The 55,054-nt window shown below is 70.8% G+C and carries 58 protein-coding genes and 1 tRNA gene (1 of these 59 cut by a window edge); 23 read left to right on the forward strand and 36 right to left on the reverse strand.

Annotation, left to right across the window (positions count from 1 at the left end; all coding sequences use genetic code 11):
• Positions 1–146: 146 nt before the first annotated feature.
• Entirely contained in the window at positions 147–692 is a 546-nt protein-coding gene (locus tag ABH926_RS49765; RefSeq protein ID WP_370374428.1) for a hypothetical protein, read from the reverse strand.
• Between the two features lie 228 nt (positions 693–920).
• On the opposite strand from ABH926_RS49765, the gene ABH926_RS49770 reads away from it, so the two are divergent.
• Positions 921–1,244 carry a hypothetical protein gene (locus ABH926_RS49770; RefSeq protein WP_370374429.1) on the forward strand — a complete coding sequence of 108 codons (324 nt, stop codon included), beginning with the start codon at positions 921–923 and terminating at the stop codon, positions 1,242–1,244.
• Positions 1,245–1,345: 101 nt separating this feature from the next.
• Here the strand turns inward: ABH926_RS49770 and ABH926_RS49775 are convergent, their stop codons facing one another.
• Entirely contained in the window at positions 1,346–1,921 is a 576-nt protein-coding gene (locus ABH926_RS49775; RefSeq protein WP_370374430.1) for an SMI1/KNR4 family protein, read from the reverse strand.
• Between the two features lie 507 nt (positions 1,922–2,428).
• Between ABH926_RS49775 and ABH926_RS49780 the strand changes: the two genes are divergently transcribed.
• Positions 2,429–2,635, forward strand: a complete 207-nt coding sequence (locus tag ABH926_RS49780; protein ID WP_370374431.1) for a hypothetical protein — start codon at positions 2,429–2,431, stop codon at positions 2,633–2,635.
• 153 nt (positions 2,636–2,788) lie between these two features.
• Here the strand turns inward: ABH926_RS49780 and ABH926_RS49785 are convergent, their stop codons facing one another.
• Both ABH926_RS49785 and ABH926_RS49790 read right to left on the reverse strand, forming a co-directional pair.
• Positions 2,789–3,523, reverse strand: a complete 735-nt coding sequence (locus ABH926_RS49785; RefSeq protein ID WP_370374496.1) for a DUF2637 domain-containing protein — start codon at positions 3,521–3,523, stop codon at positions 2,789–2,791.
• Between the two features lie 240 nt (positions 3,524–3,763).
• On the reverse strand, positions 3,764–4,228 hold the full coding sequence (locus tag ABH926_RS49790) for a hypothetical protein (protein ID WP_370374432.1): 465 nt from the start codon (positions 4,226–4,228) through the stop codon (positions 3,764–3,766).
• A gap of 240 nt (positions 4,229–4,468) precedes the next feature.
• Here ABH926_RS49790 and ABH926_RS49795 point away from each other — a divergent pair, with 240 nt between their 5' ends.
• The 4 genes from ABH926_RS49795 to ABH926_RS49810 all read left to right on the forward strand — a co-directional run bounded on the left by ABH926_RS49795 (position 4,469) and on the right by ABH926_RS49810 (position 7,086).
• Entirely contained in the window at positions 4,469–4,669 is a 201-nt protein-coding gene (locus ABH926_RS49795; protein WP_370374433.1) for a hypothetical protein, read from the forward strand.
• Between the two features lie 330 nt (positions 4,670–4,999).
• Positions 5,000–5,287, forward strand: a complete 288-nt coding sequence (locus tag ABH926_RS49800; protein WP_370374434.1) for a hypothetical protein — start codon at positions 5,000–5,002, stop codon at positions 5,285–5,287.
• 204 nt (positions 5,288–5,491) lie between these two features.
• On the forward strand, positions 5,492–5,836 hold the full coding sequence (locus ABH926_RS49805) for a helix-turn-helix transcriptional regulator (protein WP_370374435.1): 345 nt from the start codon (positions 5,492–5,494) through the stop codon (positions 5,834–5,836).
• Positions 5,836–7,086, forward strand: a complete 1,251-nt coding sequence (locus ABH926_RS49810) for a tyrosine-type recombinase/integrase (RefSeq protein ID WP_370374436.1) — start codon at positions 5,836–5,838, stop codon at positions 7,084–7,086. Before ABH926_RS49805 ends, ABH926_RS49810 begins: the two co-directional genes overlap by 1 nt.
• A gap of 314 nt (positions 7,087–7,400) precedes the next feature.
• Here ABH926_RS49810 and ABH926_RS49815 read toward each other — a convergent pair.
• The 4 genes from ABH926_RS49815 to cmk form a co-directional block, all read right to left on the reverse strand.
• Positions 7,401–7,474, reverse strand: a tRNA-Pro gene (locus ABH926_RS49815).
• Between the two features lie 104 nt (positions 7,475–7,578).
• A complete protein-coding gene (gene der, locus ABH926_RS49820; RefSeq protein WP_370374437.1) occupies positions 7,579–9,060 on the reverse strand; it encodes a ribosome biogenesis GTPase Der in 1,482 nt (493 codons plus the stop codon).
• Positions 9,061–9,191: 131 nt separating this feature from the next.
• Complete coding sequence (locus ABH926_RS49825) at positions 9,192–9,899, reverse strand: lysophospholipid acyltransferase family protein (protein ID WP_370374438.1); 708 nt, start codon at positions 9,897–9,899, stop codon at positions 9,192–9,194.
• Between the two features lie 68 nt (positions 9,900–9,967).
• Positions 9,968–10,759 carry a (d)CMP kinase gene (gene cmk / locus ABH926_RS49830; protein WP_370374439.1) on the reverse strand — a complete coding sequence of 264 codons (792 nt, stop codon included), beginning with the start codon at positions 10,757–10,759 and terminating at the stop codon, positions 9,968–9,970.
• Positions 10,760–10,910: 151 nt separating this feature from the next.
• Here cmk and ABH926_RS49835 point away from each other — a divergent pair, with 151 nt between their 5' ends.
• The gene (locus ABH926_RS49835) at positions 10,911–11,225 is read left to right on the forward strand and encodes a multidrug efflux SMR transporter (protein ID WP_370374497.1); all 315 of its coding nucleotides are present in this window, start codon (positions 10,911–10,913) and stop codon (positions 11,223–11,225) included.
• 50 nt (positions 11,226–11,275) lie between these two features.
• Here ABH926_RS49835 and ABH926_RS49840 read toward each other — a convergent pair whose 3' ends face one another.
• Entirely contained in the window at positions 11,276–11,791 is a 516-nt protein-coding gene (locus tag ABH926_RS49840) for a VOC family protein (RefSeq protein WP_370374440.1), read from the reverse strand.
• 124 nt (positions 11,792–11,915) lie between these two features.
• Between ABH926_RS49840 and ABH926_RS49845 the strand changes: the two genes are divergently transcribed.
• The gene (locus tag ABH926_RS49845) at positions 11,916–12,761 is read left to right on the forward strand and encodes a hypothetical protein (RefSeq protein ID WP_370374441.1); all 846 of its coding nucleotides are present in this window, start codon (positions 11,916–11,918) and stop codon (positions 12,759–12,761) included.
• A gap of 81 nt (positions 12,762–12,842) precedes the next feature.
• Here the strand turns inward: ABH926_RS49845 and ABH926_RS49850 are convergent, their stop codons facing one another.
• The 8 genes from ABH926_RS49850 to ABH926_RS49885 all read right to left on the reverse strand — a co-directional run bounded on the left by ABH926_RS49850 (position 12,843) and on the right by ABH926_RS49885 (position 19,966).
• On the reverse strand, positions 12,843–14,087 hold the full coding sequence (locus tag ABH926_RS49850; RefSeq protein WP_370374442.1) for a Dyp-type peroxidase: 1,245 nt from the start codon (positions 14,085–14,087) through the stop codon (positions 12,843–12,845).
• Positions 14,088–14,098: 11 nt separating this feature from the next.
• On the reverse strand, positions 14,099–15,832 hold the full coding sequence (locus tag ABH926_RS49855; protein ID WP_370374443.1) for a FixH family protein: 1,734 nt from the start codon (positions 15,830–15,832) through the stop codon (positions 14,099–14,101).
• Positions 15,829–16,296: a copper chaperone PCu(A)C gene (locus ABH926_RS49860; RefSeq protein WP_370374444.1), complete on the reverse strand. Its 468-nt coding sequence runs from the start codon at positions 16,294–16,296 to the stop codon at positions 15,829–15,831. The genes ABH926_RS49855 and ABH926_RS49860 overlap by 4 nt, the downstream gene beginning before the upstream one ends.
• Positions 16,293–16,943, reverse strand: coding sequence for an SCO family protein (locus ABH926_RS49865; protein WP_370374445.1), 651 nt, complete (start codon positions 16,941–16,943; stop codon positions 16,293–16,295). The genes ABH926_RS49860 and ABH926_RS49865 overlap by 4 nt, the downstream gene beginning before the upstream one ends.
• A 74-nt stretch (positions 16,944–17,017) precedes the next feature.
• Positions 17,018–17,803, reverse strand: coding sequence for a YcnI family protein (locus ABH926_RS49870; protein WP_370374446.1), 786 nt, complete (start codon positions 17,801–17,803; stop codon positions 17,018–17,020).
• A 120-nt stretch (positions 17,804–17,923) separates the two neighbouring features.
• Positions 17,924–18,622, reverse strand: a complete 699-nt coding sequence (locus tag ABH926_RS49875; RefSeq protein ID WP_370374447.1) for a hypothetical protein — start codon at positions 18,620–18,622, stop codon at positions 17,924–17,926.
• A gap of 74 nt (positions 18,623–18,696) precedes the next feature.
• Positions 18,697–19,179 carry an SRPBCC family protein gene (locus ABH926_RS49880; protein ID WP_370374448.1) on the reverse strand — a complete coding sequence of 161 codons (483 nt, stop codon included), beginning with the start codon at positions 19,177–19,179 and terminating at the stop codon, positions 18,697–18,699.
• Between the two features lie 4 nt (positions 19,180–19,183).
• On the reverse strand, positions 19,184–19,966 hold the full coding sequence (locus tag ABH926_RS49885; protein ID WP_370374449.1) for a PP2C family protein-serine/threonine phosphatase: 783 nt from the start codon (positions 19,964–19,966) through the stop codon (positions 19,184–19,186).
• Between the two features lie 214 nt (positions 19,967–20,180).
• On the opposite strand from ABH926_RS49885, the gene ABH926_RS49890 reads away from it, so the two are divergent.
• Positions 20,181–21,014 carry an SURF1 family protein gene (locus tag ABH926_RS49890; RefSeq protein WP_370374450.1) on the forward strand — a complete coding sequence of 278 codons (834 nt, stop codon included), beginning with the start codon at positions 20,181–20,183 and terminating at the stop codon, positions 21,012–21,014.
• Here ABH926_RS49890 and ABH926_RS49895 read toward each other — a convergent pair.
• The 7 genes from ABH926_RS49895 to ABH926_RS49925 form a co-directional block, all read right to left on the reverse strand.
• Positions 20,977–21,423: a DUF3817 domain-containing protein gene (locus ABH926_RS49895; protein ID WP_370374451.1), complete on the reverse strand. Its 447-nt coding sequence runs from the start codon at positions 21,421–21,423 to the stop codon at positions 20,977–20,979. The two genes, ABH926_RS49890 and ABH926_RS49895, sit on opposite strands and share 38 nt — an antisense overlap.
• Entirely contained in the window at positions 21,420–22,052 is a 633-nt protein-coding gene (locus ABH926_RS49900; protein WP_370374452.1) for a hypothetical protein, read from the reverse strand. Before ABH926_RS49900 ends, ABH926_RS49895 begins: the two co-directional genes overlap by 4 nt.
• Entirely contained in the window at positions 22,049–23,296 is a 1,248-nt protein-coding gene (locus ABH926_RS49905; protein ID WP_370374453.1) for a DUF58 domain-containing protein, read from the reverse strand. The genes ABH926_RS49900 and ABH926_RS49905 overlap by 4 nt, the downstream gene beginning before the upstream one ends.
• Before the next feature lie 299 nt (positions 23,297–23,595).
• Positions 23,596–24,645: an AAA family ATPase gene (locus ABH926_RS49910; RefSeq protein WP_370374454.1), complete on the reverse strand. Its 1,050-nt coding sequence runs from the start codon at positions 24,643–24,645 to the stop codon at positions 23,596–23,598.
• Positions 24,646–24,664: 19 nt separating this feature from the next.
• Entirely contained in the window at positions 24,665–25,396 is a 732-nt protein-coding gene (locus ABH926_RS49915) for a hypothetical protein (RefSeq protein WP_370374455.1), read from the reverse strand.
• Positions 25,396–26,361 (reverse strand): DUF4129 domain-containing protein, encoded by a 966-nt coding sequence (locus tag ABH926_RS49920; protein ID WP_370374456.1) that lies wholly within the window; start codon positions 26,359–26,361, stop codon positions 25,396–25,398. The genes ABH926_RS49915 and ABH926_RS49920 overlap by 1 nt, the downstream gene beginning before the upstream one ends.
• Entirely contained in the window at positions 26,358–27,413 is a 1,056-nt protein-coding gene (locus ABH926_RS49925; RefSeq protein ID WP_370374457.1) for a hypothetical protein, read from the reverse strand. The genes ABH926_RS49920 and ABH926_RS49925 overlap by 4 nt, the downstream gene beginning before the upstream one ends.
• A 210-nt stretch (positions 27,414–27,623) precedes the next feature.
• On the opposite strand from ABH926_RS49925, the gene ABH926_RS49930 reads away from it, so the two are divergent.
• Positions 27,624–28,061 carry a CBS domain-containing protein gene (locus ABH926_RS49930; protein WP_370374458.1) on the forward strand — a complete coding sequence of 146 codons (438 nt, stop codon included), beginning with the start codon at positions 27,624–27,626 and terminating at the stop codon, positions 28,059–28,061.
• Positions 28,062–28,216: 155 nt separating this feature from the next.
• On the opposite strand, the gene ABH926_RS49935 is transcribed toward ABH926_RS49930, so the two are convergent.
• The 7 genes from ABH926_RS49935 to ABH926_RS49965 all read right to left on the reverse strand — a co-directional run bounded on the left by ABH926_RS49935 (position 28,217) and on the right by ABH926_RS49965 (position 33,975).
• Positions 28,217–29,131, reverse strand: coding sequence for an ABC transporter substrate-binding protein (locus ABH926_RS49935; protein WP_370374459.1), 915 nt, complete (start codon positions 29,129–29,131; stop codon positions 28,217–28,219).
• 177 nt (positions 29,132–29,308) lie between these two features.
• Positions 29,309–29,704, reverse strand: a complete 396-nt coding sequence (locus ABH926_RS49940; RefSeq protein ID WP_370374460.1) for a rhodanese-like domain-containing protein — start codon at positions 29,702–29,704, stop codon at positions 29,309–29,311.
• Positions 29,701–30,198 carry a cysteine dioxygenase family protein gene (locus ABH926_RS49945; protein WP_370374461.1) on the reverse strand — a complete coding sequence of 166 codons (498 nt, stop codon included), beginning with the start codon at positions 30,196–30,198 and terminating at the stop codon, positions 29,701–29,703. Before ABH926_RS49945 ends, ABH926_RS49940 begins: the two co-directional genes overlap by 4 nt.
• A gap of 272 nt (positions 30,199–30,470) precedes the next feature.
• Positions 30,471–31,379 (reverse strand): ABC transporter substrate-binding protein, encoded by a 909-nt coding sequence (locus tag ABH926_RS49950; protein ID WP_370374462.1) that lies wholly within the window; start codon positions 31,377–31,379, stop codon positions 30,471–30,473.
• Positions 31,380–31,427: 48 nt separating this feature from the next.
• On the reverse strand, positions 31,428–32,105 hold the full coding sequence (locus ABH926_RS49955; RefSeq protein ID WP_370374463.1) for an ABC transporter permease: 678 nt from the start codon (positions 32,103–32,105) through the stop codon (positions 31,428–31,430).
• Entirely contained in the window at positions 32,102–32,737 is a 636-nt protein-coding gene (locus ABH926_RS49960) for an ABC transporter permease (RefSeq protein WP_370374464.1), read from the reverse strand. Before ABH926_RS49960 ends, ABH926_RS49955 begins: the two co-directional genes overlap by 4 nt.
• Before the next feature lie 32 nt (positions 32,738–32,769).
• Positions 32,770–33,975 (reverse strand): ABC transporter ATP-binding protein, encoded by a 1,206-nt coding sequence (locus tag ABH926_RS49965; protein WP_370374465.1) that lies wholly within the window; start codon positions 33,973–33,975, stop codon positions 32,770–32,772.
• A 137-nt stretch (positions 33,976–34,112) separates the two neighbouring features.
• Between ABH926_RS49965 and ABH926_RS49970 the strand changes: the two genes are divergently transcribed.
• The 8 genes from ABH926_RS49970 (at position 34,113) to ABH926_RS50005 (ending at position 43,830) form a co-directional block, all read left to right on the forward strand.
• Positions 34,113–35,243, forward strand: coding sequence for an NAD(P)H-dependent flavin oxidoreductase (locus ABH926_RS49970; protein ID WP_370374466.1), 1,131 nt, complete (start codon positions 34,113–34,115; stop codon positions 35,241–35,243).
• A 297-nt stretch (positions 35,244–35,540) separates the two neighbouring features.
• On the forward strand, positions 35,541–36,083 hold the full coding sequence (locus ABH926_RS49975) for a SigE family RNA polymerase sigma factor (protein ID WP_370374467.1): 543 nt from the start codon (positions 35,541–35,543) through the stop codon (positions 36,081–36,083).
• Positions 36,084–36,085: 2 nt separating this feature from the next.
• Positions 36,086–37,588 carry a hypothetical protein gene (locus ABH926_RS49980; protein ID WP_370374468.1) on the forward strand — a complete coding sequence of 501 codons (1,503 nt, stop codon included), beginning with the start codon at positions 36,086–36,088 and terminating at the stop codon, positions 37,586–37,588.
• Between the two features lie 179 nt (positions 37,589–37,767).
• A complete protein-coding gene (locus ABH926_RS49985; protein WP_370374469.1) occupies positions 37,768–39,336 on the forward strand; it encodes an acyl-CoA synthetase in 1,569 nt (522 codons plus the stop codon).
• 15 nt (positions 39,337–39,351) lie between these two features.
• Entirely contained in the window at positions 39,352–40,356 is a 1,005-nt protein-coding gene (locus ABH926_RS49990; protein ID WP_370374470.1) for a Zn-ribbon domain-containing OB-fold protein, read from the forward strand.
• Entirely contained in the window at positions 40,356–41,291 is a 936-nt protein-coding gene (locus ABH926_RS49995) for a lipid-transfer protein (RefSeq protein ID WP_370374471.1), read from the forward strand. The genes ABH926_RS49990 and ABH926_RS49995 overlap by 1 nt, the downstream gene beginning before the upstream one ends.
• Before the next feature lie 2 nt (positions 41,292–41,293).
• Complete coding sequence (locus ABH926_RS50000; protein ID WP_370374472.1) at positions 41,294–42,475, forward strand: thiolase domain-containing protein; 1,182 nt, start codon at positions 41,294–41,296, stop codon at positions 42,473–42,475.
• A 269-nt stretch (positions 42,476–42,744) separates the two neighbouring features.
• Positions 42,745–43,830: an ABC transporter ATP-binding protein gene (locus ABH926_RS50005; RefSeq protein WP_370374473.1), complete on the forward strand. Its 1,086-nt coding sequence runs from the start codon at positions 42,745–42,747 to the stop codon at positions 43,828–43,830.
• 45 nt (positions 43,831–43,875) lie between these two features.
• On the opposite strand, the gene ABH926_RS50010 is transcribed toward ABH926_RS50005, so the two are convergent.
• From ABH926_RS50010 to ABH926_RS50030, 5 genes are all read right to left on the reverse strand, one after another.
• Positions 43,876–44,319 (reverse strand): hypothetical protein, encoded by a 444-nt coding sequence (locus ABH926_RS50010; RefSeq protein ID WP_370374474.1) that lies wholly within the window; start codon positions 44,317–44,319, stop codon positions 43,876–43,878.
• 58 nt (positions 44,320–44,377) lie between these two features.
• Positions 44,378–45,190, reverse strand: coding sequence for a hypothetical protein (locus ABH926_RS50015; protein ID WP_370374475.1), 813 nt, complete (start codon positions 45,188–45,190; stop codon positions 44,378–44,380).
• Positions 45,191–46,204: 1,014 nt separating this feature from the next.
• A complete protein-coding gene (locus ABH926_RS50020) occupies positions 46,205–46,444 on the reverse strand; it encodes a hypothetical protein (protein WP_370374476.1) in 240 nt (79 codons plus the stop codon).
• Between the two features lie 1,229 nt (positions 46,445–47,673).
• Complete coding sequence (locus tag ABH926_RS50025; RefSeq protein ID WP_370374477.1) at positions 47,674–48,312, reverse strand: hypothetical protein; 639 nt, start codon at positions 48,310–48,312, stop codon at positions 47,674–47,676.
• A 119-nt stretch (positions 48,313–48,431) separates the two neighbouring features.
• Complete coding sequence (locus tag ABH926_RS50030) at positions 48,432–48,794, reverse strand: cupin domain-containing protein (protein ID WP_370374478.1); 363 nt, start codon at positions 48,792–48,794, stop codon at positions 48,432–48,434.
• Positions 48,795–48,869: 75 nt separating this feature from the next.
• Here ABH926_RS50030 and ABH926_RS50035 point away from each other — a divergent pair, with 75 nt between their 5' ends.
• From ABH926_RS50035 to ABH926_RS50055, 5 genes are all read left to right on the forward strand, one after another.
• Positions 48,870–51,479, forward strand: coding sequence for a primosomal protein N' (locus ABH926_RS50035; RefSeq protein WP_370374479.1), 2,610 nt, complete (start codon positions 48,870–48,872; stop codon positions 51,477–51,479).
• A 115-nt stretch (positions 51,480–51,594) separates the two neighbouring features.
• Positions 51,595–52,143, forward strand: a complete 549-nt coding sequence (gene def / locus ABH926_RS50040) for a peptide deformylase (protein ID WP_370374480.1) — start codon at positions 51,595–51,597, stop codon at positions 52,141–52,143.
• 2 nt (positions 52,144–52,145) lie between these two features.
• The gene (gene fmt, locus ABH926_RS50045; protein ID WP_370374481.1) at positions 52,146–53,093 is read left to right on the forward strand and encodes a methionyl-tRNA formyltransferase; all 948 of its coding nucleotides are present in this window, start codon (positions 52,146–52,148) and stop codon (positions 53,091–53,093) included.
• A gap of 62 nt (positions 53,094–53,155) precedes the next feature.
• Positions 53,156–54,655, forward strand: coding sequence for an RsmB/NOP family class I SAM-dependent RNA methyltransferase (locus ABH926_RS50050; protein WP_370374482.1), 1,500 nt, complete (start codon positions 53,156–53,158; stop codon positions 54,653–54,655).
• Between the two features lie 344 nt (positions 54,656–54,999).
• On the forward strand, positions 55,000–55,054 hold the 5' portion of the coding sequence (locus tag ABH926_RS50055) for a M1 family metallopeptidase (RefSeq protein WP_370374483.1). It continues 1,226 nt past the right edge of the window; the window shows 55 of its 1,281 coding nt (coding positions 1–55); it begins with the start codon at positions 55,000–55,002; its stop codon lies off the right edge, out of view.

Genomic DNA, 55,054 nt, shown 5'->3' on the forward strand with positions numbered 1-55,054 from the left:
GCGGGTCTAACCCCCCGCGGAGTAGCACGTGGCCCGGGCCCGGGGCGACGCCGCCTTCTGAAATTGGGGGGTTCCTGGCGTTGGTGTGGGGTCAACCGGGGGGGGGGGCGGCAAAATTCCCCCGCCCCCACGCCCTTGTTGGGACGTCAGCTCAGCCTGATGTAGGCCCGTGTTTCCGTGAGCTCGTGGAGAACGCGTTCCGAGCACTTTCGGAGGGCTGCGACGTCGAAGTCGCTCTCGATGTTCAGCATCTCAGCGAACCACTGGCCCGAGACCATCTCGCGGACGCGTTCGGCCAGTGTGTTGGGAGCCGCGCGCAGGGATCGCAGTGCCAGGCGATCGGCCAGGTCCCATCGGCCCAGGCTGAGCGCGCACCAGCCCGCGACGCTCAGGGCCGCGGCGGCGGCCGGGCCTTCGTTGAAAGCCATCCTGGCGAGTGCGAGCGTCAGCGCCAGGACCCGGCGCGCTCCCTCTTCGGTGATGGCGAACGTGGCGAGGTAGTCCCGTGCTACCGCGTCTTCGCCGATGCGGCGCAGGACGGTCGCGGACCACGGGTGGCCCTCGATCAGGTGGCCCGGGGTCTCGCTGAAAACGACACGATCAGTTGCTGCGCGGTCTTCGATCGGGAGCAGGGTCATGAGGATGACCTCCTGCTCGCTTCTCGGCATGGCCTGTGTCGTGTTCTGGTTCATGTGGTGTCCCTTCTCAAGGCTGTGACCTGGCTTGTCGCGTTGGCTTCCATCTCTCGGCGACACGTTGAATATACCCATGAAAGTTCATGCCGAGGTGCGGTGCGGGCAAGATTCACTCGGGTGGACGATCGCCTATGCGTTAGCTGGGGTGCGCTCAAGTGGCTGCACGTGCGCTGTCCGCTTACCGTGGTGAACGTGGCGCGACGAAGTGGAGCATCAGCGCGGACCGTGGCGCTGACAAAGGCGCAGGAAGCAGTGGCGCAGCGAGATGCGGAACGCATCAGGCGGGAGAAGCAGCTCGAAGCGGTTCTGGCTGACTACTACCAGGCGCAGGGCGAAGTGGAGCGGATCCACACGAGCGCCGATGTGGCTGCGGCGCCGTTCGAGGCGAGGATCGGCGAGGCAGTGCGCTCCCTGGACCGGTTGGGCGAGACCCGGGCCGGCATTGCCGGGCTGACTGGCCTTTCGCTGCCGCGGGTGCGCGACTACCTCGCCGACGTGGCTTCGAATGCGGCGCGCGTTGAGGGATCAGTGGACACGGGCGCGCGCTGAATGCCCAAGCGGCTATGAACGTGAGGTCTGACGTCGCGTGTCGGTGAGTTCGGGCGTCACTTGGAGGGTTGAGGACGTCTAAGAGTCGGTGAGAAGTGACGTCACTGAGCTCCGAGTTCTGGATCATCAAGCCACGCCTGATACCAGTCGTGGAAGTCAGGGCCTGGGCTCAGCCCTTCGTCTGATGCGAAGTCATCGAACCAGACCTGGCCTCGGGCATCGCCGGTGACCACGAGCCGGAAGTAGGCTCCGCAGCCGTATGCGGCGAGCACGAGTGACCCGGATAGCCAGGACGGGTCGTAGAGGATGTCGTCGTCGCTCAGTCCTGGCCGGTAGGGCTGGAACCGCTCGGTGTGTGGGAATGCGGTGGCCAGGAAACCGGGTCGTCGTTCTTCCGGGGGATAGTTCGGGTTGTCCCAGTCCGTGCCGTCGTAGCGATACATCCCTAAGTACGGGCCCGCGCCGCCATCGCCGACAGTGGTGATGAACTCCCGGTAGGCATCAGGCAGTGTGACGCCGTTGTCCTGCTCGAACCGTGTGAGATCTTGTGCCGAAACCGTCCGACCCAGCTGATATCGGTGCTGTCTGGCGCCGAAACGTCGGAGTTGTGGGTCCGCGTCGGCCAGTTCGCGAAGCCGGTGGCGTACTTGTTGCTGGTTCCACACGTCGTCGAGCATGACAGGCTTACCCCCGTTGTGGAGCACCGTGTCAGCGGCCGCGTGATCACGTCAGCTCGCCTGTCGTCGGGCCTTGGTCTGGGCCAGCCGGGAGGAATCGGTGCCGGTCTCCATCGGTAGCTGAGGCAGATCCCTCTCTGGCTGAAGGGGCTGATCCAGGGATCTGATGCGCACGCGCTATCGCACGGGCACAATTGGAACGTCACATCCGTGCCCGTGCGTGGCGGCGAGGCTTCTTCTTTGCCCAGACAACCGGGTGTTCAACGGAAGGCGGTTTCAGTTGGCAGGCCGTTCCTGGCCTCGACTCCGGGTGTTGCTGGCTGTCCCCTCGTGCAGCTGGCAGTGCCAGTCTCCAGGTGCTTCTCACCGTGCGCCTGGATTTCGAGTCGGGGCTGAAAACGTCTGACCCCCGCAAAATCAAGCTCACGGGAGCAAGTGAGCGGGAGCTGAGCTGGACGCGAGCCCCGACAACCCACGTCGTTGACCGAAGTGAGTTGAAGGAGAGTCGTGAAAGCAAAGCCAAGGACCCTGCGCTTCCCCCCGCAGTGGCCGACCGTGGTGATCGTGGTCGTGGTCATCCTGCTGCTGGTCCACCCGACCATCGGCACCGATCAGATCAAGGCCGTCGAGACCATCGTCTACCTGTTGGCGGGAAGCAGCGCGTGCGCCGCGCCGGCAATCCGGCGGGGCAAGCCCACGCGTAGGCGGGGTTAGTGACAGGGCCCCGGATCTGCTTTGGCGGATCCGGGGCCCGCTGGCTTCAGCTCTGTTTGCAGCGGTTTGAACTGGCCCAGGTCTGGCGGGGCGGGTTCTAGAGGAGGGCGGTCGCAACTGGCCGACCCGGGATGCCTCACTACTTCAGTGCGCTCATGGGGCTGGAGCCGTTCCCCCATTCAAGCGGGGAAGCGCCTGCACCACATATCGCCTAGCCGCGCCGCGGGAGAGCGGCGCAGGAAGTGATGCGGCAGCCTGATACGCGGCTGCGTTCCGCTCGCGCTTGTTCTGCGAGAACAGGCGCAGATCGCCGGACTGGATTTGGTCCATCAGCGCTGCCTCGAAGGCGATGCGCTTCCGGCCGGGGCCTCGACCGCGGCGCAACGCTTGCGCCGGTGCCTTGGCGAGGAGGCCGTACGCCTGATGCGCTTGTTCTCCCGTCTCCGACGGGGAGCGTTCTGATACGCCGCCGGCTTCTTGGCGCAGTTGGTCACGGTGCCTGCTCCACATGAGCACCGGGAAGTTGATCCACAAGGTGGACCTGCGCCACATGCTGTGCTGCGCTTCTTCCCGCACCAGTACGTTGCGCAGGTTGGTGAGCAGGTGCTCCAGGAACACCGCGTACATCACCGGTGGAACCGCCGCGACGAGATAGCCGCCGGGCGAGTGGGAGGGCGTGTGGAGCAGGTTCATGATCACGCTGGCCGCGATGCATCCGAGGAGGGAGACCTTGGAAGCGGCGTTGGCGCGGTGGTGCAGGGCCTCGTGGAGCCGGAGAAGGGAGATGCCGGCGGTGCCGGTGTCCAGGAGCAGGGCCCAGACTCTCGCCTCCGCCGCGAGGTCGCCGTTGTGGGCCAGGACGTACACCATCTGCGCCTGGTACGACAGTCATGCGGAAGCGCACGCGAGTGCGAAAAGCAGGCAGGCGGGCAGGGCGAGGAGCCCGTAGGCGAGCCAAGCCAGCAATGGAGGGGTGTCGGGCGCGGGTGCCGGCGCTGGAGGCGCTGGAGCGATTGCGCGTACAGGCCAGACCGTATTCTGGTGAGACATCAGGGGTTCCTTCCTCTGATCAGGCCCCGATGGGATCCGCCAAGATCGTCACCATCGGGGCCGCTGTGAATTCCGTGTTCAGCCGTTGGCGGCTTCCGCGCGTTCGTCGAGGAACCGCAGCCAGGAAGCCAGCAACTCGGCTTCGGTCGCGCCGTGGAGCACGCTTCGGTGCCGGGCGAGACCAGCGTTGGCAATCCGGATCAGTGCGCTTACGGCGATCGGATCGCCTGGTCCGCTTCTGGCGGTGTCGAGGCCGATGGCTGCGGGCGATGCTGCGCGGCTCAGGAACTCGCGCCACGAGGCGAGTAGCTGTACTTCGTTGTCGCCGTGCAGTCGGTCTCCGTGCTCCACTAATCCGTCGATGGCGACCCGCAGCAGTGTGTTCGCAGTGATCCGCTCGCCTTTGGTGCTGCGGTCGTCGTGTAGCCGGCGGGCCAGGTGGTCGAGCTCGGTCTGCTGGTCGGGGCGGATCAGTGCCTGTTTCGGTCGGGTCTTCGGCCGTACATCCGAGCCTTGCGGAGCATCACGGCCTAGGGGCGTCATTGCGTACCTTCCAGCTGGGAACGGGCCACGGGCGTGTGGTTGTCCTACCTTTCTAGCCCGCTATCAGCCCATATCCAAAGAGATTCACTCTTTTGGAGGTCTATGACTCTAAGAGTCCTGAGCTACGGTGTTCTTGGAAACGCGAGAGGGGGCCGGGTTGGCGCCCGACCCCCTCGCTTCACGCTCGACTCGGTGTTAGCGCACCGGCCGGGCCAGGACCCCTACACAGGAGGGAATCCAATGAGTCATTTTGCCATTCCCGGCGACGAGTTCCTGCCCATGGAGGACGAGTTCGCCCCCAGTCTCGACGAGAGCGACATGATGTTCGCCCTCGGAATCGAGCCGCTCGGGCTATCGCTCGTGCCCAAGGACCTCACCTTCACCATCGTCTTCTTCGCTCTGGTCGCCGGCGTCGATGCCGCGGGCTGGTGGAGCCGGTGAACGATCGGTACTGACGCTTCGCCTCCACATCATCTCGGGTCGAGTTGGCGCTCGGCCCCATCCAGGAATCGCTCGGCCGGTGTTAGCGCGCTGGCCGGGTTCAGGACACCCCTACACAGGAGGACTACGTGTCTCAGTTCGTCATGTCCCGGCGTGAGTTCGCCGGGGTCGTGGTCAGTATGGCCACAGCGGCCACTTCCCTCGTGGAGCCGGACCAGCGACGTCGTGTCGTCGCTCTCGGCAGGATCTCGCGTCATGGTGGCCAGGTCGCCATCTCAGGCTGCCTGGCGGAGGCAGATATCGCTCGCGATGTCGTTGGCGGTGACAGCCATGTCTGACCTCGATGAAAGCAGGCTCGCCCTGGCGTGTATCACCGACGCCTTGTTCTGCTCCGATGTGGAAGCAGGGAACGCGCTCACTGCTGCTCAGGTGGCCGAGGCCATCAGCGCCGCGTTGAAGACACATCGGGATTGGAACGGGCTGACTCGGGCAGTCCGCGCGGCGTTTGCTGACGCGCCGGATGAGGCGGCCAGTCGCGAGCGGTGGTGCCAGCAGGTCGCCGAAGCCGCGCTCGGTTGGGCCGACATCCTGCTCGGCTGCGGTGACCTCTTGGCCTGAGGTCCGCGTCGACTGTTCACTCTGGTGAACAGTTTGAGTACGTTTCAGCTTGCATGAACAAATTACCCGATTCACGATGGGTGTGATGTCGCGCTTGATCATGCTTCGTTCAAGCGCGATGTCGTCCCTTTCATCGCTAAGCGGCCCCGACGCCCAGTCGCCAAACAGTTCGCCGGGGCCGCACCTCTCGCAGGAGGTACCTCCATGATGACCCACCCCAACTGCGTACCGATGCCCGTCGCCGATGTGGCGCGGGTCCAATCGAGTGTGGCCGCACAGATAACGGGCCCATTTGAGGACGTGGAAGCATGTGCGGACGATGCTGGCACCGCGTACTCGAACACCATCATCAATGACCACTTCCTGAGCACTGGGGAGTTGGCCGCGCTCCTTCATGTCGACTCGTCCACTCTGCGGCGCTGGCGCGGTGCCACGCCGCCGGCGGGTCCGCCGTTCTCGCGGCTCTCGCCCGGGGTCGTCGTCTACAGCATCGTGGACGTCCGCCGCTGGATCGCCCGGAGCCGCATCGATCCGGCGGAGTGTGCCTGATGGCCAAGCAGATCAACGTTCCGATCGGTGTCGAAGTCTTCGGGTACGTGGAGTTCCGCGCGTCGCGCCGCACGCCGTACCGGGCTCGCGTTCGCTGGACCGACCCGATGACCCATGAGCGCATGCGTGCCTCCGAGTCGTTCGAGGAGGAAGAGCCGGCCAAGGAGTGGATCAAGGAGCTCCAGCGCAAAGCAGAGGGCGGCGTCAGCCCCGGTACTGCGAAGACGACGCTGGCCGATTACGGCCGGTCGGTGTGGAACCTCGCGATGCGCGGCCTGGAAGACAAGACGATGGATCCGTACTCGGCTGGGTGGAGGAAGCTCGTTGTGCCGTCGATTGGCCACTTCGAACTTCGGAAGCTCTCGAACGGAATCGTCGACCGCGCTGTTCATTCGTGGATTGCCGACGGCGTAGGGCGATCGAGCGTCAAGAACGCTATTGCCGCGTTGGTTCGCGTGACCGAGCAAGCGTTGCGCGATGGTCTGATCGACAGCAATCCGTCACGCGTTGTGGGTTGGCAGCGTCAATACCAGGAAGTCGAGGCAGAACTACAGAATCCCCGATCCCTCGCGCTGCCGGACTTCGCGACATTGCAGCGGCTGGCTGACGCGCTTGTCGTGGCCTCGGCAGACGATCGCACCAAGGACAAAAGGACCTACGCCGGGTGGGGCGACGTCGTCGTATTCGCCGCCTGCACCGCCACCCGCATCGGAGAAGTCTCCGGCGTGCGCATCAAGGACATCGACACGGAACAGTGGATCTGGAGGCTGGTTCGACAAACCACGCCGAGTCCTGGGGGCCTCAAGGACAAGAACCCCAAGAGCAAGCGTGCCCGGGACATCCCGATCATGCCCGAGATCCGGCCGATGGTGCTGCGACGCATTGCTGAGGCCGGTCCGAATGCCGGCCCGATGACGAGGCTGTTCACCGGTCCTCGCGGCGGACGTGTCTCCACGGCTGTGCTGCGCGATGCTACGCACTGGAATGAGGTCGTGCTCGCGCTGGGCCTTGAGAAGCTCCGTCGCCACGACCTTCGCCACACCGGGCTTACGTGGATGGCCGACGCCGGGGTGCCCGTTCATGTTCTGCGTGTGATCGCGGGGCACGGGTCGCTCTCCACGACTCAGCGATACCTGCACCCCGACAAGAAGCGGATCCAGGACGCTGGAGCCTCGCTGAACGACTTCCTCAAGGCGCAGTGGCCCCCAAGCGGCCCCCAAGATTCTGAGGAGGCGTCACCAGGGGCTTAAGAGCGCCAGCGACAGACGAAGGCCGGTTGAACTGAGTGCTACTCGCCCAGTTCAACCGGCCTTCGTCGCGGGAGCAGCCGGCCTGCAGGCCTTATCAGGGCTGGTTTGTGGTGGCTTCGCGCCTACGACTGGCTACTTCAACTACTGCGACCCGAGCTGTGACGCGCGAAACCGCTAAAAGACCTGGTCAAGGCCCTGTGGCCCCCAAGTGGCCCCCAAGAGCCCTCGGAGGGGCCGGAAGCATAGCTGTGACTGAAAAGCATAAAGGCCGGTTGACCTGGGGATATCCCCAAGGAAACCGGCCTTCGTCGCGGTCGGGCTGACAGGATTTGAACCTGCGACCCCTTGACCCCCAGTCAAGTGCGCTACCAAGCTGCGCTACAGCCCGCCGCCCGCATCAGCGGGCAGGAAGACCATACCGCACCTGGGGCCTCGGAATCACATCGGTTACCGCTGGCGCGCCGGTGGCCCCATGACTCGGGGTCAAGCGCCCTACTTCTTCCGGTCCTTGTTCTTCTGGCGGACCTTCACCGAGATCTGGATCGGGGAGCCGACGAAGCCGAACTCCTCGCGGAGGCGGCGTTCGATGAATCTGCGGTAGCCCGCTTCGATGAAGCCGCTGGCGAACAGGACGAACCTGGGGGGCCTGGTCGAGGCTTGGGTGCCGAACAGGATGCGGGGCTGCTTGCCGCCTCGGAGGGGGTGCGGGTGCTCCGCTACCAGGGTGCCGAGGAAGGCGTTCAGCTTGGCGGTGGGGACGCGGGTTTCCCAGCCTTCCAGGGCCGCTTCCAGGGCCGGGACGAGTTTGTCGACGTGCCTGCCGGTGAGGGCTGCCAGGTTGACGCGGGGGGCCCAGCGGACTTGGACCAGGTCGCGTTCGATTTCTCGTTCGAGGTAGTAGCGGCGTTCCTCGTCCATCAGGTCCCACTTGTTGTAGGCGATGACCAGGGCTCGGCCGGCTTCGGCGACCATGGTGATGATGCGGAGGTCTTGTTCGGTGAGGGAGTCGCTGGCGTCGACCAGGACTACTGCCACTTCTGCCTTCTCGATGGCGCCCTGGGTGCGGAGGGAGGCGTAGAAGTCCGCTCCGTAGGTTTGGTGGACGCGGCGGCGGATGCCTGCGGTGTCGACGAAGCGCCAGGTCTTGCCGCCCAGGTCGATCAGTTCGTCGACCGGGTCGCGGGTGGTGCCGGCGGTGGGGTCGACGACTACGCGCTCCTCGCCGGCCAGCTTGTTCAGCAGGGAGCTTTTGCCGACGTTGGGCTTGCCGACCAGGGCTACGCGGCGGGGGCCGCCCATCGGGATGCCGAAGCGGACTGCCGGGGTCTCGGGGAGGACGTCCAGGACGGCGTCCAGGAGGTCGCCTGAGCCGCGGCCGTGCAGGGCCGAGACGGCGAAGGGCTCGCCCAGGCCCAGGTTCCACAGCTCCGCCGCGGCGGCCTCGGTGCGCTGGTCGTCGACCTTGTTCGCGGCCAGGACCACTGGCTTGCCGGCCCGGCGCAGGACGCGGACCACGGCCTCGTCGGTGTCCGTGATGCCGACGGTGGCGTCCACCACGAACATCACCGCGTCCGCGGCGTTGATCGCGGCCTCGGCCTGGAAGGCCACGGCCTTGGCCATGCCCTGCACGTCGCGCTCCCAGCCGCCGGTGTCGACCAGGGTGAAGCGGCGGCCGTTCCAGTGCGCGTCGTAGGACACCCGGTCCCGGGTGACGCCGGGGACGTCCTGGACCACGGCCTCGCGGCGGCCCAGGATGCGGTTCACCAGGGTGGACTTGCCCACGTTGGGGCGGCCCACGACGGCCAGCACCGGCAGGCGGACGGTATCGCCCTCGCCCCGGTCCCAGTCCTCGGATTCGAGTCCCTCGGCGTAGGCCTCGTAGTCGAAGTCCTCGTCGAAGTAAGCCACGTCCGAGGCGCCGTCGGTGGCGGCGGTCAGGTCGCCGGGGGTGTAGTCCTCGGTTTCGGGCTGCATCAGGCATTCCTCATGTTCGTAATGCGCGCTTACCTAGAAGCGCGTCTCGTAAAAGCGTTCGGTCGGCGGTTCCCGTCTCGTGCAGGGAGCCGCCGACCGGACTGCGTCAGGCTTCGCGTCCGTGTCCGTGTCTAATTGTCGCGCCCGGTGAGGTGCTTGGCGTACTGCACGTGCGCCGCCAGGCGGACCCGCAGTTCCTCGCTGATGGCGGCGATCTTCTGCCGCCGGCCCAGGCCCTCGGACCCCAGGGACAACTCCTCCAAGGTCACCGGTGTTCCGTACACCAGGTCCAGGTGGGTGCGCGGGGTCGGCAGGGAGCCGACCGTCCTGCCGTTCGTGGCCGTCCCCAGGCAGGCCACCGGCAGGACCGGGGCCCCGGTGGCCACCGCGAAGTAGGCCAGGCCGTTGTGCACCGATTCGAACTCGCCGGTGGTGCGGGTGCCCTCGGGGAAGACGCCCAGCACGCCGCCGGAGCGCAGGGTGGCCAGGCCCGCCTGGATCGCCGCGCGGTCCGGGTGGTCCCGGTCGATCGGGATCTGCCCGAGCTTGAGCAGTATCGGGCCCAGGGGGCCGACGAACATCTCCTTTTTGACCAGGAAGTGCACCGGGCGGGGCGCCACGCCGGCGATCAGCGGGCCGTCCAGGAAGCCGGTGTGGTTGCCGGCCAGCAGCAGCGGGCCCTCGGTCGGGACGTTGTCCGCGTTGTGCTGGGTGACGTGCCACAGCGAGTGCATGAGCGGGACGCCGATGCGGTGCGCGCGCTTGGCCCCGCGGGCGCTGGGCGCCGTGCGGTCGTGCGCGTCGGAGCGGTCCCGGACCTGGCCGGACGTGCCGTTCACACCGTTCACGGTGCCCGGCCGGCCCCGCCACGGGACCGATGGTCGGTTGTGCGAATCTCGGAGAACCTTCATCTGGTGAGTCCCACCCCCTGGGAGGCGTCCGGCGCGGTGCCCTCGGCCGTGTGGATGACGATGCCGGCGACCTTGTCGATCACCTGCTCCAGTGTCAGCTCGGTGGCGTCGACCACCACCGCCCCCGGCGCCGCTTCCAGCGCGTTGGTCCGGCTGTCGATGCTGTCGCGGCGGGTCAGCGCCTCGCGGGTGGCCGCCACGGTGCCGGGGCCGGCACCGGCACCGGAACCGTCCGCGCCGCCGGTGCCGCTCGCGGCGCTCGCGCCGTTCGTGGCCTTCGCGCTGTCCTCGGCGTTGCGGCGGGCGGCGCGGGCGTCCTCCGAGGCGGTCAGGAAGACCTTCGCGGCCGCGTCCGGGGCCACCACCGAGGCGATGTCCCGGCCCTCGACCACGATCCCGCCGGTCCCGATGATCTCCCGCTGCAGCGCGATCAGCCGGGCCCGCACCTCGGGCACCGCCGCCACCGCGCTCACCGCGCCGGTGACGTCGGCCTCGCGGATCGCGGCCGCCACGTCGTGCCCGTCCACGCTGATCCGCGGGGCTGCCGGATCGGTCCCCGAGACGATCTCCGGCGACCCGGCGTCGGCCGCCACCGCGGCGGCGTCGGCGATGTCGATCTTGTTCTGCAGCATCCAGTACGTCATCGCCCGGTACTGCGCGCCGGTGTCCAGGTAGCGCAGCCCCAGCCGGGCCGCCACCCCGCGCGACACGCTCGACTTGCCCGACCCCGAGGGGCCGTCGATGGCGACGACCGTTCCGGACAGGGCCTGCTGGCTGGGCAGCGACATACCGGTGACTCCAGAGAGGTGATGAGACGTGATCGAAGAGGTGGGACCTGCGGCCCATCAAGACTATCTGGTGGCGAGCCTCACGGGATTCGCATTAGCCCGGAGGTCCCCCGGATTGGTTGGATGGGCCGATCATCAGGAGGTGGGTGCGGTGGACTGGATCGTCCTGGTCGTCTCGGGGTGCATGGAAGCGGTCTGGGCGACCGCGCTGGGCAAGTCCGAGGGGCTGCACAGGATAGGCCCGACCGCCCTGTTCGGGCTGGGTCTGCTGCTGAGCATGGCCGGGCTGGCGTACGCGCTGCGCACGCTCCCGGTCGGCACCGGCTATGCCGTCTGGGTGGGCATCGGAGCGGTGCTGACCGTGGCGTACGGGATGGTGTTCGACGGTGAGACGGTGTCGGCGGCGAAGGTGTTGCTGCTGGCCGGGATCGTCGGGTGTGTGATTGGTCTCAAAGTGCTGCACTGACCGGGAACGCAGCCCCTGACGCCGGGCGCGTCAGGGCATGTCGGGAAACGTCAGGGCGCGACGATGTGCGAGATCCCGACCCCGCCGCGCCGGGTCGCGCCGTACCGCTCGATCTCCTTGGCCAGATCCAGCGGCAGGGTGAACGACCCCTCCGGCAGCTGCGCGTCCGCGACCAGGTCGGCCGGGACCAGCCAGGACATCTCGAACTCCAAGCCGTCCGGGTCGTGCGCGTACAGGGCCTTGGTGGTGCCGTGGTCGCTGGCGCCGACCAGCGCGCCGTGCCGCTTCAGCACCTCCTCGAAGCGCGCCAGCTCCTGCAGCGTGTCCACCTCCCACGCCAGGTGGTACAGCCCCACCCGGGAGCGGCCGGCCTCCGAGGAGCCGGCCTGCGCGCCGACCGCGAACAGGCCCAGGTCGTGGTCGTTGGTGGAGCCCGGCGCGCGCAGGAAGGCGGCGTTCGGGGCCTGCGTCAGCACTTCGAATCCGAGCAGGTCGCGGTAGAAGGCCACGCTGCAGTCCACTTCCCGGACGAACAGCACGGCGTGGTTGAGACGGGTCACGGGCATCGTTCGGGCTCTTTCTTCGTGGAGGGGCGCCTCTTCATGGTCGCCGGACGCTCTACACTGCCGCAAGCGCGGATCAGATGCACAGCGGGACGTGTGCTGCTGGAAAGTCTCTGGGGGGAGTGCGTTGAGCAAGGGCGGGCTGCCCGGGATGGGCCTGAAGCTCGGTCCGGAGGTGCTGCGGAGCACCGACGGCGTGTGGTACTCCGCCACCGGCGCGGACGGCGGCACGCTGGGCGTGCTGCGGTTCGAGCCGGCCCGGGTCCAGGCGGCCGGGGGAGTGGAGCGGCTGGTCGAGCGGACCGTGGCGGCGCGCGGCGGACTGCTGCCCGGCACGCTGCCGGTGCTGGACCTGGTCCAGGACGACGGGCACATCTGGCTGATCACGCCGGTCGTGCCGGAGGCCGGGCCGGCCGCGCGGACGGTCGCGCTGCTGCTGGGCTCGGCGCCGGTCACCATCCCCGGCGGGCTCGCCGCGACCGGGCACGGGATTCAGGAGCCTGCGAAGAAGGACCTGAAGGACGGCCTGCCCAGCCGGATCATCCGCGGCTTCGTCGGCCTGGTGCTGGTCGGCGCCGTGCTCGGGGCGGCGGCGTTCGCCGCGGTGCGGCTGCGGGACAAGAAGACCACGACGCCGGTGCAGATCTCGAGCATCTCCGTGCACAACTACGCCCCGGTGCGGCCCTCCGGGATCTGCGACACCTCGGTGGACATGGTCGCCGAGCTGACGACCAACGGCGGGACCGGGGTCGTGGACTACGAGTGGGACATCCCGGCGAAGAACCACACGACCCAGGCGGTCACCGGCGCCGAGACCGTGAGCGGCAAGTCGCCGGAGGTGCACCTGGCCTGGCAGCTGAAGCTGACCGGGAGCGGGACGGTCACCGCGACGTTCCGCATCACCAACCCCGGGGTGCTCGCCTCGGGGGCCGAGACCCAGAGCGCCGGCGACCTGAAGTATCAGTGCCCGTGACGCGCTGACCGCTCAGGCGCGTCAGACGCTGCGTCGACCGCTCAGGCGCCGCATCGACCGCTCAGGTGCCGTAGTGGCTGCTCAAGCCCCGAGCAGTCCCTGGCCCAGGTAGCCGCCCGGCGGCGCGGCCGGGACCATCGCGAACAGCGCGCTGGTCTCGTGCGTGGTGAACCGGTTCAAGGCGTCCATGTTCCGGGTCAGCCGCTGCTGGACCGGGATGAAGCCGTGGCCCGGGTCGGCCTGCCAGGCCAGGAAGAGCAGGCCAGCGTCGGGCTCGCCGTCGGCGGTGAGGCCGTCGTCGTAGCTCAGGCCCCGGCGGAGCATGGCGGCGCCGCCGTTGCCGGCCGCGGCGGCCAGGCGGATGTGGGCGTCGCCGCGGATGGCCAGGGAGCCGTCGGGGTTCTGCCCGGCCAGGTTGACCGGGGTGTGCTCGGTGCCGCCGGACAGCGGTGCGCCGGTGTCCTTGCGGCGGCCGATGACCCGCTCCTGCTCGGCGGTGGTCTGCGCGTCCCACGACGTCAGCAGCATCCTGATGCGGCGGAAGACGAGGTAGGAGCCGCCGCGCATCCAGGCCGTGGCGTCGTCGGGGGCGACGTACACCTTGCTCGCGAAGTCCGGCTGCGCCGGCGCGGGGTTGTTGGTGCCGTCGAGCTGGCCCATCAGGTTGCGGCCAGTGGCGTCCGGGTCGGGCGAGGAGCCGGGCGCCCGGCTGAAGCCGGACATGACCCAGCGCGGCTTGGCGGTGCCGGCGGCGGCGCGGGTGAGGGTGCGCAGCGCGTGGAAGACGACGAGCGCGTCGTCGGCGGCCAGGACGACGCCGAGGTCGCCGTCGCCGCGGGCCGGGTCGAGCTTCTCGGTGCCGAAGACGGGGAGCGGGGCGAGCTGCGGCGGCCGTCGCGCGGCGTCGAGACCGGCCTTGCCGAACAGCGAGGGGCCGAAGCCGACCGTGATGGTCAGGGAGCAGGGGCCGCTGCCGAGGGCGGTGGTGTCGGGGTCGCCGGCCGGGGCACGGCCGGCGGTCAGGTCCGCGATGGCGGCGGTCCAGGCTTGCATCAGGGCTTTGAGCTGGGCCGGAGACGCGCCGGGGACGAGGTCGAAGGCGGCGACGGTGCCGTGGCCCTGCTGCTGTGCGGGGACGGAGATGCCCGCCTGGTGCGGGAAGGGGGCCGCGACGGACGCGGTGCCGAGGCTGGTGACGCGGTCGGCGGCGGGGGTGGCGGGGCTGCCGTCGTCGAGCAGGAGGGCCGAGGCGGCGGCGCCGGCCGCAACGCCGCCGAGGCCGGTGGCGCCGGTGGCCAGGAAGGCGCGGCGGGTGGGGAGCTTCACAGGACTCTCGCTTACTTGCTCACAGTGGTGTTCAGGATGACCGTGGCCTGGTCGATGTCGGTGGTCCGGACCGTGACGAGCACCTGCCAGGCGCCGGACATCGGCACCACCACGCCGCTCGCCGTGTAGTGCCCCGGCCCGGCGGGCTGGAGCTTGATCTTGATCGGGCCCAGCTGCTGGGCCGGCAGCGCCAGCGAGGCGTCGACTTCGGGGACCTGCTCGGGCTTGCCGGTCTTGTCCAGGATGTCGATGCTGACCTGGGCCGTGCCGACGCGCGCCGGGTCCAGGGTGGCCCGCACCGTGCCGGTTCCGTTGGCCGAGCCGGTGTCGAACGGCGAGGTGACCGTCACCGGACCGGCCTTCGGCGCCGCCTCGGAGGCCGGCTGCGACTCCACGAGCAGCGCGGTCACCGCCAGGACCACGATCGCCAGGCCGAACTCGGCGGCGACCGAGCGGCGGAGCCGGGCCAGGTTCGGGGAGGCGGCCGCAAGGGTCTGGAGCGCAAGGGTCTGGAGCGCAAGGATCCGGCGTGCGAGGTAGCCCAGCGCGAGCAGGATCAGGAAGATGCCGGACTTGATGAGCAGCATCCGGCCGTAGGCGGTGTCGAACAGCGCGTCCCAGTGCCGGACCTGGCGCCAGCCCTGGTAGACGCCGGTGGCGGCCAGGACGCAGACCGCGGCGAAGGCGGTGGTCGAGAAGCGGCGGACCAGCGTGAGGCGCTCGTCGTCGGTGATGGTGGCGGCCCGAGGAGCGAGGACGGAGGCCGCCAGCGCGGCCAGCCCGCCGACCCACGCCGCCATGGCCAACAGGTGCAGCACGTCGGCCGGCAGCGCCAGCGCGACCTGGCTGCCGGTGCCGGAGTGGTCGGCGACCGACCAGGTCAGCGCCAGTCCCACGGCCAGCGCCGCGCCGGCGCCGCCGACGGCCTGCCGGGCGCGCACCGGGGCCGCCGCCAGCCGGGTCGCGATCCACGACACCAGCCCCCCGGCCGCGCCGAGCAGGATCAGCCGCCAGGCCAGGGCCTTGCCGAGGCGAGTCTGCAGGGTCGCGCGCAGGACGTCCGTGTCGGTGACCCGCCCGAGGCCGAAGCCGCCGCCGTAAGGGCCCTGCAGCAGTAGGGCGGCGACGGTGCCGAGCAGCAGCGCGAACCAGCCGCCGCCGATCAGCAGGCGCAGCCGGCGGTCACCGGCCAGCTTCGGGGCGAAGGCGACGAGCAGCAGGGCGCCGCCGGCCAGGGCTGCGAAGCCGAGGTAGGCCAGCCAGCGGGCGATGCCGAAGAGCATGCCGACGGTGCGCGAACCGCTCGGCGCGGCCGCGGCCCCGCCGGCGTTCGGCGCGGAGGGGGTGCCGATGGAGAACGTCCACGCGCCGCGCACCGGATGGGAGTCCGCTGAGATGACGCGCCAGGACACGACGTAGGTGCCGTTCTTCAGCCCGGCCTTCAGCGGTACGGACGCGGTGTCCGGCTTGCCGCCGAGGTGGTCGGCTGTGCCGACCTGGACCTGCGAGCCGTCGGGGGCGAAGACGCGGAGCGCGCCGAGTTGGAGCGAGACGGCCTCGTCGTAGGTGACGGTGACGCGCGCCGGGGCGGTCGCCAGGAGCGCGCCGTCGGCCGGGTCGGTGGTCACGACGGTGGCGTGCGCGGACGCGATCGGTGCGCCGGCCAGGCCCCATATGCACAGGAACGCGGCCAGGATCGCGACGACGCGCCACCGGCGTATGCCGCCGGCCCGAACGCTCCTCATTGGCCCGGAGCCGGATCGGCGATCCCGATCACCGGCGCGGTCACCGTGATCGGCGCCGAGGCGGCGAACGAGAACGTCAGCCGCACGCTGGTCCCGGGCTTCAGCGGTCCCGGATCGTCGATCATCAGGTGGTTGCCTCCGGGGGAGAAGTCCAGGCTCCCGTGCGCGGGCACCGGGGCCGTGGACAGCGCGACCATCTTCGCGCCGTTGGTGGTGTGCATCGTGGCGTGTCCGGTCGAGGCCGCGACCGCGGTGAGCGTGTCGTCGGTGCCGCCGGAGTTGGCGATGGTGAAGTACGCCGCGGCCTCGGAGGGGTTCGCCGGCTCGCGGACGTAGGCCTGGCTCACCGCCAGCTTCGCCGCGTGCGGCCCGGTGCCGCCGCCGGACCACAGCAGCAGGCCGGCGCCGGCGGCGAGGACCACCACCGGCGCGGCCAGCGCGCCGGCCCTCAGCGGGAGGTTCACGTCAGGAGGTCGATGTCGTGGGCGATGTCCTTCGGCGCGACCCCGGCCAGCCACACCACGTGCGCCAGGCCGTCGGTGCCGAAGGCGTTGACCTGGGTGCCGTGGTCGACCTCGATCGAGCCGTCGGGGTTCTTCACCGGCGGGGCGACCGGGGTCGCGGCCAGCTTGGCGGTGTCGTCGACCTGCGCGACCGTGCCGGTCAGGCCGATGAAGTCCGGGTTGAACTTGCCCAGCCAGGCCTTCAGGACCGGGCCGGTGTCCCGGTCCGGGTCGGTGGTGACGAACACCACCTGCACCTTGGCCGCCTTGGCGGCCGGCAGCAGGCGCAGCGCCGAGGCCAGGTCGGCCATGGTCGTCGGGCACTCGTCCGGGCAGTGGGTGTAGCCGAAGTAGACGAGCGTCAGCTTGCCGGCGGCGTTCGCCTTCAGGTCGTAGGGCTTGCCGTTGAAGTCGGTGAGGGTCACCGCCGGGATCGGGGTGGGCATCCCCAGTTCGGTGCCCTTGTACTTGGACTGCTGCGTGGAGACCTGCGAGGACTGCGCGACCTCCTGGGAGGGGCTGGCGCAAGCGGTGCTGAGCACGGCCAGCGCCCCGATGGCCGCAGCCATCGGGACGAGGCGTGCGATCCGGGTGGACCGCGGGTTCATGGTTCTTCTTCTCTCCGGATCGGGATCAGGGTTCTGGGTTCTGAGTTCTGAGTTCAGCGTTGGTTCAGGCCGGCTCAGGAGGCCGGGGTGTCTTTGCGGCGCAGGGCGACGATCGCGGTGCCGAAGCCCAGTGCGCCGACGATGAGGCCGGCGATGCCCAGGGTGCGGGCGCTGGTGTCGCTGGAGCTGGAACTGCCGGACCCGGCCTTGGCGTTGCCGTCGGCCGCGAGGCTGACCGACGGGGCGGTGGTCGGGGCACCGGTCGGCGCGGTGCTCGTGCCGCCGGTCGTGGAGCCGGTGGAGCCGGTGGCGGCGGCGGCCGGCGTCAGGTGCAGTACCGGCGCCGGGTGGTCGGGCTCGGGCTGGCCGGGCTGCCGCAGGTCGATCCAGCGGACGACGGTGCCGTCGGAGTACGTCTGCAGGGCCTTGAAGACGATCTGGTCGGTGTCCTTCGGCAGCGGCCCGAGCGAGACGTCGAACTCCTGGAACTGTCCGGGGTCGATCTTGCCGCCGGTCCAGACGATCTTGCTGACCGCCGAGGTGACCTGGCCGTCGTCGGTCTTGATCGGCGTCGTCAGCTGGCTGGTGGTCGTGGTCGCGGTCCAGCCGGGGACCGGCCGCACCGAGACCGAGGCGATCGGATGGTCCACCGGGATGTCGACCTCCAGGCTGGTGGTCGAGGCGTTCGCCTCCTCGTTCGGCACCCGGAAGGAGACCTTGGTGTAGCCGCCCTGCGGCTCGGTGTCGGGGTTCACGGTGACGTGCGCCTCGGCGACCGAGGCCGCCGCGACCAGCGACACGGCGGCGGCGGCGAGCAGGACAGCGGTCCGGCGCGTGCCGGAGGTGAGCTTCGTGGACATGCCTATCCATGGGATGGGGGCCACGCGTGGTGAAGGCGTGGCGGGTCGATGACGGTCGAAGGCCGCATCGGGCATCTGACATGCACGCGTCGGGGGCGTCGCGAGGACTCCCGGGCGGTGTCAGACGAATGCGGCGGCCGTCATCGGCGGTCCGCGCCGTGCAACGTCGAAGCGCAGGAGTCGGCCGGGCCCGACCCGCGCCGGGGTGCCGGTGACGAGCGTGGCGGCGCGGCGCGGCGGCGTCCAGGCCCCGAGCGCGGCGACCAGCAGCACCAGCGGCGCGATGAGCGCCAGCCCGAGCGTGCGCGCCAGCGACCACACCGCCGCCTCGCCGCTGCGCAGCCACCAGGCGGCGACCAGCGCGGCGCCGACGTGCGCGGCCAGCATGCCGCCGGTCATCGAGTGCTGCGGGGCGGCGGCCATGGTCGGCACGGCGACGTTGTGCATCGCCTGGGTGACGCCGGCCGGCTCGGTGTGGCCGCACCAGAACTCGCCGCGCGGCGGCATCGCCATGGCCATCGGCATGCTCATGTGATCGGAACCCGCCTGCGCGGCGGCGAACAGCTGGTGCAGCCCGAGCTGCACGGCCGCCATCAGCACCACGATGGTCGGCAGCCCGCGCTCACGATGCGTGAGCGGCGCCGCGACCAGGAACACCGCGCCGCCGCCGACGAGCAGAGCCCACAGGGGAATCGCGCCGACGGAGAACGCGTCGTGCCCGACCGCGCCGACCAGGACACAGAGCGCGGCGAAGACCGCGGCGCGCGCTGCGCGCAGGGTCGGCGGCTGGGGCTCGGCGGTCGGCATGGCATCAGACATGGTGCCAGGCGTGATCGGGCGGGACGGCGGCGGGGTCGGTGTGGGGTGGTTCGCGCAGATGGGGTGGGCGAGCGCTAACCCGCCAGCATCCGGTCCAGCCGCCCCATGGCCCGCCGCGTGGCCAGCGCGATCCCCGGCGCCGAGGCGCGCACGGCCACGACCGTCGGCACCGCCGCGTCGATCGCCATCGTCCACACCAGGCGGGTGCCGGCCGGGGTCGTGAGCACCGACCACTGCTCGGCCATGGCGCGGATGCCGGGGACGGTGGTGCGCTCGATGCGGTACGCGTACCGGTGCGGGGTGTCCCAGGCGAGGACCTCCTCGTGGAACGCCACGCCGCCGACCAGTTTCACCCGGCGCTTCGTGCCCACGCCGAAGGGCGCCGCGCCGCCGTACTCCGCTGCCGCGACCGCGCCGTACCAGCGGGGCAGGGCCGCCACGTCGTGCGCTATGGCGTCGAAGACTGCTTGGGGTGTCGCGCGCAGGGTGTTGGCGAAGGACATGCGCAGCGGGGCGGTGTTCAGGAAATCGAGGTCTACCGGTCGGGTCGCGTACATGCGTTCAGCTTATGCGGCTGACCAGCAGGGCCCTGTCGTCCCCCGCGTACGCCTCGCCGGGCAGCCGCATGAGCTGCCGGCACACCGTCTCCGGCGTCTCCGCGCAGACCAGTTGGGCCGCCATCCGCAGCCGCTCCATGCCGTCCTCGATGTCGTCGCCGGGCTTCTCGACCAGGCCGTCGGTGTACAGCACCAGCATGTCCGCCGGGATCAGGGCGAGCTCGGCGACCGGCCGGAACTCGGTCTCGCGCACGCCCAGCGGCAGCCCTTGGCCCTGGTCCAGCCAGTGCGCGGCGTAGGAGCCCCGGCGTTCGGCCAGCAGCAGCGGCGGCGGGTGGCCGGCGCGGCTGTAGCGCAGGCGTCCGGTGGCGCGGTCCAGGACCAGCACGCAGGCGGTCGCGGTGGTGTCGTTGGGGAGGTAGGCGGTGACGAAACGGTCCAGGCGGCGCAGGATCTCCGCCGGGTCGTCGGTGTCCAGGGCGTAGGCGCGCAGGGCGTTGCGGAGCTGGGCCATCACCACCGCCTCGCCGAAGCCGTGCCCGGCCACGTCGCCGATCACCCAGGTGACGGTGCCCGGGACCGGCTCGAAGACGTCGTACCAGTCGCCGCCGACGTTGTGGTGGCGCGCCGCCGGGATGTACTCCGCGGCGGTGACCAGGCCCTTGACCTCCAGGACCGACGGGAGCAGGGAGCGCTGGAGCCGTTCGACGATCCGCGCGTCGTCGTCCTTCGGGGCGCGGGGACGCCCGGGGCCGGAGGCCTCCGACCTCGATACCTGCCCGTGCACGTCACCTCCAACGCGGGGATAGGGCCCTGCCCGGTGCGAAGGCCCAGTTCATTGTGTGCGTAGACCTTCATAGTGCGCAGATTTTTACGGGCGGCGCCTCTCGCCGCACTCAGAGTATTCCCTTAGTGACGCACAACGTAGTAGGAGCCGCGGTTTTCCTGCCGAAAAGCAACCCGATTCTTACCGCGCTCACAGCCGTGGGAAGCTGGGGGCGATGAAGTACCGCTTCCTGTTGCGCCCCTCCTGGCTCGCGGCGATCACGGCCCTGATCGTGCTCACCGTGGCCTTCGTCGGCCTGGGGATGTGGCAGTGGTCGCGCGCGCACCGCACGCACAAGCTGAGCCCGCAGGCGGCGGCCGCGTATGTGACGCCCGCGCCGCTGGCGCAGCTGCTCACGGACGGGTCCCCGGCGACCGGGGACTCCATCGGCCACGCCGTCACCGCCACCGGGGTCTTCGACGGCGGCCACCAGCTGCTGGTGCCCGACCGCCGCTTCCCGGACGGCCGCATCGGCTACATCGTGATCGCCCCGCTGAAGCTGGCCGACGGCACGGTGGTGGTGGTCAGCCGGGGTTGGACCGCGCAGCCGGTCACGCCGCCGCCGGCCCCGGCCGGCCGGGTCACCGTCACCGGCTGGCTGTCCGCCGAGGAGCCGGCCGACGGCGCCCCGCCGGACGCCTCCGACGCCGCGGCCAAGGACCCGGCGCACCTGATCGCCTCGGTGGACGTGGCCACGCTGGTGAACACCTGGCCGTACAGCAACCTGGACCAGGCCTACATCAACCAGACCGGGGTCGCCCCGGCCGCCGACCCGGGGGCGGGGCAGCTCACCGCGATCCCGGCGCCGGCCCCGCCGAACAGCTCGTCGTGGTACATCCTCAACGTCGGCTACACGTTGCAGTGGTGGTTGTTCGGCGTTGTGGGCCTGTGGTGGTTCGTGACCTACGTTCGCCGTCTGGCGAATCCGGTCGAGGAAGAAGAGGACGAGGAATCCGAAGAGGCCGAGGAGCTCAGTCCGCCTGAGCAGGCGCCGGCGACGACTCCGTAACGTCTCCGCCCTGCGCACCGACGGTGACGGCGGTCTTGGTCCGGGTTGCCTTCGAAGCGGCCTTGGCCTTCTTCTTCGCCGCCCGCTCCTGAGACTCGGCCAGCAGCCGCTGTGTGTCGCGCACCACGATCCGCTCGTAGTAGAACGCCAGGAACGGCACCACGCCGACCAGCAGGATCAGGATGGTGCGGATCGGCTTGTACCGGGCCCGCAGGCACAGGTCGAGCGCCACGATCAGGTACAGCATGTAGCCGTAGCCGTGGATCATCGCGACCGGCTTCTCCAGCGTCTTGTTGTGCGCCCACAGCTGCAGCGGGATGACCACGAAGGTGAGCAGCAGCAGCATGGTGCCGGTGAACAGTGCCATCACGCGGTAACGCTTGATGGCACCGGAGGTCAGCGTAGTCATTCGGAGGACCTGTCCTGGTTTCGGTGGTCGGTTCCCCGCGAGCCTACTCGCCGTTCCTCGGCGCTCCCGAAGGCGGTCGCCATCGCGGCCGCCAGCGCCGCGGCCCCGGCGGCGGCCACCAGGAGCGGCCGGTAGGCGTCATCGGCCGCGGGCAGCGCGACCAGCGCCGTCGCGCCGCCGATGACCGCGACCAGGGTGATCAGGAACGCCGGGGAGGCGATCCGCTTCAGCACCCGCGGCGGGACGGTGAGCGCGTCGGTCAGCACCAGGTAGCCGGCCAGCAGCAGCGCGTCGACCCCGGCGGCCCAGGCCTGCGGCTTCCCGCTGGCGACCAGCGCCACGAAGACGCCGACCAGCAGGGTGTTGCGATGGGCCAGCGCCATGTGGTGCATCCGCATCGAGGCCAGCACCGGGCGGCCGGTGTAGGGCTGGGCGAGCGCGGCGAACATCACAGCGGCGAAGAGCAGCTCGACCAGCTGGCCGGCGTGCGGCGGCCAGGACCACATCGGCAGCCGGGCGCCCATCACCGCCATCAGCACGCCGTAGCCGGCCCAGAATCCCCGGCTGGCCAGCAGCCCGCCGCCGCCGTCGGGGGAAGCGGACGTCGGGCCCGCGTTCTGTCCGCTCATCGCGACCTCCCGGCCAGCGGCGCCTGCCGCAGCGGGGCCAGCGCCAGATCCAGCGGGCCCAGGCCGTCCCAGGACACCACCGGGACGCCCAGCTCGCCGAGCACGAACCGCACCGCCTGCCGGTCCAGCCGCCACAGCCGCAGCGCCAGCGCGTCCAGGTGGTCCGGCTTGGCACTGGCGCCGCCGCCTCCTACCGCCGGTTCGTGCGCCAGCACGTCGATGACCACCAGCGGGTGGCCGCGGTCGGTGAGCTCGCTGATCGCCTCGACCACGCCGGGGTCCAGCAGGGGACTGAAGATGTAGACCAGGGCGCCGCGCGGCAGCACCCGGGTGGGGAGCCGGCTCAGGCCGCCGGTCTCGTAGGTGAAGTCCTTGCGCAGGTCCATGACGGTCTGCGCGATCCGGTACAGGTGCGCGCTGCCGGAGCCCGGTGTCAGCCACTGCACCCGGCCGGACAGGGTGACCAGGCCGATCCGGTCGTGCGCGGACAGGTAGGCCTGGGCCAGGCCGGCGGCGCCGCGCACCGCGGTGTCCAGGGTCGAGCGCGGGCGCGGGTCGTCCGGGGCCGGGGGCTGCGGCAGGTCGGACAGCGCGTCCACGACCACCACCGCCTCCGCGGCGCGCTCCGCCTCGAAGGTGTTGACCTGCAGCTCGCGGCGCCGGGTGGTGGCCGACCAGTTGATCCGGCGCTGGCGGTCGCCGAACACGTACGGCCGCACCTGGATGAACTCCACGCCCTCGCCCGGGGTGCGCGCCGAGTGCTCGCCGAAGCGGTCCGGGAAGCGCACCGGGGCCAGCGTGGTGTCGTCCGGGGCCGGCACCGGGAAGGCCTCGACCTCGCCGAGGTCGGCGTGCAGCGAGGTGAGGCGCAGGCCCGCGGTGTCGTGGACGTCGATCGCGACCGCGCCGAGCGACCACCGGCCCCAGCGCGGGATCAGCAGCTTCACGGTGATCACCCCGCGGGTCAGCTCCAGCGACTCCAGGCGCACCCCCGAGGGCGCCGGGGCGCCGCCGAAGTCGTGGTCGTCGCGGGAGCGCGGGGGCAGGTACTCCTGGCGGGTCCAGCCCGCGGCGCCGTCGGCGGCCAGGCGGATGGTCGCGGTCAGGACGTCGCCCTCGAACAAGCGGCGCTCGGGGACGTCGACCTCGGCGCGGACCCGCTTGGGGTGCGAGCCGCCGTGCGCGGTGAGCATCAGCAGCGGTACCGCCGCCAGCGGTACGCACCACCACGCGCCGAACGCCACCGCCGGGACCAGGGCGCAGATCGCCGCGGTCAGGAGTCTGACGGCGCGCTGGGAGGGGCGCCAAACGGTCGGGGCGGGGGGCGCCGCGGTTTGGGGACGGGATGTCGGGTTCGGCCTCGGCGCGGACGGGGCCGCCGGCCGGCTCGCGCTGAAGGCCTGAGCTCCGCCGCCTGGCGAGCTGGCCGGCGAACCGCCCGGACCAGGCGTCGGCCCGGCTGGCTGCCCCGCGCCGGAGCCCTGAGCTCCGCCGCCTGGCGCGCTGCCCGGTGAGCCGCCCGGACCAGGCGTCGGCGCGCTGATCATCGGGTGGCGCCGGCCGGCTTCTGTGCCGGCGGCTGCGCCTGGTTCGGCCCGGCAGCCCCGGCGCCGGCCGCGTCCTGCTGGCGCGGCAGCGTCCGCGGCGTAGGCGTCGCGGCCAGCAGCGAGGCCACCACCTCGTCTGCCGACACCCGCCGCACCCACAGCTCCGGCCGCAGGCTGATCCGGTGCGCCAGTGCCGGGACGGCGACCGCCTTGACGTCCTCGGGGATCACGTAGTCGCGCCCGGACAGCACCGCCCGGGCCCGGGCCAGCTGGACCAGCGCCAGGCCGCCGCGCGGGCTGGCCCCGACCTGCACCTGGGTGGCCGCGCGGGTGGCGTTCACCAGCGCCACCACGTAGTCCACGACGTCGGCGGCTACCTCCACCGTCTCCAGCGCGGCGCGCATCGCCAGCAGCTCGTCGGCGTCCACGATCCGCGCCAGCTCCACCCGCTCGGCCTTGCGGTCCAGCCGGCGCAGCAGCATCGCGGCCTCGTCGGCCGGCAGCAGGTAACCCATCCGGACCCGCAGCAGGAACCGGTCGAGCTGGGCCTCCGGCAGCGCGTAGGTGCCCTCGTACTCGATCGGGTTGTCGGTGGCCAGCACCACGAAGGCCGGGTCCAGCAGGTGCGACTTGCCGTCCACCGAGACCTGGCCCTCGGCCATCGCCTCCAGCAGCGCGGCCTGGGTCTTCGGGGGCGTGCGGTTGATCTCGTCGGCCAGCAGCAGCTGGGTGAACACCGGGCCGGGCCGGAACACCATGTCGCCGCCGCGCTGGTCGTAGAACGGCGCGCCGGTGACGTCGGAGGGCAGCAGGTCCGGGGTGAACTGGATGCGGGTGAAGTCCAGCCCCAGGGCCGTGGCGAAGGACCGGGCCATCAGGGTCTTGCCGAGCCCGGGCAGGTCCTCGATCAGCACGTGGCCGCCGGCCAGCACGCCGAGCAGGACCAGCTCCAGGGCCGCGCGCTTGCCGACGACGGCCTTCTCCACCTCGTCCAGCACGGCGAGCGCCTTGCGGCAGGTCTGCTCGGGGGTCAGCTGGTCCGACATCGGTTCTCCTCTGGTCTGTTCACATCCGCTCCAGCCGTTCGATCAGCTCGGCGACCGCCCGGATCGGGACTTCGGGCGGCCGTGCGCCGGGCCGGTCGGTGCCGGTGCCCCTGCCACTGCTGGTTCCGCTGCCACTGCTGGTTCCGTTGCCACTGCTGGTTCCGGTGCCGCTGCCGGCCCGGGCGTCGCCGCCGGTGCCGGCGGTGCGCACCGTCGACGGGTCCACCAGCGGCCACAGGTCGGCCCCGATCACCCGCGCCGCGGCCTGCGGATCCCGGTACAGGTTCACGCCGTGCCGCTCGGCCAGCCGCGCCGCGGCCAGCCGGGTCAGCTCCCGGCGCAGCCCGCGCTCGTAGCCGCCGCGCTCGCGCGTGTTGCGCAGCATGGAGGCGTACCAGGCCACGCCGATGTAGTGCCGTTCCAGCACGCGCTCGCGCACGTCGCTGTCCATCCCGAGGGTCCGGCCGGACACCGTGTACCAGGCGGCGAGCGCGACGGCCGCCACACAGACGCCCAGCGCCAGCCCCAGCCACCGGGTGCCCAGGACCAGCCAGGACGACAGCCCCACGACGGCGGTCATCGCGGCCAGCGCGCCGCCGATCGCGAACCACGTGCGGCGCTCGGCGACGGACAGCTTGGGCTGGTCGTCGTCCTGCTGGTCCCGGCGCCGGTTCACCAGCGCGCGGCGATGGCGTTCCTGGGCGCGCTCCATGGCCGCCTGGTGGTTCTCCATGCGGTTCAGGCCGCCCATCAGCGGCTCCCGCCGGTCGGGGCTGCGGCCGCGGCCGTGGCCTGGGCCTGGGCCTGCTGTGCGGCCTCGGCGGCCAGCGCTGCCGCACGGCCCTGCACATGCACGGATATGACCCGCAGCGCCTCGCGCGCGGCGTCGCGCTTCTCCTCGGCGATCCGGTGCCGCGAGAAGCGCGCCTCGCGGAACAGCTCGGTGAGCTTGCGCGCCGGCTCGTCGGGGATCAGGTTCGCCGCGGTGACCCGGCGCAGGAACTCCTCCGGGGTGTCCGTGGCCCGCCGTCCGCCGCCGCCCGCGCTGACCGCCAGCTCCATCGCCGAGTAGCAGGCGATGACGGCCTCGCGCGCGTCGCCCTCGTACTCCAGCGCTTCAGTTCCGGCCGCGACGGCCTCGGCGAGCTGTTCGAGCTCCGGGCCCAGCGGGTCGAAGTCGGCGAGTTCCAGCGGCAGCCGGCTGAACCAGCGGCGCGACAGCAGCCGGACCAGGACGTAGACGAGCAGCGCGAACGCCGCGGCGACGACGAGGAACAGCAGGGTCAGACCGACCGCGCGGGCGAAGCCGTCCTTGCCCGAACCGGTGTGCACGCCGCTCCGGCTCGGCATCGACGGGAATCGGGGCGAGGCCGTCACCGGGGGATCCGGTTGCTGGACCGGCGGCGGCTCGGGCTTGCGGCCCAGGAACAGCAGCCCGATCGGGGTCAGCACGGCGGCCGCGGTGAGCAGCACGGCGGTCGCCGTGCCGGCGCGGTGCAGCATGCCGTAGCCGTCGTCGCGGTGCTTGGCGAAGTTCGTGGCGACCACCCCCAGCAGGGCCAGCGCGGCCAGCGCCGCCACCACCCGGCCGTCGCCCCACACGCCGGTGCCCACGCCGCCGTCCAGCCCGCCGTCGCTCCGGGCCGCCACCGCCATCGCGGCGATGGCGAGGATGACGACCGCGAGCGGCAGCCGGCGCCGGGGATCGCCGGTCATGCGGTTCCGGCGCTCTGCTCGGCGGCGCGCTTGGCGCGGATCTTCGCGGCCTGCCGGGCCAGCGCGTGCTCCAGGCCGCGGTCCAGGTGCCCGCCGACCTGCCGGACCTGCTCGATCTCGGCGCCGGCGGCCTCGCGCACCTCCGAGGGGATGGTCCGCAGGTTGGCCGGCAGGGCCCTGACGGCCGCCCACAGCGAGATGTCGTCCATGTCCTTGGCCAGCTCGGTGTGCTTCTGCATCAGGACGACGAGATGGCGCCGGCGCAGGTGGGCCAGGCTGTCGGCGGTCTTCAGCGCGATCGCCCAGATCAGCAGGTTGAGCACCGGGACGGCGACGATCCAGGTGGCGTAGTGGATGTTGTCGCTGGTCAGCCAGGACGGCCGGTGGTGCATCCGGTCCGCCGAGTGCTTGACCCGCTGCTCCATCCAGGCCGGGAAGCCCAACACGGTCGCGGTGCCCAGCGAGGTCAGCGCGAACGGGATGCCTATGTAGGCGCCCCAGCGCGGCCAGGTGGTGGTGGCCTGCAAGCGGTGGCGCAGCCGCATGAACGGGCACGGGAACAGGACCGAGGCCAGGTTGCCGGCGGCGATCGGGGCCAGCGGCAGCTCGGCGATGATCGGCCAGTTGTGCTTGACCCAGTGGTGGTCCTTGGTCAGCAGGATCACCAGGCCGGCCACGCCGAAGGCGAATCCGGCCTCGAAGATGTAGAGCACCTGGTTGCGCACCCGCAGCATCCGCGCGGGGTCGCCGCCGGCGGACAGGACCTTGATCGCCCACTCCGGCTCGGCGGCCAGCTGGTTGGTCAGCGAGGCGTCGGCGACCGCGGTGAGCACGGTGGTGACGATCAGGGTCAGCGGATCGCGGATCCGGCCGCTGAAGGGGTCCCAGTACAGGAAGGCGCCGGTGGCCAGTCCCAGGCCCATGGAGGCGAACATCCCGAACAGCCAGTCCGGCCACACCCGCAGCACCCGTATGAGCTCCCGGGGGAGGGTCACCTTGGGAGCCGGCAGCGGTGCGGATCCGGACAGGGCCGTCGTGACGGCCTCGGTCATGGTGTGGCTCCCCCCTGTCGCGCCCCGTGGAGGCTACTTCGTGGCTCGCCAACGGAGGATAACCCGTTTGGCGGAGCTACGGCGGGTGATGGTCGTCGGGCGGTCGGTAACCCGTCTGGCAGATCACGACAAAGCGGTTCAGCCCGGTCCCGGCCAAGCTGAACGGGACAGCTCCGGCTTTTCGGTGCGCGAGTGGCTGCAGGAGGATGCATGGTCACGGTCCGCGATGTGATGACCGAGGCACCCAAGTCGGTGCTGGAATCGGACAACCTGGTGCACGTGGCCCGGGTGCTGCGTGACGAGGACGTCGGCTGCGTGCCGGTGGTCGACGACACCGGCCGCCTGCTGGGCATGCTCACCGACCGCGACCTGGTGGTCGAGGCGATGGCCTCGAACGACGACCCGACGATCCGGCAGGCCGGGGAGCTGATGCGCGGCGGGATCCACACCGTCGACGCCGACGCGCCGGTGACCAACGTCGTGGAGACGATGGGGCGCAACCGGGTCCGGCGGCTGCCGGTGGTCGCGGCCGGCAAGCTCGTCGGGGTGATCGGCATCGCGGATTTGGCCAAGAATTTGCCGACCGCGGCGGTCGGCGAGCTGATGGCGCTGATCTCGAAGTCGGGCCACAAGGACAAGCTGCCGTAAAATGGTCAGGTAGTTGACCAGGCCTGATGATGCTGGGTCTGGTGATGCTGGGCCTGGCGATTCCGGGCCTGGCGATTGCCGGACCTGACTACTCCGGGCCGGAGGCGGTCTCCCGCGTCCGGCCCGGCAGCCCGGCATCGTCGTTCAGGCGCGGGTCACTTGTTCAGGCCCACCGAGGCCAGCCACGCCTTGGCCACGTCCGAGGAGTCCTTCTTCTCGGTCACGACCTGCTCCAGCAGCGAGGTCAGCGTCGGGGTGTCCAGCTTGGCCGAGACCGCGTTCAGCGCGTCCACGCCGGCCTGCGACAGCTTGCTCTTGTCGACCAGCGGGATCACGTTCTGCACGCCGAACAGGCCCTTGTCGTCGTTCAGCACGACGAAGCCGTTGGTCTTGATGGCCGGCGTGGTGCTGTAGAGGTCGACGACGTCCGCGTCCCCGTGCTGCAGCGCGGAGACCGTCTGCGGACCGGAGTTGTCCAGCGCCTTGAAGTCCTTGAAGGTCAGCCCGTAGAGGCTCTGCAGGCCCACGACGCCCTGCTGCCGCGTCTTGAACTCCGCCGCCGAGCCCAGGACCAGGTCCTTGGCGTAGGGGGCGAGGTCGGAGACGTTCTTCAGGTTGTCCTTCGCCGCCAGCGCCTGGGTCACCACCAGCGAGTCGTTGTCCTGGGCCGCGGCCGGCTGCAGGATTTCCAGGTTGCTCGGCAGCTTCGCGCTCACGGCCTGGTCCACGCCGCTCTGCGAGGTCTCGGTCGCGGTCTTGTCCAGGTACGCGAGCAGCGCGCCGTTGTACTCCGGGACCACCGTGATCGAGTCCGACTTCAACTGCTGGAACAGGATGTCTCGCTGTCCCACGTTGGGTTTGCGCTCAACGGAGATGCCCTTGGCCTCCAGCGCCTGCGCGTAGATCTCCATGAGCAGCACGTTCTCCGGGAACGCCGCCGAGGCCACGACGACCTTGGAACCGCTCTTGGAGCTCGACGAGCAGGCGCTCAGCGCGCCGGTGGCGGCCAGGGCCACCGCCAGAGCAGTACCGAGGAGCCGTGTCCTGGAACCTGTAGTGCGCATTTGCATGTTTAAATCCCCTCCAGACCTATAGACCAGTCGAACCTAGCAACCCTTGCCGACAACGGCAGGCTTCCCACAAACCCGTTTCGAGACCTTTTCGAGACCGTTTGTGGCTGCGACCGGCCCGGTCCGGATCAAGATGCTGTGGCGGCGGCGACACGTGGACGCCGGCGCCGACCGAAATCACGGCAGCGCCGGCTGCCCTCCCGGCTCGGTAGGCAACCCCGCGGCGGCCCAGGCCCGGAACCCGCCGACCAGGTCGGTGGCGTTCGCCAGGCCGAGCAGTTGCAGGTCGCGGGCGGCCAGGCTGGAGGCGTAGCCCTCGTTGCAGAACACGACGACCTGCGCGTCAGCGGTCACGCCGGGCAGGCGCCACTCGCTGTCCGGCGACAGCCGCCACTCCAGGTGGATGCGCTCGACCGGCAGCGCCCCGGGTATCTCGCCCTCGGCCGCGCGGTTGGCGTGCGGCCGGATGTCGATCAGCAGAGCGCCCTGGTGACGCAGCGCGTCAGCCTCCTGGGGACTCACCCGCCGCAGTCCTGAACGGGCCTTCTCCAGGAACGTGTCCACGGAACTCAAACCAGGTCCTCCAGGCTCTCGTACTCCCGGGTGGGGAGCAGCGGGGGCGAATAGGCGTGCACGGTCGCGGCGGGCCCGATACCCGTTTGCCGGACGATATGCGCGCGGTCGCCGCCGAATCCGAGACCGTCACCGACCTGTAGCCTGCGCACCCCGATCGGGCCTCCGGGATACCGGTGCTCCTCCTGCACCTCGCCGGTCAGGACGGCGAAGGAACCGGCGGCGCCGCCGTGGTCGTGGGGCTTGGTGCCCTGGCCGGGCAGCCAGCTCAGCAGCCAGACCTCGACGCCCCGCGTCAGTGCGAGCCGCAGCCACCATCGCTGCGGCTCGGTGTACTGGACCAGGGGGCGCAGCCGGTCGGCGTACTCGCCGGCGAGCGCGGCGGTCAGGTCCCGAAGCTGCGTGGGCGTCCACAGCGGGCGGTCGGGGATGACGAGCTCGTGCAGGAAAGGGTCGGCGACGTCGAGCTCAGGCGTCTGCAAGGCCGAGGACATGGCAACTCCGTGGTCCGGGATGTGGGTCGAGGTCGGGGACGGCCTCGGTACACATGCAGGACGCCACGCGCAGCAGGTCGACCGGGCGGTCGGACCAGGCGAGCAGCGGAGCGGACATGCGGTGATGGTGGCACGCACGGGCAAGGGCTCGGCGGAAGCGTTCGGGATGTGGACGCGGGTGTCTCATCCGGTGTCGGGGTGCGGACGGGGCTTGTCCGGGATGTGGACGCGCTCAGAAGTCACGCCCACGCTCGACACCGAGGCCCGCTCGATCAGCGCAGCCCGGCCCCCTTCAACCAGGCGTCCGCCACCACGTCGATGTCCTTCTTCTGGTTCATGATCTTCACCATCATCGCCGCCAGCGCCGCCGTGTCCAGCTTCGCCGACACCGCGTTCAGCGTCGCGGTCGCGACCGGCGTCATGCTCGCGCGGTAGGCCAGCGGCGTCACGTTCTGCGCGGTGAAGACCTGCTTCGGGTCGGTCAGGACCTTGAAGTTGTGCGAGGTGATGCTCGGGTCGGTGGTGAACAGGGTCGCCACCTGCACCGTGTCGCCGGCCAGGGCCTTGACCGTGATCGGGCCGGCGGTGTCCAGGGAGGTGAAGTTCCTGAAGGTCAGCCCGTACTTGTCCTTCAGGCCCGGCAGGCCCTGGTAGCGCTCCTTGAACTCCGGCGGCCCGCCGATGGTCAGCGAGGGCGCGTACGGGGCCAGGTCCGCGATCGAGGACAGATGATCCTGGGCGGCCGTGGCTGCCGCCACGACCAGGGCGTTCTTGTCCTCGGCGGGGGAGGAGTTCAGGATCTCCAGCTGCGGCGGCAGTTTCGCGCCGAGGTCGGCGTTGATCTCCTCGGTGGTCGCGGCGCGGGTCTTCGAGTCCAGATACGCCAGCAACGCCCCGTTGTACTCCGGCAGCACCGTCAGCGAACCCTGGCGGACCTGCTGGTACAGCACCTCGCGGCTGCCGACGTTGAAGCGCGCGCCGACCTTTACGCCTTTGGCCTTCAGCGCCGAGTAGTAGATGTCGGCCAGCAGGACGTTCTCTGGGAAGTCGGCCGAGCCGACCGTCACCTGGCCCTTCTTCGGGCCCGGGACCAGGGGGTTGCCGTTGGTGCAGGCCGTGGCGGCCAGGGCGGCGGCCGCCACGGCGGTGACGGACAGCAGGATGCGGGGGGACTTGCTCATTGGGGCGTCCTTCGTGCGGTGCTGGAAAGCCGGCCCCCCTGCTCCTCGCTAGACAGTCTGTTTCTTCTGCCTCAATCCCGGCGAGACCAGCAGTCTGCGCAGCAGCGCGAAGAACAGCAGGTTCAGGATCGCCGCGATCACGATCAGGATCGCACCCCCGGCCACCATTCCGTAGTCGGTGGTCGCCAGGCCGTCGATGACGAAGCGGCCCAGTCCACCGAACGAGGAGTACGCCGCGATCGCCGTGTTCGCGATCGCGTTCACCGCCGCGAACTGGAAACCGGTCAGGATCAGCGGCAGCGCCGCCGGGACCTCGGCCCGCCACAGCACCTGCCACGATCTCAGGCCCATGCCCTTCGCGGCGTCGGTGAGCTGCGGGTCCACGTTGCGGATGCCCTCGTAGGTGTTCAGCAGGATCGGCGGGACGGTCAGCGCCACCAGCGGGATCATCACGGCCCGGAACTTCACGCCCATGACCACCACCAGCAGCACCACCAAGCCCAGCGTCGGCAGCGCCCGCGCCAGGTTGGCCAGCGAGCTCACGGCCAGGCCGCCGCGCTTGGCGTGCCCGGTCAGCAGGCCCAGCGGGAAGGCGATCACGGCCGCGATGAGGACCGCCTCGGCCGAGTACTCGAAGTGCTGCAGGAGCCGGGTCGGGATGCCGTCGGACCCGCTCCAGTTCGCGCTCGTGGTCAGCCAGCCCCAGGCTTGGCTCAGGACGTTCACGCCGGCCTCCGCTTGTTCCACGGCGTGAGCAGCCGCTGGATGATCACCAACAGCAGGTCGCAGGCCAGGGCCAGGGCGACGATCACGACGATGCCGGTCACCGCCAGGTCCGAACGGCTCAGCTGGGCCGCCGCCGTGAACAGGGCGCCGAAGGCCCCCACGCCGATGACCGTGCCGACGCTGACCATGCTGATGTTGCCGACCGTCGCCACCCGCAGCCCGGCCATGATCGGCGGCACCGCCAGCGGCAGGTCCACGGCGAACACCCGGCGCGCGCCGGTGTAGCCCATGGCCACGGCCGCCAGGCGGACGTCCTCGGGGATTCCCCTTATGCCCTCGACGATGTTCGGGACCAGGGCGGCCAGGCTGTAGAACGACAGCGGGATGATGACCGTGGTCTGCGTCAGTCCGGTGGAGGGCACCAGCAGCACGAACAGCGCGATGGACGGCAGCGAGTAGATGACGGTCACCAGCCCGACCACGGCCGGGTAGATCTTCGGGAAGCGCACGCACAGCAGCGATATCGGCAGCGCGGCTATGAACCCGAACAGCACCGACAGCAGCGCCATCGTCAGCTGCTGCTGGATCAGTGAACCGTATGTGCCCAGATAGTCGGGGATGTGGGGGAGCAAGCCCGCGGGCCTTATCAGTCGGTCTGGCCCCATCAGTCCATCTCCGGGGTGTCGTCGGAGCCGGTGCCGGTGGTGTCGTCGAATCCGCTCTTTTGGCCGTCGCTGAAGGATCCGATTTCCGGTGCGCTCCCGCTCTGCGCGGCCCGGATCGCCGGAACCAGTTCCTCCACCGAGGCCACGCCTATCACCCGGCCGTCGACGCCCACGCCGACCGCCCGGCTGGAGGGGGACAGGATCGCCGAGTCCAGCGCCGCGCGCAGCGAGTCGGTCTCGGCGTCGAAGGTGTGCCCGTAGGAGGTCAGGTCGCCGACCGGCACCCGGCTCAGGTCGCCGTCGGCCGGCACCTGGTCGGCCGGCAGCCAGCCCAGCGGCTTGTGCCCGCCGTCCACGACCAGCAGCCACGGCTGCGTCCCCCGGCGCGCCAGCACCTCGGCCGGCGGCGCGTCCACCGCGACCACGGGCTCGGGGCGCAGCGGGACGCCGGAGGAGGAGTAGAAGGACAGCCGGCGCACGCCGCGGTCCAGGCCCAGGAAGCTCTCGACGAACGCGTTCTTCGGGTGGGCCAGCAGTTCGGCCGGGGTGTCGAACTGCTCCAGCACGCCGCCGGTGTTCAGCACCGCGACCTTGTCGCCGAGCTGGATCGCCTCGTCGATGTCGTGCGTGACGAACAGGATCGTTTTGCTCAGCTCGGATTGCAGGCGCAGCAGTTCGGTTTGCAGGTCCTTGCGCACCACGGGGTCCACGGCGCTGAAGGGCTCGTCCATGAGCAGCACCGGTGGATCGGCGGCCAGCGCCCGGGCGACGCCGACGCGCTGCTGTTGGCCGCCGGAGAGCTGGAAGGGATAGCGCTTCGCGTGCGACTCATCCAGGCCGACGGTGGTCAGCAACTCCATGGCCCGCTCGCGCGCCCTCTGCTTGGACCAGCCCAGCAGCCGCGGCACGGTCATCACGTTGGCCAGCACCGTTCGGTGCGGGAACAAGCCGGCGTTCTGGATCACGTAGCCGATCCCGCGCCGCAGCTCCGGCGCGGACTTGGACCGCACGTCCACCCCGTCGATGAGGATCTCGCCGCTGGTCGGGTCGATCATCCGGTTGACCATCCGCAGCAGGGTCGTCTTGCCCGACCCCGACGGGCCCACCAGCACCGTGACGCGGCCGCTGTCCGCGGTCAGGTCCGTCGCGGCGACGGCCACCGTCCCATCCGGGTACGTCTTTCCGACCTGCACGAAGGAAATCACGCCGGAGAGCCTAGCCGGTGGCTCGGTCAAAGGTTGGTCAAGTCCAGGCAAGATGCCCGCTGCGGAGAGGGTGCGCGTCCTACATCAAATACTAGAACCTGTTGCAGTTTTACGCCCCGGCCCCTACCGTCCCCACCATGCGAACCCCGCTCTCGGCATCCCTGGGTCTGGAATTCCCCCTGTTCGCCTTCAGCCACTGCCGCGACGTCGTCGCGGCGGTCACCCGGGCCGGGGGCCTGGGCGTCCTGGGCGCCGTCTACTTCACCCCCGACGAGCTGGAGACCGAGCTGCGCTGGCTGGACGCGCACACCGACGGCAAGCCGTACGGCGTCGACGTCGTCATGCCGGCCTCGGTCTCCACATCAGTGCACGAAGTCTCCGCCAAGGACTCGGCGCGCACGAGTATGGAGGAGACGCTCAAGGCCTACATTCCCGCCAAGCATCGCGACTTCGTCGAGGGCATCCTCGACAAGTACGAAGTCCCCGAACTCCCCGCCGACGGCGACCACAGCCACCAGCTGCTGGGCTGGACCGACGCCACCGCGCGCCCGCAGGTCGAGGTCGCCCTCGACCACCCGATCGCGCTGCTGGCCAGCGCCCTGGGTCCGCTGCCGGCCGACATCGTGGAGCTGGCGCACCGCAACAACGTCCGCACAGCCGGCCTGGCCTCCAGCGCGCACCACGCGCGCAAGCAGGTGGAATCCGGCGTCGACATCATCGTCGCGCAGGGCACCGAGGCCGGCGGCCACACCGGCGAGATCTCCACCATGGTGCTGATCCCCGAGGTCGTCGACGCGGTCGGCGACACCCCGGTCCTGGCCGCCGGCGGCATCGGCGACGGCCGCCAGGTGGCCGCGGCGATGGCGCTCGGCGCGCAGGGCGCGTGGACCGGCTCGATCTGGCTGACGGTCGCCGAGGCCGACACTGACCCGCGGGTGGTCCCCAAGCTGCTGGCCGCGTCCTCCCGCGACACCGTCCGCTCCCGCGCCCTGACCGGCAAGCCGGCCCGGCAGCTGCGCACCGACTGGACGGATGCCTGGGAGGGCACTGATTCCCCCGGCGCGCTGCCGATGCCGCTGCAGTACATGCTGGTCTCCGAGGCGCACCGGCGGATCGCGCGGGCCGGGCGCACCGAGCTCATGGGCATGCCGGTGGGCCAGATCGTCGGGTCGATGACCCAGGTCCGGCCGGTCCGGGACGTGATCTACCAGCTCGTCGAGGAGTACGCGGCGGCCGTGGAGCGCCTGGGTCGCATCACCGAGGCCTGACACGCTCTTGTTCGCGACCGCGAACGGTCGTAAGGGGCACGAGCGGAAAATCATCCACATCCGCCGATAACCGTGCGGTCACCGCCTGTCACACCGTACTCTGCGAACTGGCACCGGTGACCCATACGGTCCCGGCGCCCCAACCGGTCACGCCGAGGGCAGACGCGACCGGGACACCGGGGTCTCTTTCCGCGCTCTAGAGGCCCCGGTGTCGGTCGTTCGGCGTGTTCTGACAACCTGACGCGCCCCCGCCCTCGTGTAGCACCTGCATGCAGGGAGAACGCGAGGGGTGGCCACATGAGAAGACCTGACGACGGCGAGTTCAGCGAACTGGTCGCCGCCCGTTCGCCCACGCTGCGGCGCACGGCGTACCTGATGTGCGGGGACTGGCACCAGGCCGAGGACCTGACGCAGATCGCCCTCATCAAGCTGCACGCCGTCTGGGGCCGGGTCCGCCGTCGCGAGGATCTGGACGCCTACCTTCGCAAGACCCTGCTGCGCGCCTGCATCGACGAGAAGCGCCGCGCGCGCTGGCGCCGGGAGCAATCGGCGTCGGACTGGCTGCCGGATCCGCCGGCCGCCGAGGGCCCGGTCGACGCGGCCGCCGCCGACCGCGACCTGCTCGTCGCGGCGCTGCGCACGCTGCCCGCCGGGCAGCGCGCGGTCCTGGTGCTGCGCTTCTGGGAGGACCAGAGCGTGGAGGAGACCGCCCGGCTGCTGGGGTGTTCGGTCGGCACCGTCAAGAGCCAGACGTCACGGGGACTGGCGGCGTTGCGCGCGGAATTCGCGAGCCCCGCGTACGCCACCGACCCCGACCTGCTCACGTGGAAGGAAGGATGAGCATGACTGAGGAGCTGGAGTGGGCTCGCGAACTGTTCGACCGGACCCGGGGTGCCGGGGAGCCCGCGTGGACCGCCGACGCGATGGCGCTCGCGCGCTCCGGGGACCGGCGCCGGCGGCTTCGGACGGCGGGGGCCGGCGGCGGACTGGCGGGTGTGGTGGCGGTGACCGCGGCCGTGGCCGTCGGTCTCGGCGCGGGGACCACTGATCTCGGGTCGCAGGCCGGGCCGGGCGGTGGGTGGGGGAACAGGCCGCTGGCGGAAATCTTCGAGCACACCAACTATCTGGGTCCCGTCGACAATTCCGGGCACGCCTATGTGCCGGAGCCAGCGGTGGCCGACTTGGCGGCGGTGATGGGGCGCTTGGACCCGTCGTTGTCGCACATCGTCGGGAAGGCGGACGACGTGCGCGTCGTCTCCGCCGGCGACGCGGAGGTCAAGCGGGCCACCACGATCGGCATGAGCTCGGTCTGGGTCACCGCCGCCCCGCGGCCGGCGGGCGAGCTGAGTTTCCAGTTCGCCTCCTCCGGCGGATCCGCCCGCAGCATGCCGACGGGCGAGCTCGGCACCGATCAGCTCACCGGACCGTGCGCCCTCGCCGTCGGTGGCGATCCGTCGCCGGCCGGGGCCGGGATCACGTCGTCGGCGTCGGTCAAGTGGTCGGCGTGCACCCAGTCTCACCTCGCGGACGGCTCGACGATCGGCACCGCCTCGGCGCGGATCGGTGAGGGGACCGCGATGGTCGCGGTGCGCCAGTTCTTCGATGGCGAAGTCTTCTCCGTCGTCGCGACGGACTTCTGGACGTCGGGGTGGCAGGGTTCGGTGCCGGATCCGACGACCGTGGTCCACCCGACACCCTGGAGCGAGCAGTCTCTCGCCGCGGCGCTGGCCGATCCGGCGGTCGGGCCCGGCTGGCATCCGATCCCGCCGCCGGACTCCGACGGGAGGCTCCTGCAGCCCGCCGACTTGGGAAAGGGGTGGGCTTTCGACACCTCAGGGGGCGTAGGCGGAAGCCCCCTGCAGTACCAGATCGCCAACGGCTGTGTTCCGACTCGGACTGTCTCCGTGGCCAAGGCCGGATCGCAGGCACGCTATTGGGGTCAGTTGCCCGACGGCATCTCGGGCACGGTGTATGAAGGCGAATTCCCTTTTCATGCCGGCACCGGTGCGCAGACGATGGCGCAGGTCCGGTCGGCGGCGCAGAGCGGGTGCAAGGGCAAGAACGGGCCGGTCGACTACAGCGGTGACAAGGTCGTCCCGTTGCCGGCGGGCATCGGCGACGAAGCCTTCGAAGCGGTCGTCCCCGGCCTGGGAATCGTCAGCGTCGAGGTCCGGATCGGCGACACGATCCTGCGCGCTGATGTCTCCAACGCCGCCTACGCCCAGGACGCGATCTGGCTGGAGAACAAACCGCTCGACATGAGTTCGGCGGCCGATCAACAGTGGCTCGCGAATCTCGCCCGCGCCATGGTCTCGCGCTACCACGCGGGCATGACAGGTCACTGACGGTTCCCGCCACGGCTCGTCGGCGGCGCGCAGCGGTCGTCAGCGAGCCGTCGGCGAGCCGTGACGGTCCAACGAGAACTCGTTCTAGTTCTGCCCCGCGAAACCCTTGCAGCCTCTCAGGGGCCGTGTTGTACTCCACTACTGACGATCCATCAGATGTCAGAAGGCGGGAGTCGCGCATGGCAGGGCTGGGTTTCTGGAGAATCGCGCAAGCCAACCCCGACTGGACCGCCGTCATCGAGGAAGCCGGCGGCGAGCACAAGGCCGGCGACGTCCTGGCGCGCGCCAACCAGACCGTGCACGCGCTGCGCGCCCTCGGCATGGCCGACGGCGACGGGCTCACGCTGCTGATGCCCAACGTGGTGGAGATGGTCGAGATCTACGCCGCCGCGTTGCAGGCGGCGTGGTACTACACCCCGATCAACTTCCACCTGGCCGGTCCCGAGGTCGCCTACATCGTCCACGACGCCGAGGCCAAGGCCTTCTTCTGCCACGCGCGCTTCGCCGAGATCGGCCTGGCCGCCGTCGCCGAGCTGGAGAAGGAGGGCCACGGGCTGCCGAAGGAGGCGCTGATCAGCGTCGGCGGCGACATCCCCGGCTTCACGCCGCTGGAGCAGTTCCGCGCCGGCCACAGCACCGACAACCCCGAGGGCCGCAGCTACGGCACCGCCATGCACTACACCTCCGGGACCACCGGCAAGCCCAAGGGCGTGCGGCGCCCGCTGTCCGGCCAGGACCCGGACGACATGGCCGAGTTGGGGACCGTCCTGCCCGGCTTCTTCGGCATCACCCCCGGCGGCGACGGCGTGCACCTGGTCACCTCGCCGAACTACCACACCGCGGTCACCCAGTTCGGCGGCAACGCGCTGCAGATGGGGCACACGCTGGCGCTGATGGACAAGTGGACGCCCGAGGGAACGCTGGAGATGATCCAGCGGACCCGGGCCACGCACACGCACATGGTCCCGACCCAGTTCCACCGCATGCTGCACCTGCCGGAGGAGGTGAAGCAGCGCTACGACGTGTCCTCCATGAAGGTCGCGATCCACGCCGCCGCGCCGTGCCCGCAGCACGTCAAGCGCGCGATGCTCGACTGGTGGGGCCCGGTGATCTACGAGTACTACGCCGCGACCGAGGGCGGCGGTACCATCTCCACCCCCGAGGACTGGATCGCGCACCCCGGCACGGTCGGCAAGGCCTGGCCGATCAGCGAGGTCAAGGCGTTGGACGACGACGGCAACGAGGTCGCCGCGGGCACCCCCGGCACCGTCTACATGAAGATGATGATCGGCGAGTTCGAGTACAAGGGCGACAAGGCCAAGACCGAGGCCAACCGCCGCGACGGCTTCTTCACCGTCGGCGACATCGGCTACTTCGACGAGGACGGCTTCCTCTACCTGTGCGACCGCAAGATCGACATGATCATCTCCGGCGGCGTCAACATCTACCCGGCCGAGATCGAGGGCGAGCTGCTGCGCCACCCGGCGGTCGGCGACGTCGCGGTGTTCGGCATCCCGGACGAGGACTGGGGCGAGCAGATCAAGGCCGTGGTCGAGCTCAACGAGGGGTACGAGCGCTCCGAGGAGCTCGCCGCTGAGATCATCGGCTCCCTGGACGGCCGGCTGGCCCGGCTGAAGTGGCCCAAGACCCTGGACTTCATCGACCAGCTGCCGCGCGAGCCCAACGGCAAGTTGTTCAAGCGGCGGCTGCGCGACCCGTACTGGGCCGGCCACCAGAGCGCGATCTGAGGCGCGGGGCCGACGATGACGACTCAGACCGCGCCCACACCGGCCGCGTCCGCTGACGGGCACGCCGTCCACGTCCTGGAGTTCCCCGGCGGCTACACCCGCTCCACCGGCCCGGTGATCGGCCGCTTCCTGACCGGCCTGCGCTCCGGGCGGATCTACGGCGTGAAGACCCCCGACGGCAAGGTCCTGATCCCGCCGACTGAGTACGACCCGGTCACCGCGGCCGCCCTCGGCGCCGCCGACGAGGACTGGGTCCAGGTCGGCCCGGCCGGGACCGTGACCAGCTGGACCTGGATCGACGCCCCGCGCCCGGACCATCCGCTGGACCGGCCCTTCGCCTGGGCGCTGGTGAAGCCCGACGGCGCGGACACCGCGATGCTGCACGCCGTGGACAGCGGCTCGAAGGAGGCGATGGCGACCGGGATGCGGGTGCACGCGACCTGGCGCGCCGAGCGCACCGGCTCGGTCAAGGACATCGCCTGCTTCGTGCCCGGGGAAGGTCCGGCCGAGGTGCCGGCACTGGCAGGGGAGGCAGAGCTCGAACCGGTCTCGGTGGTCACGCTGCCGCACCGGCTGGAGTACCGGCTGCGCCCCGGGGCGGTGTGGAACCACTTCATCGACGGCATGGCCGAGGGGCGGATCCGCGCGACGAGGTGCACGGCGTGCGGCAAGGTCTACGTCCCGCCGCGCGGCGCGTGCCCGGCGGACGGGCTGCCCGCGACGGAGTGGGTGGACCTGCCGGACACCGGGGTGCTGACCACGTTCGCGGTCAACAACGTGCCGGCGGCCGGCGCCCCGGAGGTGCCGTTCATCAGCGGGTACGTGCTGCTGGACGGCGCCGACATCGCGATGCTCGTCCTCATCTCCGACGTGCCGTGGCAGGACGTGCGGATCGGGATGCGGGTGCGGGCGGTGTGGGTGCCGGAGGCCGAGCGGACGCGGTCGGTGAAGAACCTGAAGTGGTTCGCGCCCACCGGCGAGCCCGACGTCCCGTTCGAGCGGTTTGAGGAGTACGTGTGATGAGGGACGTCGCGGTCGTCGGCTTCGCGCAGAGCGAACACAGCTTCTCCGACCTCGGGTGGACCGAGGCGGACCTGGTCATGCCGCTGGTGAACGAGGTGCTCGGGGCGACCGGGCTGAAGCGCTCCGAGATCGGCTTCACCTGCTCGGGGTCCAACGACTACCTGGTCGGCACGCCGTTCTCGTTCGTCGCGGCGCTGGACACCATCGGCGCGTGGCCGCCGATCGCCGAGAGCCACGTCGAGCAGGACGCGGCCTGGGCGCTGTACGAGGCCTGGGTGCGGATCCAGCACGGAGACGTCGACGTCGCCCTGGTGTACGGCTTCGGCAAGGGCACGGTCGGCGACCAGGTCGGCATCAGCTCCCTGGGATACGACCCCTACTACCTGGCGCCGCTGGTACCGGGACACGTCGCGATGGCCGGGCTCCAGGCCCGGGTGCTGAAGGACGCCGGGTTCGACGTCGACCCGGATCCCACGCCGCCCCCGGCCACGGACGGCGCCGCCGCGGTGGTGCTGGCCGCCGGCGACGTGGCGCGGCGGGCATGCGCGCGGCCGGCGTGGATCCGGGGGCTGGACCACCGCATCGAAGCCCACGGGATCGGGACCCGGGACCTGGCACGCAGCGAGTCGGCGCGCCTGGCGGCGCAGCAGGCCGGCGTGGGCGCCGGACCCGTGGAGTTCGCGGAGCTGCACACGCGCTTCGAGCACGAGGAAACGTTGCTGCGCCACGAGTTGGGACTCGACGAGAAGACGGTGGTGAACGCCTCCGGCGGCCCGCGCAAGGCCGATCCGATCATGGCGACCGGGCTGATCCGGATCGGCGAGGCGGCCGCCCGGATCCACGACGGCAGCGCGGCGCGCGTCCTCGCGCATGCCACCGCCGGGCCGTGCCTGCAGCACAACCTCGTATGTGTTCTCGAAGGGGAGCGGTGAGCATGGGTAACCGTTGCGCCGTGATCGGCGTCGGCCAGACCGAGTACCGCACCAAGCGCGCCGACGTCTCCCTGGCCGGGCTGGTGCGCGAGGCCGCCCTGCGGGCCTTGGAGGACGCCGGGCTGACCTTCGCCGACATCGACTCGGTGGTCCTGGGCAAGGCCCCGGACATGTTCGAGGGCGTCGCCACGCCCGAGCTGTACCTGGCCGACGCCCTGGGCGCCGCCGGCAAGCCGATGATGCGGGTGCACACTGCCGGCTCGGTCGGCGGCTCGACCACGCTGGTCGGGGCCTCGCAGGTGCAGGCCGGGGTGCACGAGCGGGTGCTGGTCGTGGCGTTCGAGAAGCAGTCGGAGTCGAACGCGACGTGGGCGCTGTCCACGCACTCGCCGTTCTCCGCCTCCCTGGTGGTCGGCGCCGGCGGGTATTTCGCTCCGTATATCCGGGCCTATATACGGCGTTCCGGTGCTCCGGCCAATATCGGGATGATGGTCGCGGTCAAGGACAGAATCAATGCGTTGCGTAATCCCTACGCGCATTTGAAGATCCCGAACATCGACCTGGCGATGGTCGAGGAATCGATGATGCTCTGGGATCCGATTCGTTATCTGGAGACCTGTCCTTCTTCGGACGGGGCGGTGGCGATGGTGCTGGCCTCGGAGCGGGCCGCGCAGGCCGCGAGCGCGGCCACCGGGCGGCGTCCGGCCTGGGTGCACGGTGCGGCGATGCGCTCGGAGCCGATGGGCATGGCCGGCCGGGACAGCGTGGACCCGCGGGCCGGGCGCGACTGCGCGGCCGACGTGTACCGGCAGGCCGGCGTCACCGAGCCCCGGCGGCAGTTTGCCGCGGCCGAGGTGTATGTGCCGTTCTCGTGGTACGAGCCGATGTGGCTGGAGAACCTCGGATTCGCGGAGAAGGGCGCGGGCTGGAAGCTCACCGAGGCCGGCGCGACCGCGTTCGAGGGCGACATCCCGTGGAACCCGTCCGGGGGAGTGCTGTCGTCGAACCCGATCGGGGCCTCGGGCATGATCCGCTTCGCCGAGGCCGCGCAGCAGGTGCGCGGCCAGGCCGGGGAGCATCAGGTGGAGGCCGCCGTGGACGGCCCGCGGCTGGCTTTGGGGCACGCTTATGGCGGCGGATCTCAATTCTTTGCCATGTGGGCCGTCGGGGCGAACAAGCCGTAGCAGTGGGGATCGGCCGGGGGGCGGTTCCGGATCGTCTCGGGATCGTCGGGATCGTCTTCGGGCCGGTCCCGGCCGTCCCGAAGATGAGAATTCCACAATTACCCCGAGGTCATATGCCGCACTTGGCGTCATGTCCGGCGCTTCGAGAAGGGCAAAAGAGGAAGGGTATTGCGACACCGTTCAGCTCGGCGTAACGTCCGCGTTCAAAACCGGCGCGGCGGGGCGGACCGAGGCCGGTCACCTGGGCTTTGTGAAGTGCGGTGGACGGTGTGGCGACAGTCGATTTCATTCGCGCAAGTTGCACGTACCCGGAGGGGAAACGCAAGGCCGTTGACAATCTGACACTGTCCGTGGCGGACGGCGAGTTCCTGGTGCTGCTGGGCCCGTCCGGCTGCGGCAAGACCACGGCGCTGCGCATGCTCGCCGGCCTGGAGGAGGTCCAGACCGGCCAGGTCCTGGTCGACGGGCAGGACCTGGAAGGCATCGCCCCCGGCGAGCGCGACCTGGCCATGGTGTTCCAGAGCTACGCGCTCTTCCCGCACATGACGGTGGCGCGCAACCTGGGCTTCCGCATGGAACTGGCGGGCGCCCCGGCCTCGGCCGTGTCCCGCCGGGTGCGGCGCATCGCCGCGGAACTGAACCTGACCGAGCGCCTGGACCGGCTGCCGAAGACCCTGTCCGGCGGCGAGCAGCAGCGCGTGGCGATCGGCCGCGCGATGGTGCGCGAACCACGCGTGTTCCTGATGGACGAGCCACTCGGCGCCCTGGACGCGAAGCTGCGGGCCTCGGCGCGCGCGAAGATCGCCGACATGCAGCGCCGAAGCGGCATCACCACCCTGTACGTGACCCACGACCAGGTCGAGGCCATGGCGATGGGCGACCGCATCGCCATCATGAACCGCGGCATGCTCCAGCAGGTCGACACCCCGCGCCGGCTGTACGACCACCCGGTGAACGAGTTCGTAGCCGGATTCGTCGGCTCCCCGGCGATGAACCTGGTGCCCGGCACGTACAAGCACGGATGGGCCCTGATCGGCGACCTGGACGTGTTCGAGGTGCCGGTGGAGGTGGCGCAGCCGCTGACGTCGCCGTCGGTGCTGGTCGGCTTCCGGCCGGAGCACGCGACGATCGCGGCGCCGGGGAACGGGATCTACGCGACGGTCGGCGTGGTGGAACGGCTCGGGCACACGGCGTACCTGCACTGCGAGATGGGTACGGGGCGCGCGCGGCGGACGGTGATCGTGCGGTGCGACGAGTACGACGCGCCGAGGGCGGGGGCTCATGTCGGGGTGGTGCCGGATCCGCGGGAGATACATCTTTTTGATGGGGAGAGCGGGCTGCGAGTGGGGCGGTAGTTCCGGGTATCGATTCCGGGATCGGGCTATTGGTTCCGGTTCCGGCTACCTGGTGGTCGGGGCGGACCGGGTGTACTCGCAGTAGGAGTCCCGGTCCAGCGGGCCGATGTCGAGGGCCAGTCCGAGCTTGCCGTCGACCGCCGCGAACTCCAGGGGGTCGTCGAAGTTCTGGATCACGAGATCCAGCGTCGGTGGTTCGGTGTCGGACGTCCAGCCGAGGTTCTGTGAGATGGACCAGCGTGCTCGGCCCGTGTAGAGATCGGCCGGGTCGGTGTACATCTTCTGCTCGTCGTATGAGGGGACGTTGGTGAGCGTGGCGGCGCCGCCGTGGTCGAGGCGGATGGTTCCGCCGCAGTCGGCGGTCCAGGTTCCTTCGACGTCGGTCGTGCCGACGTCACCGCGGTACTGGTGGTAGTTGCCGTTGTCGCAGGCTGCGAGGCCGGCGATCATCAGGGATGCGGCTATGAGCCTGGCGACGGTGGGCCCCATGGGGCCAGTGTCGCAGGAGGCTGGCCGGGGCCGTTCGCCGCGTCGGCATTCGCACCGGTCAGCGGTTGGCCGTGGCGGTGATGTGGGCGGTGAGCACGTCGAGTTCCTGTTCGCCCTGCGCGAGCTGCGCTTGGGCGGCCTGGAAGTAGGCCGGGTGGTTGGCGCCGGCGAGAGCGTCGGTCGCGGCGGCGACGTAGGCGCTCAGCGCGGCCTGCCACCCGGTGGCGTTGACGCTGTCGGGATTGGCGTCGAGCAGACTCGCGGTACTGACGTTGTCGCACAGGGCCTTGGCGGCGGCGGGCACGGCCGCGGCGTCCTGGCTCACGACGACGGCCTTCAGCGTGGCGGAGTCACTCCGCAGCGCGCCGACGCTGGGCGCGGCCTTGACGACCCACGCGTTGACGGTGGGGGCTGTGCCACTGCCCGTCTTGGCACCGGCGACGGCGGCGGCGCACGAGGCGCTCGCACTCTCGGCGGCGGAGCTGCCGGAGGTGGTGGGGCTGGCACTGGGGCTGCTGGTGGTGGCGACGATCACGGCCGCGGCGCCGTTGGACCCCGCGCCGCCCCCGCCGGCGGCCACGGCGGCCACAGCACCGGACGCCTTCGAGGAACCGGTGACATTGGACAGCAGATGCCAGCCGAACGGCCCGACCGTACCCACCACGGCCAGCGCCGCGACCACGCCGAGCGCGATGCGCCGATCGAAGCGGTCATCGGCCGGGTCGTCGGGGATGGCGGGGCCGGCTGGGCCTGCCGGGCCGCCGGATCCGGTGCCGGCGCCGGCACCGGCGCCGGCCGAGCCCGCGGCGGTCGGGCCGGACGCGCCGGACTCGTCGTCGTGGGCCGGAGGCGGTTCGGGCGTCGTGGTCATGGCTCAACGGTCGGCCGGGCCCGGAGGAATGCGCGAGTGCTGTGAGCCTTATGGCTGAACGCTGAGCGGGATGGGTGTCGGTGAGCTGATGGTGGTTTCGCACACCAGTGCCAAGTGCTGACATGGCTGGCTGTGTGGGACAGGCCGTGCTGGGTGCTGGGTGCTGGGTGCTGGGTGCCCAGGGCTTTGTGCCCAGCCGCTGAGCGCGATGCTCGCCTGCCACGTGCCGAGCGAAGGGTGGCCTGTGCCCAGCGCCTGGTCCGGATGTCGGGAGCCGAGTGCCCTGCAACCAGAGTCGAGCGCCGGGCGCCGAGGCCCACCGCCAAGCGGCACGCTTCGAGTACCGAGTGTCCAGTGCCAAGGCGGTTGGGCGCCGAGTGCCGTGAATGTCCAGCGCTGCATGTCCAGCGCCGAGTGGCGAGTGCCGCATGCCGAGGCCGAGTGCGCACTGTCGGGTGCTGAGCGGCGGTGACCGGGTGTCGAGCGACCAGTACTGGCTCCGGGCGCTCAGGGCTGAGTGCCCGGAGCAATCCGAACAACCTCAAGGCCACGCGGGACTACTCGCCGTTCTCCGCGCAACGCAAGAGGGTACGGGCTTCCCAAGTGGTGTTCTCGTTCCTGGCGAGGACGGTCCTCTTCAGGCCGTCCTCGCCGGTTCCCGCTCCAGTCCACATAGTGGATCGCGACATGACGCAAGAGCTCAATCACGGCCTGGGCTTGACGAACGATGAGAAGACCCTCGCGCTTTCCCTGCCGCCGGTGTTGCCGACCCTGCCCGCTCACGTCGAAGTCGAGGGCACCGCAGCCTGGGCCGAACGATCCGACTCTGACGACGATTGCACGCACCACGAATCCCAACGTTCGGACCTGCCGCTGGCAGCTCTCCGCGCCACCGCCGACAACCGGGCGCTCAACACGCCTACTCGACGGGGAAGCCCGGGCGCCTCGCGTCGTATCGGGCTTGGGCCCGGCCCCCCGCGGGCCCAAGCCCGTGCCCCCGGCGGGGCGTCGGTGTCAGAGGATGCCGCACCAGGCGTTGATCCAGGCCTTCCATGATCCGTCGCTCTGCTGTGCGGCCGATCCCGAACTCAGGATGGGCGAGCAGCCGATGTCCGAGGCGTTGTTGGCGGCATCCAGGTGGGCCGCGGACGCGGTGGCGCCGGTGCCCCAGAATTCCCTTATGGTGGCGGCGCTCACTCCGCCGCCGGCCGGGGACGCGGCCTGCGCCGACGCCGGCGTGCCGGCAAGTGTCACGGCCGCGAAAAGGGTTGCTGCGCCTACAAGGGTGTTCCTTAGTTTGATCACAGGCACCTCCGGCAGATGGGGACATTTCCCTGGCAGCATCGCACTGGCCGGGCTTGTATACCAGGGTTCTGATTTGAATTTCCCGGCGGGATGGTTCGGGTGGGGTAGCTCGGCGTCCTGCGAGCGGCGGCGCGGTCAGTCCGGGTGTATCACGATCCACGCGCCGGGCACGTGAGTCTCATGGCGCGATCGGGTCCGCGTCAGTCACGCAGCACCCCGACGGACGATCAACTCGGCAGACTACCGCCGACCAACAGCGCGAGTACCCGAGAACCCTGCAATGCCAGCCTCATGACCAGCTATTTCAGGATGGCGACAGCTCAATGAGCGTCCAGAGGCGAGTAGTGGGTGGCGGCGAGCGGTTAGTGCCGAGTGCCGGGCGTCGGGTGCCAAATGGCGAATGGCGAATGGCGAATGGCGAACGGCGAATGGCGCCGGGCGGTTAGTGCCGGGCGGCGAGTGGTGCTACGCGGCGAGTGTCGAGCGTCCTGTTCCGAGTGGCGAGGTGGCGAGCGGCGGGTGCGTAGCGCTAGTGGCGAATGCATACGTCAAGGTGGCGAGTGCTCGGTGCCGGGGTGGCTAGCGGCGGGGCGTTAGGTGCCGAGCGGGGAGCGTCCAGCGGCGGGCAGCGAGTGGTGCCGAGCGGCTGGCGTCGAGTGGTGCTGAGTTCCGAGCGTCGGGTGGCTAGCGGCAGGAGCATTGGGTGCCGGGCGGAGAGCGGCGAGTGGTGCTGGCCGTCGGGCGGCGAGTGGCGAGTGGTGCCGGTGTCGGGCTGCGAGCGCCGGGTGCCGGGTGCCGGGTGCCGGGCGGCGGGCTGCGAGCGGCGAGCGGTGAGTGGTACCGCGTGTCGTGCGGCGAGTGGTGCCGGGCGGCGAGTGGCGAGCGTCGTGCGGCGAGTGGTACCGGGCGTCGGGTGCCGGGCGGCGGGCGGCGAGTGGTGCGAGCGGTGAGTGGTACCGCGTGTCGTGCGGCGAGTGGTGCCGGGCGGCGAGTGGCGAGCGTCGTGCGGCGAGTGGTGCCGGGCGTCGGGTGCCGAGTGCCGAGTGGTGCCGCGTGTCGGGCAGCGGGCAGTGGGTGCCGAGCGGCGAGTGCGGGCTGCTCAGGGCAGGGCGCTGGGGAGCGGGCAGCCGGTGCTTAGCCCCAGCTCCAAGCGTGCGGAGGGGCGAGCGGCCGGGCGCTCAAGTCGCTCCGGCGGCCCGTCGTCCCGCTTCGCCGGCGCCAGCGCCTGTGGTGGCGGCGGCTGCGGCGTCGGCGTCGCTGCCGACGGGGGGTTGGGCGGGGGTTGTGGAGATGGCGATGGCGATGGTGCTCAGCAGGGTTGCGGCGGCCAGGGAGACCAGGGTGCCGGCTGCGTGGGGGCGGATGGACATCAGCCAGATGGCCCAGGTGGCGGCTATGGCGGTGATGCGGGCGCTGGCCAGGAGGACCGGGTCGTGGATCAGGTGGGCCAGGTGGGGTGGGAGGGTGCCTTCGGGGGCGGCGTTGGCTGCGTCGAGGAGGCGGGTGGCGGGGCGGCCGCTGAAGCCGCCGCCGACGACGGAGATGGCGACGACGATGCCGATCGCGGCCACGACCCAGGCGTCGCCGAAGTGGAAGGTGGGGTCGTGGGCCACCAGGGCCAGGCCGCAGCCGGTCATCAGGAGGGTGGCCAGGGGCATCATGATGGGGAGGGTTCGGGCGGCTCGGACGGCCAGGCGGAGTTCGGCGACGGTGGTGGCGCGGTTCGCGGCGGTGACCGCGTAGACCTCCAGGCCTATGCCGGCGACCAGGACCACGGTGCCTATGACGTGGCCGAAGAGCAGCCAGGAGTTGATCATGGTGGTTCCCCCTTGGGTTTATGAGCCCTTTTCTATCCCAACCCCTTTTTTATGGATGGATTCAGGATAGGTGGGGTGGGTGGGGGATGTCAGCGCCCGAACGGGTGATCTGGGGGGAACTAGACAGTTGCTTGATAGACCTTGCGGAGGGTCTCGTGGATCGTCCAGCGGGTTTCGGCGCCTTCGGTGAGGATGGCGGCGTCGCCGGGGCCGACTTCCAGGACCGTTCCGTCGGCGAACTCGATCGTCGCGCGTCCCGAGAGGACCACGAACAGCTCGTCCGCCTCGGTGTCGGTGACCACCCCGGGCGTCATCTGCCAGATCCCGCGCACCACACGGCCGTCGGCCGACTCGCTCAGCACCAGCTCCGAGACCTCGGGCGTACCGGCGACGATCTGCGACGGGTCCAGGGCCACGGGCTCCAGGACGGCGTCGGCGACGGGGACGGCGAACCCCAGAACAATGGTGCGATCATCAGACATGCGCGGCAGCCTATCCGCGCCGAACCTGCCCGCCCACAGGACCGGTGTCACCGCTATCGGGTAGAAATTGACACTGTGGAGGCGCTGGAGCAGAAGAACACGGAGGGAAGGCCGGACGACAAGCCGACTGAGGTTCCGTTGCTGGACGCCCCCACCCCGGCCGACACCCCGGAGGGCGACGCGGCCGACCCGCGCCGGGCCGCCCGCCGCACCGCCCGCCAATCCGCACGTCAGGCCGCACACCAGGCCAAGCCCAAGCCGCCGCGCGAACCCGCGGCGGAGCTCCCCTATGCGCAGGTCGTCCTGGCGCTGGAACTCAGCCACCTGGACCGCGCCTTCGACTACCTCGTCCCGGCCGACCTGGACGCCGAAGCGCAGCCCGGCGTCCGGGTCCGGGTGAGGTTCGCCGGCCAGCTGGTCGACGGCTTCGTCATCAGCCGTGCCGCGGAGTCGGACTTCGCGGGCCGGTTCGAGTGGCTGCAGAAGGTCGTCTCCCCGCTGCCGGTCCTGACCCCGGAGATCCTGGACCTCGCCCGCACTGTCGCGGACCGCTATGCGGGAACGCTTGCGGACGTCCTGCGTCTGGCAGTGCCACCACGACACGCAAGTGCGGAGAAAGCTCCTGCGAAGGTGCTGGATAGCAGTCCTGACAAGCCGGTCGACGGAGCGCCGTGGGGCGTATACGGCGGAGGCCGCGAGTTCATAAAGGCACTTCAGCGCAAGACGGCGCCGAAGCTGCCGCGTGCGGTGTGGACCTGTTTGCCGGCCACTGACTGGGCCACGGCGATCGCGACGGCTATGCATGCGGTGGCGACTGACGGGATGGTGTTTCCGGAACCTGAGCCGGCGCAGGCACCGGTGGTGGGTGAGGAAGCGGAGATGGCTGCCGCGGATCCCGACGTGATCGTGGATGATCCGGCCACCCCTGATCTTGCGCCTGATCCGACCGATCCCGCGCTCCCGGATCCGGATCTGCCGACTGATTACGACATCGATACCGAAAGCTTGCGTGACCTGGACGAAGACCGGTACGGGGGAGGGGCAGGGGGCGAAGGCGGAGGCGAAGGAGGAGTCGGAGGCGGAGCGCAACCTGCATCGCCCGCTGCCGCCGCCAGCCCCGCCACCGCGACCGACCCCCTCCACATCCCCGGCCGAGGCGCCCTGGCCATCGTCCCCGACCACCGCGACCTGGCCCGCCTCGACGCCGCCCTCACCGAGGTCGCCGGCCCCGGCCACCACGTCGTCCTGTCCGAGGAGCTCGGCCCCGCCAAGCGCTACCAGAACTGGCTGGCCGTCCTGCGCGGCGACGTGAAGATGGTGATCGGCACCCGCTCCGCGATGTTCGCCCCGGTCGCCGACCTGGGCTTCGTCACCGTCTGGGACGACGGCGACGACCTCCACGCCGAACCCCGCGCCCCCTATCCGCACGTCCGCGAAGTGCTCCTCCTGCGCGCACACGTCACAGGCGCGGCCGCCCTTATCGGCGGCTATACGTGCACCGCAGAGGGTGCACAGCTAGTAGAGAGCAGATGGGCGTATCCCCTTACTGCGTTCCGCTCTACAGTCCGCGCGAAGTCTCCCCTTATCCGTACCTCTGGAGAGGAACAGGAGAAGGAAAGGGATCCCGCAGCCGCAGCCGCCCGCCTGCCGAACCTCGCGTGGCGAACGGCGCGCGCCGCCCTCGACGACGGCCCCGTCCTCATCCAGGTCCCGCGCGGCGGCTACGCACCGTCCCTGGCGTGCATCCGCTGTAGGAAACACGCACGCTGCAACCACTGTCACGGACCGCTGGAACTCACCTCCGGCCACGCGATGGCCTCCTGCCTATGGTGCGGCCGCCCCGCCGGCGGCTGGCGCTGCGACGGCATCCTCAACGACCGCCCCTGCGGCGGCGACCGCTTCCGCATGCTCGCCATCGGCGTCCAGCGCACCGCCGAGGAACTCGGGCGGGCGTTTGCGAACACCAAGGTCATCTCCTCAGCACAGGACACCGTCCTGTCCCAGGTCTCTGACAAACCGGCGCTTGTGGTGGCCACGCCCGGGGCCGAACCCGTGGCGGACGGCGGGTACGCGGCCGCGCTCCTGCTCGACGGCTGGTCCCTGCTGGCCCGCAGAGACCTGCGCTCCGGGGAGGAGGCCCTGCGCCGCTGGCTCAACGCCGCCGCGCTGGTGCGCCCGGGTACGGAGGGCGGCAAGGTCGTCATCATGGCCGAGCCCGGGCTGGCCCCGGTCCAGGCCCTCGTGCGCTGGGATCCGGTGTGGCACGCCCGTCGCGAGCTGACCGACCGCGGCGAGTTGCACTACCCGCCGCTGGCGCGGGTGGCCGAGCTCACAGGGACCCCGGCTGCCGTCGCCGAGGAGCTGAGCCTGCTGCGGCTGCCGGAGATGGCCGAAGTGCTCGGTCCGGTGGCGATCGACGCCCCGAGGTCGGACGAGCGCGCCGCTCAGAAGGCCGAGGCCCGTTCTGCCAAGAACGTCGACCGCCTGGGCCGAGGGGAGCGTCCCGACAAGGCGCGACCCGTCGAGGAGCGCCCCCGTCAGCAGCTGCACCGCGCGCTGGTCCGCGTCCCGCGGCGGCTTGGCGGCGACCTGTCCGCGGCCGTCCGCGAAGCCCAGGGCGTCCGCAGCGCCCGCAAGGCCGAGGACTGGGTGCGGGTCCGCATCGACCCGGTCCAGATCGGCTGAGCGCCCTGGCGTTCCGGTGCGCGTGCGGGAGCGGAACGGCCACGCTCCGCCACTGCCGCTGGGCTCCGTACACTAGATAGCCGAATCCCGTACACCCATGAACGGAGCGCGACCCTTGACCGTCCAGGCGATCCGCCTCTTCGGCGACCCGGTCCTGACCACGCCGGCCGCGCCGGTCGTCGACTTCGACAAGGAGCTGCGCACCCTTGTCAAGGACCTCACCGAAACGATGCTGGACGCGCCCGGCACCGGCCTCGCGGCCCCGCAGATCGGGGTCGGCCTGCGGGTCTTCACCTGGAACGTCGACAACGAGCTCGGCCACCTGGTGAACCCCAGCCTGGACCTGTCCGAGGAGGAGCAGGACGGCGACGAGGGCTGCCTGTCCATCCCGGACCTGGCCTTCCCCTGCAAGCGCGCCCTGCGCGTGGTCGCCAAGGGCTGGACCATGCACGGCGAGCCGGTGGAGGTCGAGGGCAGCGAGCTGCTGGCCCGCTGCATCCAGCACGAGACCGACCACCTGGACGGCGTGCTGTTCATCGACCGTCTGGACCGCGAGTGGCGCAAGAAGGCGATGCGCGCGATCCGGCTGGCCGACTGGGCCAACGACGGCGTCGAGCCGGTCGTGAAGGTGTCCCCGCACGCGACCTTCGGGCGGGCGATCTGACGATGCGCGTCCTGTTCGCCGGCACCCCCGAGCCCGCGCTGCCGTCCCTGCGCGCCCTGCTGGACTCCCGCCACGAGGTGGTCGCGGTCCTGTCCCGTCCCGACGCCCGCTCCGGCCGGGGCCGCCGCATGGAGGCCTCGCCGGTCGCGCGGCTGGCCGAGGAGGCCGGGGTCGAGGTGCTCAAGCCGGAGAAGGTGCGCGACCCGGCGTTCCTGGAGCGGCTGGCGGCGATCGCCCCGGACTGCTGCCCGATCGTGGCCTACGGCGGCCTGATCCCGAAGTCCGCGCTGGACGTCCCGCGCCACGGCTGGGTCAACCTGCACTTCTCGCTGCTGCCGGCCTGGCGCGGCGCGGCGCCGGTACAGCAGGCGCTGCTGCACGGCGACGAGATCACCGGCGCCTCGACCTTCCTGCTCGAGGAGGGGCTGGACACCGGACCGGTCTACGGCACCGTCACCGACGAGATCCGCCGCACCGACACCAGCGGTGACCTGCTGGCCCGGCTCGCCGAGTCCGGGGCCCGGCTGCTGACCGCCACCCTGGACGCCATCGAGGACGGCACCGCGCGCCCGGTCCCGCAGCCGGCCGACGGCGTCACGCTGGCCCCGAAGGTGCTGGCCGGCGACGCCCGCATCGACTGGACGGCCCCCGCGCTGCGCGTGGACCGGCTGGTCCGGGCCTGCACCCCGGCGCCCGGCGCCTGGACCGTCCTGCCGGGCGCGGACGGCGAGGAGGACCTGCGGGTGAAGATCTTCCCGGTCAGCGCGCTGCCCGGGGCCACCGACGTCCCGCCGGGCCGGATCGTGCGGGACTCGCGAGGATTGATGGTGGGCACCGGCAGCGGCCACACCGTGCGGCTGGGCGACGTGCAGCCGCAGGGCAAGCGGCGGATGCCGGCCGCGGACTGGGCGCGAGGGCTTCGGCTGAGCGGGGACGAAGCGTTCGTCTGAGCGGGCCGGCCCCGTCACCCACATCACCCACAGCCCCGTCGCAAAGGAACAGCGAGTTTTTCATGGCACCGCGCACGTCCACCTCCACCGCCGACCCGGCTCGCGCCGCCGCGCTCGAAGTCCTGGAGGCGGTGCGAACCCGGGACGCCTACGCGAACCTGCTGCTGCCCCGCGTCCTGCGCGACCGCGGCCTGACCGGCCGCGACGCCGCCTTCACCACCGAGCTGTGCCACGGCACGCTGCGCGGCCTGGGCACCTACGACGCGATCATCGCCGCCTGCGTGGACCGCGAGCTGGACGCCGTGGACCCGGTGGTGCTGGACGCGCTGCGGCTGGGCACGCACCAGCTGCTGGCGATGGACGTCCCGCCGCACGCCGCCGTGTCCACGACGGTGGACCTGGTCCGGACGGCCGCCAACGAGGGCGCCTCGCGGTTCGCCAACGCGGTCCTGCGCCGCGTCGGGCAGCGCGACCTGCGGGCGTGGATCGACCGGACCGCGCCGAACGCGCAGGACGACCCGGAGGGCTACCTCGCGGTGTCGCGCTCGCATCCGCGGTGGATCGTCTCAGCGCTGTGGGACTCGCTCCAGGCACACCGCGGGGCGCAGCGCGCGCACCAGGACATCGGCGAGCTGCTGGACGCCGACAACGCGCGCCCGGGTGTCACGCTGGTGACGCGGCCGGGGCTGGCGGAGGTCGCGGAGCTGACGGACCTGGGGGCGCTGGCGGCGCGGTATTCGCCGTACGCGGCGTATCTGGCCGGCGGCGATCCGGGTGCGCTGGCGCCGGTGCGCGAGGGGCGCGCCGGGGTGCAGGACGAGGGCAGCCAGCTGGTCGCGACCGCCTTGGCGGAGGCGCCGTTGGAAGGGCGGGACGAGCGGTGGCTCGACATGTGCGCCGGGCCCGGTGGGAAGGCCGCGCTGCTGGCCGGGCTGGCGCTGGAGCGTGGGGCGTCGCTGCTGGCGAGTGAGATCGCTCCGCATCGGGCTGAGCTGGTCCGCAGGGCTTTGCGGGGGTATGGGGACCGGCTGGAAGACCGTACCGAGCAGGCCGACCGTACCGAGCAGGCCGACCGTACCGAGCAGGCCGACCGTGCCGAGCAGGGCAACAGTGCCGACCAGCCCGACCACGGCCGCGGCACCCTCCAGGTCATCGCGGCCGACGGCATCCGCGCGCCCTGGCAGCCGGGCTCGTTCGACCGCGTCATGCTCGACGCACCCTGCACCGGCCTCGGCGCGCTGCGCCGGCGTCCGGAGTCGCGCTGGCGTCGCGGGCCGGAGGACCTCGAACGGCTGACGCGGGTGCAGCGGCGCCTGCTGTCCTCGGCGCTGGACTCCGTGCGGCCCGGGGGACTGGTCGCCTATGTGACCTGCTCCCCGCACCTGGAGGAGACACGCGACGTGGTCCGTCAGGTGGTGAAGGTGCGGCGGGACGTGGAGCGGGTGGACGCGCGGCCGTTGCTGCCCGGAGTGCCCGATCTCGGTGGCGGTCCCGATGTCCAGCTCTGGCCGCATCTGCACGGTACCGACGCCATGTATCTGGCGCTCTTGCGCCGTTCCTGAGGAAGATCGCCGCCGCACACTGTCTCAGAACGATCACAAGTTCGTCCCCGGCTCATCCGCGTAGTGACGTTTCGCACCCCCCAAGTGGTCTGGAGTTTTAGCAGGGCTGGTGCAAACGGCGATGGGGCGGGTGGGGTGGCATGACGTCTTCCGAAAGTGTGTCCGCGTTAAGGCGGGCCGGTCTGTGGGTGCCGCTGGGCGGCGCGGCTATGTCGGTGGCGGTGGCGGTATGGGTAGCAGCACCGTTGGGGCCACATCCGCTGGGGCTCCCCGCCCACACAGCGGGAATCGCTACGGAGAGCCCGGCCGGGGCTGGGGACTACGCGGCCGTAAGTAAGAGCACTGTGGCGATTCCCCAGGGCGATCCCAGCGCCCCGGATGAGGCCCGCTATACAGTCG

The organism is Catenulispora sp. GP43, from assembly GCF_041260665.1.
Lineage (GTDB): Bacteria > Actinomycetota > Actinomycetes > Streptomycetales > Catenulisporaceae > Catenulispora.

What these genes read in the sequence shown, in the direction of transcription:
- ABH926_RS49765 (WP_370374428.1), bottom strand. Translation starts at nt 692, where the DNA reads ATGAACCAGAACACGACACAGGCCATGCCGAGAAGCGAGCAGGAGGTC.
- ABH926_RS49775 (WP_370374430.1), bottom strand. Translation starts at nt 1,921, where the DNA reads ATGCTCGACGACGTGTGGAACCAGCAACAAGTACGCCACCGGCTTCGC.
- ABH926_RS49790 (WP_370374432.1), bottom strand. Translation starts at nt 4,228, where the DNA reads ATGACGCCCCTAGGCCGTGATGCTCCGCAAGGCTCGGATGTACGGCCG.
- ABH926_RS49795 (WP_370374433.1), top strand. Translation starts at nt 4,469, where the DNA reads ATGAGTCATTTTGCCATTCCCGGCGACGAGTTCCTGCCCATGGAGGAC.
- ABH926_RS49800 (WP_370374434.1), top strand. Translation starts at nt 5,000, where the DNA reads ATGTCTGACCTCGATGAAAGCAGGCTCGCCCTGGCGTGTATCACCGAC.
- ABH926_RS49805 (WP_370374435.1), top strand. Translation starts at nt 5,492, where the DNA reads ATGATGACCCACCCCAACTGCGTACCGATGCCCGTCGCCGATGTGGCG.
- ABH926_RS49810 (WP_370374436.1), top strand. Translation starts at nt 5,836, where the DNA reads ATGGCCAAGCAGATCAACGTTCCGATCGGTGTCGAAGTCTTCGGGTAC.
- der (WP_370374437.1), bottom strand. Translation starts at nt 9,060, where the DNA reads ATGCAGCCCGAAACCGAGGACTACACCCCCGGCGACCTGACCGCCGCC.
- cmk (WP_370374439.1), bottom strand. Translation starts at nt 10,759, where the DNA reads ATGTCGCTGCCCAGCCAGCAGGCCCTGTCCGGAACGGTCGTCGCCATC.
- ABH926_RS49840 (WP_370374440.1), bottom strand. Translation starts at nt 11,791, where the DNA reads ATGCCCGTGACCCGTCTCAACCACGCCGTGCTGTTCGTCCGGGAAGTG.
- ABH926_RS49855 (WP_370374443.1), bottom strand. Translation starts at nt 15,832, where the DNA reads ATGAGGAGCGTTCGGGCCGGCGGCATACGCCGGTGGCGCGTCGTCGCG.
- ABH926_RS49865 (WP_370374445.1), bottom strand. Translation starts at nt 16,943, where the DNA reads ATGAACCCGCGGTCCACCCGGATCGCACGCCTCGTCCCGATGGCTGCG.
- ABH926_RS49870 (WP_370374446.1), bottom strand. Translation starts at nt 17,803, where the DNA reads ATGTCCACGAAGCTCACCTCCGGCACGCGCCGGACCGCTGTCCTGCTC.
- ABH926_RS49875 (WP_370374447.1), bottom strand. Translation starts at nt 18,622, where the DNA reads ATGTCTGATGCCATGCCGACCGCCGAGCCCCAGCCGCCGACCCTGCGC.
- ABH926_RS49880 (WP_370374448.1), bottom strand. Translation starts at nt 19,179, where the DNA reads ATGTACGCGACCCGACCGGTAGACCTCGATTTCCTGAACACCGCCCCG.
- ABH926_RS49890 (WP_370374450.1), top strand. Translation starts at nt 20,181, where the DNA reads ATGAAGTACCGCTTCCTGTTGCGCCCCTCCTGGCTCGCGGCGATCACG.
- ABH926_RS49895 (WP_370374451.1), bottom strand. Translation starts at nt 21,423, where the DNA reads ATGACTACGCTGACCTCCGGTGCCATCAAGCGTTACCGCGTGATGGCA.
- ABH926_RS49900 (WP_370374452.1), bottom strand. Translation starts at nt 22,052, where the DNA reads ATGAGCGGACAGAACGCGGGCCCGACGTCCGCTTCCCCCGACGGCGGC.
- ABH926_RS49910 (WP_370374454.1), bottom strand. Translation starts at nt 24,645, where the DNA reads ATGTCGGACCAGCTGACCCCCGAGCAGACCTGCCGCAAGGCGCTCGCC.
- ABH926_RS49915 (WP_370374455.1), bottom strand. Translation starts at nt 25,396, where the DNA reads ATGGGCGGCCTGAACCGCATGGAGAACCACCAGGCGGCCATGGAGCGC.
- ABH926_RS49920 (WP_370374456.1), bottom strand. Translation starts at nt 26,361, where the DNA reads ATGACCGGCGATCCCCGGCGCCGGCTGCCGCTCGCGGTCGTCATCCTC.
- ABH926_RS49925 (WP_370374457.1), bottom strand. Translation starts at nt 27,413, where the DNA reads ATGACCGAGGCCGTCACGACGGCCCTGTCCGGATCCGCACCGCTGCCG.
- ABH926_RS49930 (WP_370374458.1), top strand. Translation starts at nt 27,624, where the DNA reads ATGGTCACGGTCCGCGATGTGATGACCGAGGCACCCAAGTCGGTGCTG.
- ABH926_RS49935 (WP_370374459.1), bottom strand. Translation starts at nt 29,131, where the DNA reads ATGCAAATGCGCACTACAGGTTCCAGGACACGGCTCCTCGGTACTGCT.
- ABH926_RS49945 (WP_370374461.1), bottom strand. Translation starts at nt 30,198, where the DNA reads ATGTCCTCGGCCTTGCAGACGCCTGAGCTCGACGTCGCCGACCCTTTC.
- ABH926_RS49950 (WP_370374462.1), bottom strand. Translation starts at nt 31,379, where the DNA reads ATGAGCAAGTCCCCCCGCATCCTGCTGTCCGTCACCGCCGTGGCGGCC.
- ABH926_RS49970 (WP_370374466.1), top strand. Translation starts at nt 34,113, where the DNA reads ATGCGAACCCCGCTCTCGGCATCCCTGGGTCTGGAATTCCCCCTGTTC.
- ABH926_RS49975 (WP_370374467.1), top strand. Translation starts at nt 35,541, where the DNA reads ATGAGAAGACCTGACGACGGCGAGTTCAGCGAACTGGTCGCCGCCCGT.
- ABH926_RS49980 (WP_370374468.1), top strand. Translation starts at nt 36,086, where the DNA reads ATGACTGAGGAGCTGGAGTGGGCTCGCGAACTGTTCGACCGGACCCGG.
- ABH926_RS49985 (WP_370374469.1), top strand. Translation starts at nt 37,768, where the DNA reads ATGGCAGGGCTGGGTTTCTGGAGAATCGCGCAAGCCAACCCCGACTGG.
- ABH926_RS49990 (WP_370374470.1), top strand. Translation starts at nt 39,352, where the DNA reads ATGACGACTCAGACCGCGCCCACACCGGCCGCGTCCGCTGACGGGCAC.
- ABH926_RS49995 (WP_370374471.1), top strand. Translation starts at nt 40,356, where the DNA reads ATGAGGGACGTCGCGGTCGTCGGCTTCGCGCAGAGCGAACACAGCTTC.
- ABH926_RS50000 (WP_370374472.1), top strand. Translation starts at nt 41,294, where the DNA reads ATGGGTAACCGTTGCGCCGTGATCGGCGTCGGCCAGACCGAGTACCGC.
- ABH926_RS50010 (WP_370374474.1), bottom strand. Translation starts at nt 44,319, where the DNA reads ATGGGGCCCACCGTCGCCAGGCTCATAGCCGCATCCCTGATGATCGCC.
- ABH926_RS50015 (WP_370374475.1), bottom strand. Translation starts at nt 45,190, where the DNA reads ATGACCACGACGCCCGAACCGCCTCCGGCCCACGACGACGAGTCCGGC.
- ABH926_RS50025 (WP_370374477.1), bottom strand. Translation starts at nt 48,312, where the DNA reads ATGATCAACTCCTGGCTGCTCTTCGGCCACGTCATAGGCACCGTGGTC.
- ABH926_RS50030 (WP_370374478.1), bottom strand. Translation starts at nt 48,794, where the DNA reads ATGTCTGATGATCGCACCATTGTTCTGGGGTTCGCCGTCCCCGTCGCC.
- fmt (WP_370374481.1), top strand. Translation starts at nt 52,146, where the DNA reads ATGCGCGTCCTGTTCGCCGGCACCCCCGAGCCCGCGCTGCCGTCCCTG.
- ABH926_RS50050 (WP_370374482.1), top strand. Translation starts at nt 53,156, where the DNA reads ATGGCACCGCGCACGTCCACCTCCACCGCCGACCCGGCTCGCGCCGCC.